At 48.0% G+C, this 54,383-nt stretch carries 70 protein-coding genes and 2 other annotated features; of the genes, 69 read left to right on the plus strand and 1 reads right to left on the minus strand.

The window, feature by feature from the left end; translation table 11 throughout:
- Positions 1–180: 180 nt before the first annotated feature.
- From KNQ11_RS15600 to rpsI, 66 genes are all read left to right on the plus strand, one after another.
- Complete coding sequence (locus KNQ11_RS15600; RefSeq protein ID WP_023466578.1) at positions 181–636, plus strand: CtsR family transcriptional regulator; 456 nt, start codon at positions 181–183, stop codon at positions 634–636.
- Positions 637–661: 25 nt separating this feature from the next.
- The gene (locus KNQ11_RS15605) at positions 662–1,090 is read left to right on the plus strand and encodes a hypothetical protein (RefSeq protein WP_029343073.1); all 429 of its coding nucleotides are present in this window, start codon (positions 662–664) and stop codon (positions 1,088–1,090) included.
- Positions 1,083–2,156 carry a protein arginine kinase gene (locus KNQ11_RS15610; protein ID WP_214772575.1) on the plus strand — a complete coding sequence of 358 codons (1,074 nt, stop codon included), beginning with the start codon at positions 1,083–1,085 and terminating at the stop codon, positions 2,154–2,156. Before KNQ11_RS15605 ends, KNQ11_RS15610 begins: the two co-directional genes overlap by 8 nt.
- Positions 2,156–4,603, plus strand: coding sequence for an ATP-dependent protease ATP-binding subunit ClpC (clpC, locus tag KNQ11_RS15615; RefSeq protein ID WP_023466588.1), 2,448 nt, complete (start codon positions 2,156–2,158; stop codon positions 4,601–4,603). Before KNQ11_RS15610 ends, clpC begins: the two co-directional genes overlap by 1 nt.
- Before the next feature lie 76 nt (positions 4,604–4,679).
- Positions 4,680–6,056, plus strand: coding sequence for a DNA repair protein RadA (radA, locus tag KNQ11_RS15620; protein WP_029343076.1), 1,377 nt, complete (start codon positions 4,680–4,682; stop codon positions 6,054–6,056).
- A 127-nt stretch (positions 6,057–6,183) separates the two neighbouring features.
- A complete protein-coding gene (locus KNQ11_RS15625) occupies positions 6,184–7,269 on the plus strand; it encodes a PIN/TRAM domain-containing protein (RefSeq protein ID WP_023466590.1) in 1,086 nt (361 codons plus the stop codon).
- A gap of 132 nt (positions 7,270–7,401) precedes the next feature.
- On the plus strand, positions 7,402–8,085 hold the full coding sequence (gene ispD / locus KNQ11_RS15630; RefSeq protein ID WP_214772577.1) for a 2-C-methyl-D-erythritol 4-phosphate cytidylyltransferase: 684 nt from the start codon (positions 7,402–7,404) through the stop codon (positions 8,083–8,085).
- A gap of 2 nt (positions 8,086–8,087) precedes the next feature.
- On the plus strand, positions 8,088–8,570 hold the full coding sequence (gene ispF, locus KNQ11_RS15635) for a 2-C-methyl-D-erythritol 2,4-cyclodiphosphate synthase (RefSeq protein WP_029343079.1): 483 nt from the start codon (positions 8,088–8,090) through the stop codon (positions 8,568–8,570).
- Between the two features lie 43 nt (positions 8,571–8,613).
- Complete coding sequence (gene gltX, locus KNQ11_RS15640; protein ID WP_023466595.1) at positions 8,614–10,062, plus strand: glutamate--tRNA ligase; 1,449 nt, start codon at positions 8,614–8,616, stop codon at positions 10,060–10,062.
- Positions 10,062–10,280, plus strand: a binding site (T-box leader). It overlaps the preceding gene by 1 nt.
- A gap of 9 nt (positions 10,281–10,289) precedes the next feature.
- Positions 10,290–11,009 (plus strand): serine O-acetyltransferase EpsC, encoded by a 720-nt coding sequence (epsC, locus tag KNQ11_RS15645; protein ID WP_353049821.1) that lies wholly within the window; start codon positions 10,290–10,292, stop codon positions 11,007–11,009.
- Complete coding sequence (cysS, locus tag KNQ11_RS15650) at positions 10,963–12,360, plus strand: cysteine--tRNA ligase (protein ID WP_058705176.1); 1,398 nt, start codon at positions 10,963–10,965, stop codon at positions 12,358–12,360. The genes epsC and cysS overlap by 47 nt, the downstream gene beginning before the upstream one ends.
- Positions 12,357–12,761, plus strand: coding sequence for a Mini-ribonuclease 3 (locus tag KNQ11_RS15655; protein WP_023466600.1), 405 nt, complete (start codon positions 12,357–12,359; stop codon positions 12,759–12,761). The genes cysS and KNQ11_RS15655 overlap by 4 nt, the downstream gene beginning before the upstream one ends.
- Before the next feature lie 85 nt (positions 12,762–12,846).
- Positions 12,847–13,611: a 23S rRNA (guanosine(2251)-2'-O)-methyltransferase RlmB gene (rlmB, locus tag KNQ11_RS15660; RefSeq protein ID WP_035399377.1), complete on the plus strand. Its 765-nt coding sequence runs from the start codon at positions 12,847–12,849 to the stop codon at positions 13,609–13,611.
- Positions 13,608–14,138: an NYN domain-containing protein gene (locus KNQ11_RS15665; protein WP_050677145.1), complete on the plus strand. Its 531-nt coding sequence runs from the start codon at positions 13,608–13,610 to the stop codon at positions 14,136–14,138. Before rlmB ends, KNQ11_RS15665 begins: the two co-directional genes overlap by 4 nt.
- Positions 14,139–14,325: 187 nt before the next feature.
- A complete protein-coding gene (sigH, locus tag KNQ11_RS15670) occupies positions 14,326–14,967 on the plus strand; it encodes an RNA polymerase sporulation sigma factor SigH (protein WP_029343084.1) in 642 nt (213 codons plus the stop codon).
- A 155-nt stretch (positions 14,968–15,122) separates the two neighbouring features.
- Positions 15,123–15,269 (plus strand): 50S ribosomal protein L33, encoded by a 147-nt coding sequence (gene rpmG / locus KNQ11_RS15675; RefSeq protein WP_023466603.1) that lies wholly within the window; start codon positions 15,123–15,125, stop codon positions 15,267–15,269.
- A 44-nt stretch (positions 15,270–15,313) separates the two neighbouring features.
- A complete protein-coding gene (secE, locus tag KNQ11_RS15680) occupies positions 15,314–15,484 on the plus strand; it encodes a preprotein translocase subunit SecE (RefSeq protein ID WP_023466605.1) in 171 nt (56 codons plus the stop codon).
- A gap of 19 nt (positions 15,485–15,503) precedes the next feature.
- Entirely contained in the window at positions 15,504–16,055 is a 552-nt protein-coding gene (gene nusG, locus KNQ11_RS15685; RefSeq protein WP_023466607.1) for a transcription termination/antitermination protein NusG, read from the plus strand.
- 149 nt (positions 16,056–16,204) lie between these two features.
- A complete protein-coding gene (gene rplK, locus KNQ11_RS15690) occupies positions 16,205–16,630 on the plus strand; it encodes a 50S ribosomal protein L11 (protein WP_023466609.1) in 426 nt (141 codons plus the stop codon).
- Between the two features lie 117 nt (positions 16,631–16,747).
- Positions 16,748–17,434, plus strand: a complete 687-nt coding sequence (rplA, locus tag KNQ11_RS15695) for a 50S ribosomal protein L1 (protein ID WP_064300983.1) — start codon at positions 16,748–16,750, stop codon at positions 17,432–17,434.
- Between the two features lie 55 nt (positions 17,435–17,489).
- Positions 17,490–17,641 (plus strand) — a sequence feature (ribosomal protein L10 leader region).
- Between the two features lie 50 nt (positions 17,642–17,691).
- Positions 17,692–18,198 (plus strand): 50S ribosomal protein L10, encoded by a 507-nt coding sequence (gene rplJ, locus KNQ11_RS15700; RefSeq protein ID WP_023466611.1) that lies wholly within the window; start codon positions 17,692–17,694, stop codon positions 18,196–18,198.
- 76 nt (positions 18,199–18,274) lie between these two features.
- Complete coding sequence (gene rplL / locus KNQ11_RS15705) at positions 18,275–18,643, plus strand: 50S ribosomal protein L7/L12 (protein ID WP_023466613.1); 369 nt, start codon at positions 18,275–18,277, stop codon at positions 18,641–18,643.
- An 82-nt stretch (positions 18,644–18,725) separates the two neighbouring features.
- Positions 18,726–19,322 (plus strand): class I SAM-dependent methyltransferase, encoded by a 597-nt coding sequence (locus KNQ11_RS15710; protein WP_023466614.1) that lies wholly within the window; start codon positions 18,726–18,728, stop codon positions 19,320–19,322.
- Between the two features lie 231 nt (positions 19,323–19,553).
- Positions 19,554–23,111, plus strand: a complete 3,558-nt coding sequence (gene rpoB / locus KNQ11_RS15715) for a DNA-directed RNA polymerase subunit beta (protein WP_047390625.1) — start codon at positions 19,554–19,556, stop codon at positions 23,109–23,111.
- A 20-nt stretch (positions 23,112–23,131) separates the two neighbouring features.
- Positions 23,132–26,731, plus strand: coding sequence for a DNA-directed RNA polymerase subunit beta' (gene rpoC / locus KNQ11_RS15720; RefSeq protein ID WP_050677143.1), 3,600 nt, complete (start codon positions 23,132–23,134; stop codon positions 26,729–26,731).
- Positions 26,732–26,811: 80 nt separating this feature from the next.
- Entirely contained in the window at positions 26,812–27,063 is a 252-nt protein-coding gene (locus KNQ11_RS15725) for a ribosomal L7Ae/L30e/S12e/Gadd45 family protein (RefSeq protein ID WP_023466620.1), read from the plus strand.
- Between the two features lie 125 nt (positions 27,064–27,188).
- Positions 27,189–27,608 carry a 30S ribosomal protein S12 gene (gene rpsL, locus KNQ11_RS15730; RefSeq protein ID WP_023466621.1) on the plus strand — a complete coding sequence of 140 codons (420 nt, stop codon included), beginning with the start codon at positions 27,189–27,191 and terminating at the stop codon, positions 27,606–27,608.
- Positions 27,609–27,657: 49 nt separating this feature from the next.
- Entirely contained in the window at positions 27,658–28,128 is a 471-nt protein-coding gene (gene rpsG, locus KNQ11_RS15735) for a 30S ribosomal protein S7 (RefSeq protein ID WP_023466623.1), read from the plus strand.
- Between the two features lie 124 nt (positions 28,129–28,252).
- Complete coding sequence (fusA, locus tag KNQ11_RS15740; RefSeq protein ID WP_050677142.1) at positions 28,253–30,331, plus strand: elongation factor G; 2,079 nt, start codon at positions 28,253–28,255, stop codon at positions 30,329–30,331.
- 117 nt (positions 30,332–30,448) lie between these two features.
- Positions 30,449–31,636 carry an elongation factor Tu gene (gene tuf, locus KNQ11_RS15745; RefSeq protein ID WP_058266098.1) on the plus strand — a complete coding sequence of 396 codons (1,188 nt, stop codon included), beginning with the start codon at positions 30,449–30,451 and terminating at the stop codon, positions 31,634–31,636.
- Positions 31,637–31,952: 316 nt separating this feature from the next.
- Positions 31,953–32,261 carry a 30S ribosomal protein S10 gene (rpsJ, locus tag KNQ11_RS15750; protein WP_029343090.1) on the plus strand — a complete coding sequence of 103 codons (309 nt, stop codon included), beginning with the start codon at positions 31,953–31,955 and terminating at the stop codon, positions 32,259–32,261.
- Positions 32,262–32,329: 68 nt separating this feature from the next.
- The gene (rplC, locus tag KNQ11_RS15755; protein WP_023466629.1) at positions 32,330–32,956 is read left to right on the plus strand and encodes a 50S ribosomal protein L3; all 627 of its coding nucleotides are present in this window, start codon (positions 32,330–32,332) and stop codon (positions 32,954–32,956) included.
- 29 nt (positions 32,957–32,985) lie between these two features.
- Complete coding sequence (gene rplD, locus KNQ11_RS15760) at positions 32,986–33,609, plus strand: 50S ribosomal protein L4 (RefSeq protein ID WP_023466630.1); 624 nt, start codon at positions 32,986–32,988, stop codon at positions 33,607–33,609.
- On the plus strand, positions 33,609–33,893 hold the full coding sequence (rplW, locus tag KNQ11_RS15765; protein WP_023466631.1) for a 50S ribosomal protein L23: 285 nt from the start codon (positions 33,609–33,611) through the stop codon (positions 33,891–33,893). The genes rplD and rplW overlap by 1 nt, the downstream gene beginning before the upstream one ends.
- A 32-nt stretch (positions 33,894–33,925) precedes the next feature.
- Positions 33,926–34,756: a 50S ribosomal protein L2 gene (rplB, locus tag KNQ11_RS15770; protein ID WP_023466632.1), complete on the plus strand. Its 831-nt coding sequence runs from the start codon at positions 33,926–33,928 to the stop codon at positions 34,754–34,756.
- Between the two features lie 63 nt (positions 34,757–34,819).
- On the plus strand, positions 34,820–35,098 hold the full coding sequence (rpsS, locus tag KNQ11_RS15775; RefSeq protein ID WP_012369013.1) for a 30S ribosomal protein S19: 279 nt from the start codon (positions 34,820–34,822) through the stop codon (positions 35,096–35,098).
- Between the two features lie 20 nt (positions 35,099–35,118).
- Complete coding sequence (rplV, locus tag KNQ11_RS15780; RefSeq protein WP_012369014.1) at positions 35,119–35,451, plus strand: 50S ribosomal protein L22; 333 nt, start codon at positions 35,119–35,121, stop codon at positions 35,449–35,451.
- A gap of 12 nt (positions 35,452–35,463) precedes the next feature.
- Positions 35,464–36,120, plus strand: a complete 657-nt coding sequence (gene rpsC / locus KNQ11_RS15785; protein ID WP_023466633.1) for a 30S ribosomal protein S3 — start codon at positions 35,464–35,466, stop codon at positions 36,118–36,120.
- A 33-nt stretch (positions 36,121–36,153) separates the two neighbouring features.
- Positions 36,154–36,591 (plus strand): 50S ribosomal protein L16, encoded by a 438-nt coding sequence (gene rplP, locus KNQ11_RS15790; protein ID WP_012369016.1) that lies wholly within the window; start codon positions 36,154–36,156, stop codon positions 36,589–36,591.
- On the plus strand, positions 36,578–36,781 hold the full coding sequence (gene rpmC, locus KNQ11_RS15795; protein ID WP_012369017.1) for a 50S ribosomal protein L29: 204 nt from the start codon (positions 36,578–36,580) through the stop codon (positions 36,779–36,781). Before rplP ends, rpmC begins: the two co-directional genes overlap by 14 nt.
- Before the next feature lie 31 nt (positions 36,782–36,812).
- Positions 36,813–37,076, plus strand: coding sequence for a 30S ribosomal protein S17 (gene rpsQ, locus KNQ11_RS15800; RefSeq protein WP_023466634.1), 264 nt, complete (start codon positions 36,813–36,815; stop codon positions 37,074–37,076).
- Between the two features lie 48 nt (positions 37,077–37,124).
- Entirely contained in the window at positions 37,125–37,493 is a 369-nt protein-coding gene (gene rplN, locus KNQ11_RS15805; RefSeq protein WP_012369019.1) for a 50S ribosomal protein L14, read from the plus strand.
- Positions 37,494–37,527: 34 nt separating this feature from the next.
- Positions 37,528–37,839 (plus strand): 50S ribosomal protein L24, encoded by a 312-nt coding sequence (gene rplX / locus KNQ11_RS15810; RefSeq protein WP_012369020.1) that lies wholly within the window; start codon positions 37,528–37,530, stop codon positions 37,837–37,839.
- 31 nt (positions 37,840–37,870) lie between these two features.
- Entirely contained in the window at positions 37,871–38,410 is a 540-nt protein-coding gene (rplE, locus tag KNQ11_RS15815; RefSeq protein ID WP_023466635.1) for a 50S ribosomal protein L5, read from the plus strand.
- Between the two features lie 14 nt (positions 38,411–38,424).
- Positions 38,425–38,694, plus strand: a complete 270-nt coding sequence (rpsN, locus tag KNQ11_RS15820) for a 30S ribosomal protein S14 (RefSeq protein WP_023466636.1) — start codon at positions 38,425–38,427, stop codon at positions 38,692–38,694.
- A 31-nt stretch (positions 38,695–38,725) separates the two neighbouring features.
- Entirely contained in the window at positions 38,726–39,124 is a 399-nt protein-coding gene (gene rpsH, locus KNQ11_RS15825; RefSeq protein ID WP_012369023.1) for a 30S ribosomal protein S8, read from the plus strand.
- A 31-nt stretch (positions 39,125–39,155) separates the two neighbouring features.
- Positions 39,156–39,692: a 50S ribosomal protein L6 gene (rplF, locus tag KNQ11_RS15830; RefSeq protein ID WP_023466637.1), complete on the plus strand. Its 537-nt coding sequence runs from the start codon at positions 39,156–39,158 to the stop codon at positions 39,690–39,692.
- Between the two features lie 37 nt (positions 39,693–39,729).
- Complete coding sequence (gene rplR / locus KNQ11_RS15835; RefSeq protein WP_023466638.1) at positions 39,730–40,080, plus strand: 50S ribosomal protein L18; 351 nt, start codon at positions 39,730–39,732, stop codon at positions 40,078–40,080.
- Between the two features lie 22 nt (positions 40,081–40,102).
- On the plus strand, positions 40,103–40,603 hold the full coding sequence (gene rpsE / locus KNQ11_RS15840) for a 30S ribosomal protein S5 (protein WP_023466639.1): 501 nt from the start codon (positions 40,103–40,105) through the stop codon (positions 40,601–40,603).
- A gap of 18 nt (positions 40,604–40,621) precedes the next feature.
- Entirely contained in the window at positions 40,622–40,807 is a 186-nt protein-coding gene (gene rpmD, locus KNQ11_RS15845) for a 50S ribosomal protein L30 (protein ID WP_023466640.1), read from the plus strand.
- Positions 40,808–40,842: 35 nt separating this feature from the next.
- Positions 40,843–41,283 carry a 50S ribosomal protein L15 gene (rplO, locus tag KNQ11_RS15850; RefSeq protein WP_035399353.1) on the plus strand — a complete coding sequence of 147 codons (441 nt, stop codon included), beginning with the start codon at positions 40,843–40,845 and terminating at the stop codon, positions 41,281–41,283.
- On the plus strand, positions 41,283–42,572 hold the full coding sequence (secY, locus tag KNQ11_RS15855; protein ID WP_023466642.1) for a preprotein translocase subunit SecY: 1,290 nt from the start codon (positions 41,283–41,285) through the stop codon (positions 42,570–42,572). The genes rplO and secY overlap by 1 nt, the downstream gene beginning before the upstream one ends.
- A gap of 71 nt (positions 42,573–42,643) precedes the next feature.
- Positions 42,644–43,291 carry an adenylate kinase gene (locus KNQ11_RS15860; protein WP_023466643.1) on the plus strand — a complete coding sequence of 216 codons (648 nt, stop codon included), beginning with the start codon at positions 42,644–42,646 and terminating at the stop codon, positions 43,289–43,291.
- Positions 43,291–44,043, plus strand: a complete 753-nt coding sequence (gene map / locus KNQ11_RS15865; RefSeq protein ID WP_023466644.1) for a type I methionyl aminopeptidase — start codon at positions 43,291–43,293, stop codon at positions 44,041–44,043. The genes KNQ11_RS15860 and map overlap by 1 nt, the downstream gene beginning before the upstream one ends.
- A 149-nt stretch (positions 44,044–44,192) precedes the next feature.
- Entirely contained in the window at positions 44,193–44,411 is a 219-nt protein-coding gene (infA, locus tag KNQ11_RS15870; protein WP_012369032.1) for a translation initiation factor IF-1, read from the plus strand.
- Between the two features lie 33 nt (positions 44,412–44,444).
- The gene (rpmJ, locus tag KNQ11_RS15875) at positions 44,445–44,558 is read left to right on the plus strand and encodes a 50S ribosomal protein L36 (RefSeq protein ID WP_003156543.1); all 114 of its coding nucleotides are present in this window, start codon (positions 44,445–44,447) and stop codon (positions 44,556–44,558) included.
- Between the two features lie 20 nt (positions 44,559–44,578).
- Complete coding sequence (gene rpsM, locus KNQ11_RS15880; protein ID WP_023466646.1) at positions 44,579–44,944, plus strand: 30S ribosomal protein S13; 366 nt, start codon at positions 44,579–44,581, stop codon at positions 44,942–44,944.
- Between the two features lie 16 nt (positions 44,945–44,960).
- Positions 44,961–45,356 (plus strand): 30S ribosomal protein S11, encoded by a 396-nt coding sequence (gene rpsK / locus KNQ11_RS15885; protein ID WP_023466647.1) that lies wholly within the window; start codon positions 44,961–44,963, stop codon positions 45,354–45,356.
- Between the two features lie 137 nt (positions 45,357–45,493).
- Positions 45,494–46,438 (plus strand): DNA-directed RNA polymerase subunit alpha, encoded by a 945-nt coding sequence (locus tag KNQ11_RS15890; protein ID WP_023466648.1) that lies wholly within the window; start codon positions 45,494–45,496, stop codon positions 46,436–46,438.
- A gap of 33 nt (positions 46,439–46,471) precedes the next feature.
- Positions 46,472–46,843 carry a 50S ribosomal protein L17 gene (gene rplQ, locus KNQ11_RS15895; RefSeq protein WP_023466649.1) on the plus strand — a complete coding sequence of 124 codons (372 nt, stop codon included), beginning with the start codon at positions 46,472–46,474 and terminating at the stop codon, positions 46,841–46,843.
- A 98-nt stretch (positions 46,844–46,941) separates the two neighbouring features.
- Positions 46,942–47,772: an energy-coupling factor ABC transporter ATP-binding protein gene (locus KNQ11_RS15900; protein ID WP_023466650.1), complete on the plus strand. Its 831-nt coding sequence runs from the start codon at positions 46,942–46,944 to the stop codon at positions 47,770–47,772.
- Positions 47,760–48,614: an energy-coupling factor transporter ATPase gene (locus KNQ11_RS15905; RefSeq protein ID WP_050677140.1), complete on the plus strand. Its 855-nt coding sequence runs from the start codon at positions 47,760–47,762 to the stop codon at positions 48,612–48,614. The genes KNQ11_RS15900 and KNQ11_RS15905 overlap by 13 nt, the downstream gene beginning before the upstream one ends.
- Positions 48,611–49,402: an energy-coupling factor transporter transmembrane component T family protein gene (locus KNQ11_RS15910; RefSeq protein WP_214772581.1), complete on the plus strand. Its 792-nt coding sequence runs from the start codon at positions 48,611–48,613 to the stop codon at positions 49,400–49,402. Before KNQ11_RS15905 ends, KNQ11_RS15910 begins: the two co-directional genes overlap by 4 nt.
- Entirely contained in the window at positions 49,402–50,136 is a 735-nt protein-coding gene (truA, locus tag KNQ11_RS15915) for a tRNA pseudouridine(38-40) synthase TruA (RefSeq protein ID WP_214772583.1), read from the plus strand. The genes KNQ11_RS15910 and truA overlap by 1 nt, the downstream gene beginning before the upstream one ends.
- A 168-nt stretch (positions 50,137–50,304) precedes the next feature.
- The gene (rplM, locus tag KNQ11_RS15920) at positions 50,305–50,742 is read left to right on the plus strand and encodes a 50S ribosomal protein L13 (RefSeq protein WP_023466654.1); all 438 of its coding nucleotides are present in this window, start codon (positions 50,305–50,307) and stop codon (positions 50,740–50,742) included.
- A 24-nt stretch (positions 50,743–50,766) separates the two neighbouring features.
- Complete coding sequence (rpsI, locus tag KNQ11_RS15925) at positions 50,767–51,159, plus strand: 30S ribosomal protein S9 (RefSeq protein WP_023466655.1); 393 nt, start codon at positions 50,767–50,769, stop codon at positions 51,157–51,159.
- 93 nt (positions 51,160–51,252) lie between these two features.
- Here the strand turns inward: rpsI and KNQ11_RS15930 are convergent, their stop codons facing one another.
- Positions 51,253–51,540, minus strand: a complete 288-nt coding sequence (locus KNQ11_RS15930) for a hypothetical protein (RefSeq protein ID WP_214772585.1) — start codon at positions 51,538–51,540, stop codon at positions 51,253–51,255.
- A gap of 96 nt (positions 51,541–51,636) precedes the next feature.
- Here KNQ11_RS15930 and KNQ11_RS15935 point away from each other — a divergent pair, with 96 nt between their 5' ends.
- The 3 genes from KNQ11_RS15935 to KNQ11_RS15945 all read left to right on the plus strand — a co-directional run bounded on the left by KNQ11_RS15935 (position 51,637) and on the right by KNQ11_RS15945 (position 54,068).
- Entirely contained in the window at positions 51,637–52,287 is a 651-nt protein-coding gene (locus KNQ11_RS15935; protein WP_214772587.1) for a M15 family metallopeptidase, read from the plus strand.
- A gap of 144 nt (positions 52,288–52,431) precedes the next feature.
- A complete protein-coding gene (locus tag KNQ11_RS15940) occupies positions 52,432–53,463 on the plus strand; it encodes an Mrp/NBP35 family ATP-binding protein (protein ID WP_023466657.1) in 1,032 nt (343 codons plus the stop codon).
- 2 nt (positions 53,464–53,465) lie between these two features.
- A complete protein-coding gene (locus KNQ11_RS15945) occupies positions 53,466–54,068 on the plus strand; it encodes a KinB-signaling pathway activation protein (RefSeq protein ID WP_064300977.1) in 603 nt (200 codons plus the stop codon).
- Positions 54,069–54,383: the final 315 nt, after the last annotated feature.

Consider the following 54,383-nt stretch of genomic DNA (forward strand, 5'->3'; position numbering starts at 1 on the left):
CCGAAAGTAGTTGGGGGCTTCCCCCTGTGAGGATAGGACGTTGCCAGGCACTTGACCGATCTGCAGATTGCAGGTCGGTCTTTTTGTGTTTTCTAAAAAGCCTTATCAGTTGCATTTCTTTTTTTAGATGATTACTATTAAATCAAACAATAGTCAAAGATGGTCAGAGAGGTGGTGCCAATGCAAAACATCACAGATATCATCGAAGCCTATTTAAAGCAAATTTTACACGACGAAAAGACGATTGAAATCAAACGTCAAGAAATTGCACAACGTTTTGACTGTGTTCCATCACAAATCAACTACGTCATCAATACTCGTTTTACGGTCGAAAAGGGTTATTTTGTTGAAAGTAAACGGGGTGGCGGTGGATACATTCGGATTCAAAAAATCGTTGTGCTCGATAGTCACGATCTATTAGACGAAGTCAGTTCATGGATTGGTGATCATTTGACGGAACAAGCTGCAGAAGATTATTTGATTCGTTTGATGAACGAACAATTATTGACGCGGCGGGAAGCTATTTTGATTCAATCGCTGTTGCAAAAAGAGAGTTTGCCAATGGCGGTCGAAGATCAACACCGGATGCGTGCCCACTTGATGCGGACGCTTCTTCAAACCATGAAGCGACTCTAGTCGTCGGACATTGGAGGAATGCATGATGCGTTGTCAACGATGTGGCGAACGAGAAGCAATCGTCCGTGTCAAACTTCCACAAGAATCGGAAACCGATGAGAAGTTCTTATGCTCGGTTTGTGTGCGGGAGTTAGCACGTGAATATCAAGGGACGGCGTGTCCGTCTTGTGGTATGACCCGTCAACAATTGCTTCATCTTCGTAAAGTCGGTTGCCCGACTTGTTATTCATTTTTTAAAGACGAAGTCGACGGCATGGTTCGTCAGTTCCAACACGGTCATACGCAACATTATGGCTCACGGCCTGATGAGGAATCCGTTGAAAAACGATTGAACCAGCAGCTCAGTCGATTGAAAGAACAACTTAACCGCAAAATCTTAGCAGAAGATTATGAAGAAGCAGAAATCATAAAACAACAGATTGAGAGTGTCGAGGAGGATTTGCGTCATGTTTGAAGAGTTGCTCCAACACCCTTTAAGCGAATCGATGAATCAATCTTCTCCCTTTGACGACATCGTCGTTTCGACACGGATTCGATTGGCGCGTAATACGACACGTTATCCGTTCTCAACGATGTTGTCAGAAGCACAAGCGAATGCGCTCATTGAAGAGACCGAACGCCAACTAAACGGGATGAAAGGGTTCCGGTTTGGTCGCGTCGATCAAGCAGATGTTCTGACGCGAACCGCTTTAGTAGAAAAGCATCTGATCAGTCCAGCGTTAGCAAGTCATCCACGGACAGGACTCTTCATTAGTGAGGATGAGCAGATCAGTGTCATGGTAAACGAAGAGGATCATTTCCGAATTCAGACATTATTACCTGGGCTACAGCTTGAAGAAGCGTTTCGGATTGCAAAACAAGTCGATCGCTTGATCAGTGAACGATTTAAAATTGCTTTTGATGATACGCTTGGTTATTTAACGACATGTCCGAGTAACGTCGGAACAGGTCTTCGTGCTTCCGTGATGTTGCACTTACCGGGACTGGTCCTGACGAATCAGATTCAAGGCTATATCAAACACTTACGACAGCTCGGATTCGCGATTCGTGGGCGTTACGGAGAGGGAAGCGATGCCTCTGGTCGCATGTTCCAACTTTCGAACCAACGGACGCTTGGGGCAAGTGAGGATATGCTGATCACGGACTATCAATTTGCCGTCGAAGCATTAATTGAAGCAGAACAGGTAGCACGAAAAGGATTATTGGAGATGTATCAAGAAGAACTAGAGGACAGACTATATCGTTCCTACGGTATCCTGACATCAGCTCGACTGATTACAGCGCGGGAAGCAACGGAACGACTATCGGATGTTCGCTTAGCAGACAGTCTGGGACTAGAGGTCAATCTTCCTCCAAATCTTTTTCATCAACTGCTCGTTTCATTACAAACAGGTTTTCTACAAAAGCATTTCGGGAAACAATTAACATCTAGAGAACGGGACATCGAACGGGCGAAACGAATCCGGACGATGTTAACCGAACAGACAAACAGGGATCACACACAAGGAGGTTTTGCATAATGATGTTTGGACGATTCACAGAACGTGCACAACGTGTATTGGCACTTGCTCAAGAAGAGGCAGTACGGTTGGGTCACCACAATATCGGAACAGAACACATTTTACTCGGACTTGTACGTGAAGGAGACGGAATCGCTGCGAAAGCCTTAACAGCACTCGGTCTCAGTTCAGATAAAATTCAAATGGAAGTCGAAGCATTGATTGGTCGCGGACAAGATGGTGCAACGACGATTCACTATACACCACGTGCGAAAAAGGTCATTGAGTTATCAATGGATGAGGCACGTAAACTGGGTCACTCTTACGTTGGGACAGAACACCTCTTGCTCGGATTGATTCGAGAAGGAGAGGGCGTTGCTGCTCGTGTCTTGAATAACTTGGGTATCAGTCTTTCAAAAGCCCGTCAGCAAGTACTCCAGTTGCTCGGGAACAGCGAAACGACAGCAAACGCGTCGCAAGCAGGTTCAGGTGTCGCAACACCAACACTTGATGGTCTTGCTCGTGATTTGACACAACAAGCGCGCGAAACACGTCTTGATCCAGTTATCGGTCGTGCGAAAGAAATTCAACGTGTCATCGAAGTCTTGAGCCGCCGGACGAAAAATAACCCGGTCTTGATCGGGGAACCAGGGGTCGGTAAAACGGCTGTCGTCGAAGGTCTCGCTCAACAAATCATCAACAATGAAGTACCGGAGACGTTACGCAATAAACGTGTTATGGTACTCGACATGGGGACACTTGTCGCTGGTACGAAATACCGTGGTGAATTCGAAGATCGTTTGAAAAAGGTCATGGATGAGATTCGTCAAGCGGGGAACATCATTCTCTTCATTGATGAGTTGCATACATTGATCGGAGCGGGTGGAGCAGAAGGTGCGATCGATGCATCGAACATCCTTAAACCATCGCTCGCACGAGGCGAACTCCAGTGTATCGGAGCAACGACTCTTGATGAGTACCGGAAATACATCGAGAAAGATGCGGCACTCGAACGTCGTTTCCAACCTATCCAAGTCGCAGAGCCAACAACGGATGAAGCAACACAAATCCTATTTGGTCTTCGCGATCGTTATGAAGCACACCACCGTGTGACGATCACAGACGAAGCGATTCAAGAAGCCGTCACATTGTCAGATCGATACATTTCGGATCGTTTCCTTCCGGATAAAGCGATCGATTTGATTGATGAAGCAGCATCGAAAGTTCGGTTGCGTTCATACACAGCACCACCGAACTTAAAAGAAGTCGAAGCAAAACTCGAAGGCATCCGCAAGGACAAGGACGAAGCGGTCCAAAGCCAAGAGTTCGAAAAAGCAGCAAGCCTCCGCGATACGGAACAAAAATTACGCGATGAGCTTGAGCGTTTGAAAGAGGAATGGCAGAATAAACAAGGCAACGAAAAACTTGAAGTCACAAAAGATGACATCGCACAAGTCGTTGCCAACTGGACAGGTGTACCGGTCACGAAGATCGCGGAAGAAGAGACGGATCGTCTCCTTCGCCTCGAAGAAATCCTTCACGATCGTGTCATCGGACAAAATGAAGCCGTTAAATCAATTTCAAAAGCCATCCGTCGCGCACGTGCTGGACTCAAAGATCCAAAACGTCCGATTGGTTCGTTCATCTTCCTCGGTCCTACTGGGGTTGGTAAGACAGAACTCGCCCGTGCGGTTGCCGAAGCGATGTTCGGAGATGAGGATGCGATCATCCGGATCGACATGTCAGAGTACATGGAGAAACATGCAACGAGCCGTCTCGTCGGATCACCTCCGGGATATGTCGGTTACGAAGAAGGCGGTCAATTGACGGAAAAAGTTCGTCGGAAACCATACTCGGTCATCTTACTTGATGAAATCGAGAAGGCGCACCCGGAAGTCTTCAACATTCTCTTGCAAGTACTTGATGATGGACGCTTAACAGACTCGAAAGGTCGGACGGTTGATTTCCGTAACACGATCATCGTCATGACATCGAACGTCGGTGCAAGTGCCCTTAAACGTAATAAATATGTCGGATTCGCTGTTTCTGAAGATACGGATCGCGAATACAAAGACATGAAAGATAAAGTCATGGAAGAACTCAAACGGGCGTTCCGTCCAGAGTTCTTGAACCGGATTGATGAAACGATCGTCTTCCACTCACTCGAGAAACAACACATCGAAGAGATCGTGAAGTTGATGGCGAAAACCCTTGAAAAACGTTTGGCTGAACAGGAAATTCATTTCGAATTGACACCAGCTGCCCTCTCGAAGATTGCCGATATCGGATACGATCCAGAGTACGGCGCACGTCCAATCCGTCGTGCCCTTCAACGGGAAGCGGAAGACCGGTTGTCAGAAGCATTGCTCGCAGGCGATATCCAAAAAGGAGAACGTGTTGCGCTTGATGTCGAAGAGAACGAATTCATCGTTCGCCGGAATCACGTGAGTTCTGCCGCAACGGAATAAGAACTGAGCACAGGGCCAGCTTTCGCACTTTCTGAGCGAAGCTGGTTCTTTTTTTGAAACAGAAAGGATGAATCGATTGGCTAAGTTAAAAACAAAATTCGTTTGTCAAAGCTGTGGGACCGAATCACCGAAATGGATGGGACGTTGTTCCGGGTGCGGAGAATGGAACACGATGGTCGAAGAAGTCGTCGAAGAGAAAAAAGGGCGGCGCGGTGCAGCTTTCGTTCATACGACAACAAAACAATTGAAGCCAGAGCGCCTCGCGAACATCGTCTCGCAAGAAGAGAGTCGCGTCTTTACCGGAAGTGGTGAATTCGACCGTGTCCTCGGAGGCGGTATCGTTCCAGGTTCGATGGTGCTTGTTGGAGGAGATCCGGGAATCGGGAAGTCGACGATCTTACTTCAGACGAGCGCACGTCTTGCCCAACGCGGCGAAAAAGTGCTCTACATCTCAGGAGAAGAATCGCTCAAACAAACTAAATTGCGCGCGGAACGGCTTGGCTTACCGACTCAGGATTTGTTCGTCCTTAGTGAGACGGATATGAATATGATTGAACGTGTCGTCGATGAAGAACAGCCACGTTTTTTAATCATTGACTCGATTCAAACCGTCTACATCGATGAAATCCAGTCTGCACCCGGGAGTGTGACACAGGTACGTGAATGTACGGCGATGCTGATGAAAATTGCGAAGAGTCGCGGGATTGCGATCTTCATCGTCGGTCACGTCACGAAACAGGGTTCGATTGCTGGACCACGTTTACTGGAGCACATGGTGGATGCTGTCTTGTATTTCGAAGGCGAACGTCATCATACGTTCCGGATTCTGCGTGCCGTCAAAAACCGATTTGGTTCAACGAATGAGATCGGAATTTTTGAGATGCGGGAGTCTGGTCTTGAAGAGGTCTTGAATCCATCAGAAATTTTCCTCGAGGAGCGGACGTCCGGTGTATCCGGTTCGACGATCGTCGCTTCCATGGAGGGGACACGGACGGTCCTTGTCGAACTGCAAGCACTGATTTCACCGACGTCATTCGGAAATCCAAGACGGATGGCGACCGGAATCGATCAAAACAAGGTAGCCTTATTGATGGCTGTGCTTGAGAAACGGTCGGGTCTTCTCCTTCAGACACAAGATGCGTACCTCAAGGCAGCCGGTGGTGTGAAGCTTGATGAACCGGCGATTGACTTGGCGGTTTGTGTGGCAATTGCTTCTAGTTTCCGTGACAAGCCGACGCGTCCGACAGATGTTGTGATTGGTGAGGTCGGATTGACAGGTGAGGTTCGCCGTGTATCGCGGATTGAACAACGTGTAGCAGAAGCAGCTAAACTCGGTTTCACGCGGGCGATCATTCCGAAAAACAACTTGGGTGGTTGGACGTATCCGGACGGAATTACGGTCGTCGGTGTCGAGAGTGTGGACGAAGCATTACGTGAAACGATTCCGTTTTAAGCTGGAATGACGCAAAAAATGGGGGAACTGTAATGGATATGTAAACAGTTTCCCCTCCTTACGGCGTAGGTAGTTCAAATCAGTACATGTTACAATGAACTTAAAATAAGCAAAGGAGGTGAGAAGATTGAAAATCGTCATTCGGGTATTTTTTGCATTACTCGGACTTGCCCTCGGAATCTTGTTGCTTCCTCAGTTCTTCCAATTAATTGAAACGGCAACGAATACGACATTCCCTGCATGGTTGATGAGCGAATACGTAACTGGAACGATTGGTGCACTCATATTCTTATTAATTGGATTATTCATTACGGATTCGGTAATTCGACTTCTCCGATTTTTAGAAGAACGGCTCGTCAAAGCCCCAGTAGCAGATCTCTTTTTTGGAACATTTGGTTTGTTGATTGGGTTGGTACTGGCCTTTCTCGTCAGTACATTGATTGATTTAGTAGGTATTCCTGTCCTCAGTAACGTCTTAACAATCTTCGTGACCGCGTTATTCGGATATCTTGGCTTTACGGTCGGATATCGTAAACGTCATGAATTGACGAAAATCTTCTTACGTAGCAACCAAAGTGAGAAAAAGGCGACGCCGGAAGTCGTCGTCCCAGTTAAATCAAACAGCAAGGTACTTGATACAAGCGTCATCATCGACGGACGGATTACGGATATCACGAAAACCGGCTTCGTTGAAGGAAAACTGATCGTCCCGCAATTCGTCATCGGTGAGTTGCAATACATCGCCGATTCTTCCGATACGTTGAAACGAAACCGTGGACGTCGTGGACTCGATGTCTTAAAAGAGTTACAAGAGATCCCTGGAGTCGAGGTCGAAATTTATGATGGCGATTTCGAGGATGTACCGGAAGTCGATATTAAGCTGATCAAACTCGCGGAACTCGTCAAAGGGATCGTCGTCACGAACGACTATAACTTGAACAAAGTCTGTGAAGTCCGACATGTTCCTGTTCTTAACATCAATGATCTGGCGAATGCCGTCAAACAAGTCGTCATTCCAGGAGAAGAGATGACCGTCCTTGTCATCAAGGAAGGAAAAGAACAAAAACAGGGCATTGCCTATCTCGAAGATGGGACGATGGTCGTTGTTGAAGGAGGCAAACATCTCATTTCGAAAACGATTGGCGTTGTCGTCACGAGTGTCTTGCAGACGTCAGCTGGACGAATGATTTTTGCGAAACCACAAGAAAAATGAGACACTATGCCTAGAGAGACATCGAGAGGCATTCGGATAGACCCCGCAACGGATTCGATTTCATGATCGAGTCCGTTTTCGGTGTGATGGAATGGATCACGATGATCAGTGAGAGAGAAAAGAGGGAATGGGATGTCTACAGCCACATATCGCGTCGTCATCCCCGCTGCCGGTGCTGGTAAGCGGATGGGCGCAGATCGTAATAAATTGATGCTTGAACTAAGAGAACGTCCAATCATCGCTTGGACACTGGATGTCTTCGAGGCAGATCCGGCATGTACGGAAATCGTCCTTGCGATCAATCCACTAGAACAGGAATGGTTTACAAGTCTTATCGCGTCTTATAAGACATCGATTAGACTTGTCGCGGGTGGTGCCGAACGTCAGGAAAGTGTGCTCCGTGGTCTTGAGGCGTTAGAAGGCGAAGGGATCGTTCTGATCCATGATGGGGCCCGACCGTTTATTTCACAAGCAGCGATTCATGCAGTCGTCCAGGCAGCAGTCCTAGATCAGGCGGCGATTCTTGCCGTGCCGATTAAAGACACGGTCAAACGGATTGAAGCGAACCACATCAGCGAGACCGTCCCACGGGAACATCTGATGGCAGCGCAGACACCACAAGCGTTTGATCTTGCGACGATTCGCACGGTTCACGAAAAAGCGGCAACGAAATACCTAGGAACCGATGATGCAAGTTTGATAGAATGGGACGGAGGAAAAGTAACGATCGTCCACGGTCACTACGAAAATATCAAGATGACGACACCGGACGATTTGTGGTTCGGTGAAGCGATTCTAATGAAACGAGGGAAATGACGATGATTCGAATTGGACAAGGTTTTGATGTACATGCCTTTGCAGAGGATCGGAAATTGATTTTAGGCGGCATCGAGATTCCGCACACGAAAGGATTGCTCGGTCACTCGGATGCAGACGTCTTGTTACATACGATTGCCGACGCGGCACTTGGTGCAATCGCAGCAGGGGATATCGGAAAACATTTTCCGGATACGGATCCGGAATTCAAGGATGCCGATTCAGCAAAATTGCTGCAACATGTCTACGCGCTCGTTAAACAACAAGGGTATGAGCTTGGCAACCTAGATGCGACAGTCATCGCACAGGCACCAAAGCTTCGTCCGTACATCGACACGATGCGTGCGCGAATCGCGGAATTACTCGAAGCGGACATTGAACAGATCAATGTCAAGGCAACGACGACGGAATGGTTAGGTTTTACGGGACGAGAAGAGGGAATCGCTTGTCAAGCAGTGATTCTACTGAAACGAATCGAAGAATAAGGTATACTAGATAAGCGAATTTTAGTCGAAGGAGTGATTGGCAATGGCAGAAGTACGAGTACGTTATGCCCCAAGTCCAACAGGACACTTGCATATCGGGAATGCCCGGACTGCATTATTTAACTATCTCTTTGCGCGCCACTTAGGCGGTAAGATGGTATTACGAATCGAGGATACGGACCAAAAGCGGAACATCGCAGGTGGTGTCGAGAGTCAAATGAAGAACCTCGAGTGGCTCGGTGTCGATTGGGACGAAGGTCCAGGTCGCGGTGGCGAGTACGGTCCTTATTCACAAATGGAGCGTCTCGATATCTATCAAAAGTACACGGATGAGTTACTTGAAAAAGGACTTGCTTACCGTTGCTACATGACATCGGAAGAGCTCGAAGCAGAACGCGAAGCACAAATCGCACGTGGAGAAGCACCGCGTTATTCAGGAGCACACCGTAACCTGACAGCAGAACAAGAAGAAGCGTTCCGCGCAGAAGGTCGCACGCCGTCCATTCGGATCCGTGTACCGGAAGATGTCACGTATACATGGAATGATATCGTTAAAGACGATGTCTCATTCGAATCAAAAGACTTCGGTGACTGGGTCATCGTCAAAAAAGACGGCATTCCGACGTATAACTTTGCCGTCGTCATCGACGATCACTTGATGGCGATCAGCCATGTTCTTCGTGGGGATGATCATATTTCGAACACACCGAAACAGATGATGATCTATGATGCGTTCGGTTGGGAATACCCGACGTTCGGTCACATGACATTGATCGTCAACGAATCACACAAGAAACTCTCGAAACGTGATCACTCGATCATTCAGTATATCGAGCAGTATAAAGAGCTCGGTTATCTCCCGGAAGCATTGCTCAACTTCATCACGCTTCTCGGTTGGTCACCAGTCGGCGAACAAGAGATCTTCACGAAAGAAGAGTTCATCGAAATCTTTGACGCGGATCGTCTCTCGAAGAGTCCAGCTGTCTTTGACCAAAACAAATTGGCTTGGATCAATAGCCAGTACATGAAACATCAATCGTTCGAAGAAGTATTCGAAGCAAGTCTTCCGTTCCTACAAGAAGCAGGTCGCGTCGAAGCGTCACCTTCAGAAGAAGAGCTCGCTTGGGCACGTGATCTTGTCGCGTTATACCGCGAACAGATGACGCATGGCGCGGAAATCGTCAAGCTTTCAGAGATGTTCTTTGAGGACGAAGTGGTGTATGATGAAGAGGCAAACACTGTCTTGAGTGGCGAGACGGTTCCGACTGTACTTGCAGAATTCGCGAACCAGTTACGTGCTCTCGAAGAGTGGACACCAGAAGCAATTAAAGCATCGATCAAAGCGACGCAAAAAGCGACTGGTCAAAAAGGAAAGAATTTATTCATGCCAATTCGTGTCGCGACGACAGGACAGACGCATGGTCCAGAACTCCCGAACACGATTCAATTACTAGGAAAAGACCGTGTGCTTGCACGGCTTGAAGCAGAATAACGAAAGCGTAGACGAGGAAAGTAACGATGCGTCTTCTTCTCCAGAGACAAGCTCGAATGGTGCGAGGGCTTGAAGAAGCGAATCATGAAATGCCCCTCTGAGTGCTGCCCGAAATCCGTGAGAGTAGGCGCAGACGTATCTCCGGCGTTAACGGACGTCGAGAGGGACGAGTCAATCGTCCAAACAGAGTGGGACCGCGCTTCGTTAGCGTCTCTGTGCAGCAATGCATAGAGGCGCTTTTTCTTATGGAGAGGAGAACGTATATGACACGGATACGAGAAGATATCCGCAATGTGTTTGAGCAAGATCCAGCTGCCCGCAGCACGTTAGAAGTCATTTTGACATACCCGGGCTTACATGCGATTTGGATGCATCGTCTGGCCCATCGACTCTGGAACGCAAAGTTCCGCTTACTCGGTCGATTAATTTCGCAGTTCAGTCGCTTTTTGACAGGCATCGAGATTCATCCAGGAGCGACGATCGGACGCCGATTCTTTATCGACCACGGGATGGGTGTCGTCATTGGTGAGACGACGATCATTGGTGATGACGTCACGTTGTTTCAAGGCGTGACACTCGGCGGAACGGGGAAAGAAACAGGAAAGCGTCATCCGACGATTGAAGACGGCGTACTTGTCTCTGCCGGTGCCCGTGTCCTTGGTGATATCACGATTGGGGCATACTCAAAAATCGGTGCCAGTTCTGTCGTCTTAAAACACGTTCCTCCCAATGCGACTGTCGTCGGCATTCCGGGACGTGTCGTCATTCAAGACGGCATGAAGGTCGAAGCACCACTTGATCATCGTTTCCCGGATCCGGTCAGCGAATGCCAAGAGCGGATTGAAATAGAACTAGAAGTATTAAAACAAGAAATTGAACGGATTAAAGGAGGGCGACGTCATGATTCAACTGTACAACAGCATGACCGGAAAAAAGGAACCATTTAAACCATTAGAAGAAGGAAAGGTCAAGATGTATGTCTGTGGCCCGACGGTTTACAACTACATTCATATCGGGAACGCACGTCCAGCAATCGTTTTCGATACGGTCCGTCGCTACTTCACATACCGCGGATACGAAGTCAAATATGTCTCGAACTTCACGGACGTCGATGATAAGATCATCCGGACAGCAAACGAACTCGGAGAAGACTATCATGCGTTGACGAAACGTTTCATTGAGGCGTATCACGCGGATACGGGCGCCTTGAATGTCCAAAAAGCGGATATCCATCCACTCGTCACGGAAACGATGGACGATATCATCGCCTTCATCGAAGTCCTCGTCGAAAAAGGCAATGCCTACGCATCGAGCGGGGATGTCTACTTCCGGACGCGTAGTTTCAAGGATTATGGTCAATTGAGCCAACAGTCGATCGATGAATTGCGTGCAGGTGCACGAATTGAAGTCGGAGAGAAAAAAGAAGATCCGCTTGATTTCGTGCTCTGGAAAGCAGCAAAACCAGGTGAGCCGGCATGGACAAGTCCATGGGGCGAAGGACGACCAGGCTGGCACATCGAGTGCTCGGCGATGGCGAAGAAATACCTCGGGGAGACGATTGATATCCATGCTGGTGGACAAGACTTGAAGTTCCCGCACCATGAGAATGAGATCGCCCAGTCGGAAGCATGCAACTCACAGAAATTCGCGAACTACTGGATGCATAACGGGTTCTTGAACATCGAAAACGAGAAGATGTCGAAGTCGCTCGGTAACTTCTTGACGGTCCATGAAGCGATCCAAGCGGTTGATCCGATGGTGTTACGTTTCTTCATGTTATCGGTTCAGTATCGTCACCCGATCAACTACAGTCGTGAACTGATCGATCAAGCAGCGAATGGTCTCGCACGGATTCGGGAATCGGTCGCAAACATCGAACACCGCCTTGAAATGACGGCCGATCTCGGAACAGGTGACGAGAAGTGGTTGAATCGTCTAGCGGCGATCAAGGAACATTTCATCACATCGATGGATGATGATTTCAATACAGCGAACGCTGTGACGGATTTATTCGATCTCTCGAAAGAAGCCAACTTGTACCTTGGAGAAGCACATGTGTCGAAACAGGTGCTCGAACAGTTCCTCGCACTCTTCTCGGAATTATCAGATGTTCTCGGTGTCACGTTGACAGTCGACAAAGGCTTACTCGATGAAGAAGTCGAACAGTTGATCGAAGAGCGGAACACAGCCCGTCAAAATCGTGACTTCGCACGAGCGGACGCAATCCGCGATCAGCTACGTGATCAAGGGATCTTGCTGGAAGACACAGCGCAAGGGATGCGGTGGAAGCGCGGATGAAGAACTACAAACAACTGAATGCACTCGCGTTAGCGTACATGGGCGATGTCGTCTATGAGATTCGTGTGCGGGAGCGATTGCTCGAACAAGGTTATGTGAAGCCGGGCGAGTTGCATAAAGCAGCTGTCCGGTACGTTCGGGCTCAAGCACAAGCGACGGTCGTGACGCACTGGTTGAACACGGATGCGCTGACGGAAGAAGAAGCAGCGGTCGTTCGGCGCGGAAAGAACGCGAAATCCGGTTCTGTTCCGAAGAGCACGGACGTCCACACGTATCGCTACGCGACAGCATTTGAAGCATTGCTCGGTTATATTTATCTTTCAGAAGGAGGGGATCGCCTTGAAGAACTCATCGGACAAGCGTTCGAACTACTCGAAGCCGAAAAAACAGACGAATCCTAAGGCTACCGGTGCGAAGCCGAAAACGAAGGCACAGCGCCCAGCACAAGAGAAACGAAAAGCCGCTCCAGTCAAGGAACAGCCCGTCGTGATCGAACCGCTCGAAGAAGGACAAGATTTCTTGTCAGGTCGTAATCCGGTCCTAGAGGCATTGCGGAGTGGACGAGAGATGAACAAGCTGTTCTTGCAGGAAGGACAACAAAAAGGACCGCTCGCCGTCATCCATGCGATGGCGCAGGAAGCGGGCATTCAAATCCAGCTCGTCCCGCGTTCGCGGTTAACCGGTTTAGCTGGAACGGAAAATCACCAAGGTGTCGTCGCAGCGGTTGCTGCGTATGAATACGCCGAGATGGAAGACATCTTCGAACTTGCACGTCAAAAGGATGAAACACCGCTCTTGATCATGCTTGATGAGCTCGAGGATCCACATAACCTCGGATCAATCTTGCGGACAGCAGATGCTGTCGGAGCACACGGAATCATCATTCCGAAGCGTCGCTCAGTCGGGTTGACGCAAGTCGTCGCCAAGGCATCAACGGGCGCGATCGAACATATCCCGGTCGTTCGTGTGACGAACCTCGCTCGGACGATGGAGGATCTAAAGAAACAAGGTATCTGGTTCGTCGGAACGGATGCACGTGAAAGTGACGACTACCGGACACTCGATGGTACGATGCCGCTCGGAATCGTCATTGGAAGTGAAGGAAAAGGAATGAGCCGGCTCGTCCGTGAGAAATGTGACTTCCTCGTCCACCTCCCGATGGCAGGACATGTCACGTCGCTCAACGCATCGGTTGCGGCTTCGCTATTATTATATGAAGTCTACCGGACTAGAAAGCCGTATGCGCGATGAAATATGATCGCCTCATCGTAGATGGCTACAATATCATTGGCGCATGGCCAGAATTTCGGACGTTGCGGGAGCAAGACTTTGAATTAGCACGGGAACGGTTGATTCATGCGATGGCGGAGTACCAAGCCGTCACAGGGATCAGCGTTACGATCGTCTTTGATGCCTATCTGCAACCAGGGCGTGAGTCTCGGATGCTAAAAAGCGGAATCGATATCGTCTATACACGAGAAAACGAGACGGCGGACGAGTGGATTGAGAAAACCGCCGCTGACTGGCTGCAGGATATCCGGGTCAAGCTGACGGTAGCGACGAACGACTACACGGAGCAATGGGTCATCTTCACGCTTGGAGCACTCCGTATATCAGCGCAGGAACTCCGGCGTGAGTGGAAAGCAGCAGTTGCCGTCATCAAGCAACAAACGACGTCTGCGAAGACGACGGCTCAACCGCGCTCGAAGATTGATTTACCGGAAGATGTCGTCGCGCGCCTCGAAGCGATTCGTCGACGAAAGAATTCAGATACATGATATGAACCATTCGTATGAGCAATCCGCCGTTCTCCTTCATTCGAGAGCGGTGGATTTTTTTGTAGAAAAGATACATTTTGGATACAACAAAAGAGGTCATGCCAATTTTCATTGTCGTGCGACAGGTAATTATTGTATAATTAAAAACAATTGAACTATTCGTCAATGATGCTTGGAGGGATACAGGATGAGTTTGGTTTCGTTCGACCAGTTTGAGTGCATGACCGATGAAGCGCTTGTAGAACAAGCGAAAGAGTTCGATAACAGCGATGCGCTCGAATTTTTGATCGAGCGGTATCGAAATTTCGTACGTGCCAAAGCCCGTTCTTACTTTTTGATCGGGGCAGACCGCGAAGACATCATTCAAGAAGGAATGATCGGTCTCTATAAGGCGGTACGGGATTACCGAACGGATAAGCTCGCCTCGTTTAAAGGATTTGCCGAATTATGCATCACGCGACAGATGATCACTGCGATCAAGACGGCGACACGTCAGAAACATATCCCGTTGAACTCGTACATCTCGCTCGATAAACCGATCTATGACGATGAATCGGAGCGGACGTTACTTGATATCATCACGTCGACAGCACCTTCTGATCCACAAATCTTGATCATCAACCGGGAAGAATACGCAGACATCGAATCGAAGATGGATGAGATTCTGAGCGACCTCGAACGGAAGGTCCTCGCGCTCTATCTCGACGGACGGACGTATCAGGAAATCTCTGACGACCTCGATCGTCACGTCAAATCGATCGATAATGCCTTGCAACGTGTCAAGCGCAAGCTTGAGCGTTATCTTGAAGCACGAAAGATGACGGTCTAACAGAGAGGTAGATTGACCGTAATCCCTTCCTATGCTACTGTATAACTAGCGCCTTACTAGCGAGACGCCGCTCATAGGCGTTTTTTTTTACGCTCTTTTTCGGAAGGAAAGTACCTTAACAGAAGAGAAGAGTGGCAAAGAAGGAGGACTTTGAGATGGCGAAGAAAGTAGGCCTTGCTTGTGATAATTGCGGTGCCCGCGACTATACGACGATGAAAAAAGAGGACGTCACTGTCCGCTTGGAATTGAAGAAATTCTGCCGTCGTTGTAACGCGCATACGATTCATAAAGAAGCGAAATAAGGCTTCATCTGTCCCGATTTATTACATCCTGGAGGGAAAGTACGATGAAATTTTTGCGTGACGTATGGAATGAATTGAAAAAGACGAGCTGGCCAAAACGGAAAGAGCTGACGAAATACACATTGACGGTCATCGGTATGGTGATCTTCATGGGTGTCTTCATCTTCGGCGTCGATTCAGGGCTTAGCGCATTGATGAGCTGGTTGATTAAGTAAAAAGAAGAGGTGGCCTACCATGGAGAAACAATGGTTTGTCGTCCAAACGTATTCCGGATTCGAAAACAACGTCAAGGCGAACCTTGAACGTCGGATTGAATCCATGAACATGGACGAAAAAATCTTCCGTGTACTCGTTCCGATTGAAACGGTACAAGAAGAAGTAACGAACAAAAAGGGAGAAACGAAAATCAAGGAACGTGAAGTCAAGATCTTCCCGGGGTATGTCCTCGTCGAGATGGTCATGACGGATGATTCTTGGTATGTCGTCCGGAATACTCCGAACGTCACGGGCTTCCTCGGATCAGTCGGCGGCGGTTCAAAACCGACACCGCTCCTTCCGGAAGAAGCAGAAAACATCCTTGGATCAATGGGTCTCGTCGATCTGAAGAGCCGTTACGACTTCTCACTCGGACAAATCGTCCGAATCAAAGAAGGAGCTTTCGAAAATCTCGAAGGTACGATCGAGGAGCTTGATACAGATGCTGAGAAAATGAAAGTCTCTGTTGATATGTTCGGTCGCGAAACGAAGGTCGAGCTTGATTTCGCACAGGTCGATAAAATCGATTAAGTTTCCTATTGCGAATGTTTTGTTTTAATGATACAATTTTTCGTGTTTGATGTTGTGCTTATTTCGATAAATAACTCGTCGAATAGAATGAGTGGGAGGACGCGCAACGTCCAATTAAACCACATTAAAGAATTAAGGAGGTGTGTCTCGTGGCGAAGAAGGTTATGAAACTCGTAAAACTTCAAATTCCTGCGGGCAAAGCAAACCCAGCTCCACCAGTTGGACCGGCACTCGGTCAAGCAGGTGTGAACATCATGGGCTTCTGTAAAGAGTTCAACGCTCGTACACAAGACCAAGCCGGCTTGATTATCCCTGTAGTCATCACGGTTTTTGAAGATCGTTCATTCACATTCATCACTAAAACTCCTCCAGCAGCAGTTCTCTTGAAGAAAGCAGCTGGAATTGAGAGTGGTTCAGGTGAACCGAACCGTAAGAAAGTAGCGACTGTCAAACGTGACAAAGTTCGTGAAATCGCTGAAACAAAAATGCCAGACCTTAACGCATCATCTGTTGAAACAGCAATGTTGATGGTTGAAGGTACTGCACGTTCTATGGGTATCGTAATCGAAGACTAATGTCTTTTTGATTACCATGAACAACGATGAGGGTCGCAGGCGGATAGTTTCTTGAAGCCTGCTACCCTTTCATTATGTGGGAGGATTTTCCGCACAACCACAAAGGAGGAACCTAAAATGGGTAAGAAGTACAAAGAAGCTGCTAAGCTTATCGATCGTACGGTTTCATACGAACTCGCAGAAGCTGTAGATTTGACTAAAAAATCTGCAACTGCGAAATTCGATGAGACTATCGAATTGGCTGTTCGTCTCGGAGTAGATCCGAAGAAAGCAGACCAACAAATCCGTGGAGCAGTCGTATTGCCACACGGTACTGGTAAAACACAAAAAGTTCTCGTCTTCGCGAAAGGTGAGAAATTAAAAGAAGCGGAAGCTGCTGGAGCAGATTACGCTGGTGATGCTGAGTACATCAACAAAATCCAACAAGGATGGTTCGACTTCGACGTTATCGTCGCGACACCAGACATGATGGGTGAGGTTGGTAAACTTGGTCGCGTTCTCGGACCAAAAGGCCTCATGCCAAACCCGAAAACAGGTACAGTTACATTTGACGTCACAAAAGCAATCAACGATATCAAAGCTGGTAAAGTTGAGTACCGTGTCGACAAATCAGGTAACATCCACGTTCCTGTCGGTAAAAAATCATTCGATAACGAGAAACTCGTTGATAACATCAACACAGTTATCGAAACTCTCGTAAAAGTTAAGCCTGCTACTGCTAAAGGTGTATACCTTAAGAACATCGCGATCGCTTCTACAATGGGTCCTGGTGTAAAAGTATCTTCAGCTGACTTCGCGAAATAATTTCGTCTAAAACGAACTTGACAACGTTCTAAGAACGCTGTTACAGTATAAAACGTTGATATATTTCGACATACCGTAGACAGAAGGTGCTCACATGGGCATAAATCCTTCCGAGGTGTTCTTGCTCAGAGAGCCTGTTTGTTCAGGTATCCTTTTTGACGATTACGCCTCCTCTGCTCTGCAGACGGAGGCTTTTTATTTGAAATCGAGCAGCCCCTCGCACCGGTACATTTCATCTACCAGGAGGTGCAACAGAAATGGCAAACGAAAAAGTTATCGCTGTCAAAGCGGATCTCGTATCTGAGATCGCTGAGAAACTCCAAGCGAGCGCAGGAACAGTTGTCGTCGACTACCGTGGTCTCACAGTAGAAGAAGTCACTGAACTTCGTAAACAACTCCGCGAAGCGGGCGTTGAATTCAAAGTTTACAAAAACGGTCTCCTCCGCCGCGCGGCAGTTCAAAGCAACCTCGAAGGTCTTGATGAAGTCTTCACAGGTCCTAGTGCGATCGCCTTCAGCAATGAAGATGTTATCGCGCCAGCTAAGATCTTGAACGACTTCGCTAAAACGCACAAGGCTCTCGAACTTAAAGGTGGTATCATCGAAGGCAAAGTCACTTCAGTAGAAGATGTCAAAGCCCTTGCGGAACTTCCATCACGCGAAGGTCTCCTTTCGATGCTCCTCAGCGTGCTTCAAGCGCCAATCCGTGGACTCGCGGTGGCAACGAACGCAATCGCAGAGCAAAAAGAAGAACAATCTGCTTAATTTCTGCTTAGCGGGATAGGCAACCAACACAATTTTCACACCCCAACGTGGGCTAAATCAAAGGAGGAAAACCATAATGGCTTTCAACAAAGAGCAATTTATCGAAGACCTCAAGGGCATGACTGTTCTTGAACTTAACGAACTCGTAAAAACAATCGAAGAAGAATTCGGCGTATCAGCAGCAGCTCCAGTAGCAGTTGCAGGTGCTGGCGCAGGCGCAGCAGCTGAAGAGCAAACTGAATTCGACGTTATCCTTACTAACGCTGGATCTGGTAAAATCAACGTCATCAAAGCAGTTCGCGAATTGACTGGTCTCGGTCTTAAAGAAGCGAAAGCTCTCGTAGACGGAACTCCAGCACCAGTTAAAGAAGGCGTTTCGAAAGAAGACGCTGAAGCAATGAAAGCTAAGCTTGAAGAAGCTGGCGCTACTGTAGAAGTTAAGTAATTTTCTTCTTCCGTAGAAACAAGAGAAGCTCGCATTGCGAGCTTCTTTTGTTTTCATCTTTTACATGAGAGGGGAAGGAAACATGGCGGATCATTACTATACGAATGACCCTTCATCGAAACGAGATCCGAAGACGTGGGAATATGTCCTGCGTGGTCAGACGCTCCGCTTTACATCGGACCATGGTGTCTTTTCGAAGAACGGAATCGATTTTGGTTCCCGCCTGTTGATCGAGGCATTCACGGAACCGGCTGTAGCGGGAGACATCTTGGATGTCGGTTGCGGATACGGACCGATGGGCATCGCGCTTTCGAAGTCGACGGGTCGTCCGGCGCACTTGATCGATGTCAATGAACGGGCGCTCGAACTAGCGGCAGACAATGCGCGTGCGAACGGTGTTTCCGTGACGACCGGTGTGAGTGACGGGTATGATGGGGTAGGCGAATCGACATTCGCAGCGATCGTGACGAATCCACCGATTCGGGCGGGAAAAACGGTCGTTCATCGTATTCTCCGGGAAGCGTATGATCACCTTGTCGTCGGCGGCGAGCTTTGGGTCGTCATTCAAAAGAAACAAGGTGGACCATCAGCGAAGAAATTGATGGAAGACGTATTCGGTATGTGTGAGACAGTTACCCGCGATAAAGGGTACTCGATATTTAAATCAATTCGGTCTTGACAAATCGAAGGATTTGTCGTTGACCGCATGTTGTGTCTATGATAGTATTATAAAATGCCATTGGAGTGATTTTTGGATAAGATGTTTGAAAGCAGCTGGCGTTCTCGACTACAGATGATTGAGTAGACAAGACGTCGCTTTTTTGCGCTTATCAATCAAAAAATGGCTTCAATGTTCGATATTACACCCGTCCTTCTCTATAAGAAGAAGTGGGTCTGAGAGGTGAATCAGTTGACTGGTCAACTTGTTCAGTACGGTCGTCACCGTCAGAGAAGAAGCTATGCACGTATCAGCGAAGTATTGGAACTTCCAAACTTAATCGAGATTCAAACGAATTCGTATGAGTGGTTCCTGCGGGAAGGTCTTCGTGAGATGTTTCATGACATTTCGCCGATTTCCGATTTCACAGGGAATCTCGTATTAGAATTCATCGACTACTCGCTCGGAGAGCCGAAGTATTCGATCGATGAATCGAAAGAGCGCGACGTGACCTATTCGGCACCACTACGCGTTAAAGTCCGTCTTCAAAATAAAGAGACGGGTGAATTGAAAGAACAAGAAGTCTTCATGGGTGACTTCCCGCTTATGACGGAGTCGGGAACATTCATCATCAATGGAGCGGAGCGCGTAATCGTTTCGCAGCTTGTTCGTTCGCCAAGTGTTTATTACAACAATAAGTTAGATAAGAACGGTAAGCGTGGATTCTCCGCGACAGTCATCCCAAACCGTGGTGCATGGCTCGAGCTCGAGACAGACGCGAAAGACATCGTTTATGTTCGCATTGATCGCACGCGTAAGATTCCAGTAACGGTTCTTTTACGTGCTCTTGGTTTCGGTACGGATCAGGAAATCATCGATCTTCTCGGTGATGATGAGTACCTCCGGAATTCACTTGAAAAAGATAATACGGAATCAACGGAAAAAGCCCTCATTGAGATTTATGAGCGTCTACGTCCGGGAGAGCCGCCGACAGTCGAAAACGCAAAAGCGTTGCTCGTATCGCGCTTCTTTGACCCGAAACGTTATGATTTGGCAAACGTTGGTCGTTATAAAATCAATAAAAAGCTTCATCTTAAGAACCGTCTCTTCGGTCAAAAACTTGCGGAAACGCTTGTTGATCCTGAGACAGGTGAAGTCATCGCGGAAGCAGGAACGGTCCTTGATCGTCGTATGCTCGATAAAGTCCTTCCATTCCTCGAAGGATCCGTTGGTTACATCGAAGCGACGCCAACAGGCGGCGTAACGCAGGGTGAGGCTTTCAACTTACAGTCAATCAAGGTGTTCGCACCGGACGATGCTGAAGGTGAACGCATCATCAATATCATCGGTAACGGTAACATCGATCGTGACATCAAGCACATCACGCCTGCTGACATGATTGCTTCTATCAACTACTTCTTCAACTTGTTGCATGAAGTCGGTACGACAGACGATATCGACCACCTCGGTAACCGTCGTCTCCGTTCAGTTGGTGAGCTGCTCCAGAACCAATTCCGGATCGGTCTCTCACGGATGGAACGTGTCGTTAAGGAACGGATGTCGATTCAGGACCAGAATGCGATCACGCCACAGGCATTGATCAACATTCGTCCGGTTATCGCATCGATTAAAGAGTTCTTCGGTAGCTCGCAGTTGTCTCAGTTCATGGACCAAACGAACCCGCTTGCGGAATTGACGCACAAACGTCGTCTTTCAGCACTCGGACCTGGTGGTTTGACACGTGAGCGCGCTGGTTTCGAAGTTCGTGACGTACACTACTCGCACTATTCCCGTATGTGTCCGATCGAAACGCCAGAGGGACCAAACATTGGTTTGATCAACTCGTTGTCTTCGTACGCGAAGGTCAATGAGTACGGCTTCATCGAAGCGCCATATCGTCGTGTCGATCCGGAAACGGGCGTCGTCACGGATGAAATCCACTACATGACTGCTGACGAAGAGGATCTCTACGTCGTCGCTCAGGCAAACATGTTGTTGACGGAAGAGAAGACGTTCCAAGATTCACACGTTCTTTCACGTTTCCGTGGACAAAACTTGTCTGTCGAACCAGCACGTGTCGATTACATGGACGTTTCACCGAAGCAGGTTGTATCTGCCGCAACGGCTTGTATCCCGTTCCTTGAGAACGATGACTCGAACCGTGCCCTCATGGGAGCAAACATGCAACGTCAGGCCGTCCCACTTCTGAACCCGGAATCTCCGATTGTCGGTACAGGTATGGAGTACGTGTCTGCGAAAGACTCAGGAGCCGCTGTCGTTGCGAAGCACGCAGGGATCGCTGAGCGTGTTACGGCGCGTGAAATCCTTGTCCGTCGTACGACGGAAGTCGATGGCAACATCGTTGAAGGGGAACTCGACCGTTACAAGATTCAAAAATTCATCCGTTCTAACCAAGGAACGTGTTATAACCAAAAACCAATCATCAAAGCGGGCGACCCAGTCGATAAAGGCGAGATCCTTGCAGATGGTCCATCGATGGACGGTGGGGAACTTGCGCTTGGTCGCAACGTACTCGTCGGTTTCATGACATGGGATGGTTACAACTATGAGGATGCTGTCATCATGAGTGAGCGTCTTGTCAAAGACGACGTCTACACATCGATCCACATCGAAGAATACGAATGTGAGTCGCGTGATACGAAACTCGGACCGGAAGAAATCACACGTGATATTCCGAACGTCGGTGATGATGCCTTGAAAAACCTCGACGATCGCGGAATCATCCGCGTCGGTGCGGAAGTCAAGGACGGCGATATCCTCGTCGGTAAAGTTACGCCGAAGGGTGTAACGGAATTGACAGCGGAAGAACGTCTTCTTCATGCAATCTTCGGTGAAAAAGCACGTGAAGTCCGTGATACATCTCTCCGTGTACCACACGGTGGTGATGGAATCATCCTCGACGTCAAAATCTTCGACCGCGATAATGGGGACGAGCTCTCACCTGGTGTCAACCAGTTGATCCGTGCTTACATCGTTCAGAAGCGTAAGATTCACGAGGGTGACAAAATGGCGGGTCGTCACGGTAACAAAGGTGTTATCTCGCGTATCCTTCCAGAAGAAGACATGCCGTACATGCCAGACGGTACGCCAATTGACATCATGTTGAACCCACTTGGGGTTCCATCACGGATGAACATCGGGCAGTTGCTCGAGCTTCACCTCGGGATGGCAGCACGTCAACTCGGCATCAAAGTCGCATCACCGGTATTCGATGGTGCGCGCGAGGAAGATGTTTGGGCAACGATTGAAGAAGCAGGTATGGATCGCGACGCGAAGACTGTCCTTTATGATGGTCGTTCGGGTGAAGCGTTCGATAACCGCATCTCTGTCGGTGTCATGTATATGATTAAACTTGCTCACATGGTCGATGATAAACTTCACGCACGTTCGACAGGACCATACTCACTCGTCACACAACAACCGCTCGGTGGTAAAGCCCAGTTCGGTGGTCAGCGTTTCGGTGAGATGGAAGTATGGGCACTTGAAGCATACGGCGCAGCCTACACGCTCCAAGAGATCCTTACAATCAAGTCGGATGACACGATCGGTCGTGTTAAAGCGTACGAAGCAATCGTCAAAGGTGAGAATGTACCACAACCGGGCGTACCGGAATCGTTCCGAGTCCTCATTAAAGAGCTTCAATCCCTCGGTATGGACGTCAAGATGATGTCTGCTGATGATGAAGAAATCGAAATGCGCGACGAAGACGAGGACAATATCCCGAACGCGACTCCAGCACTCGAAGAAGTTCAAGCGCCTGTCGCACCAGTTGTTACTGAAGAGGAATAAGCGAAAGGGAGGTCCACCCCTTGGTAGATGTTAATAGATTTGAATATATGCAAATCGGCCTCGCTTCCCCCGAAAAGATCCGTTCATGGTCTTTCGGGGAAGTGAAAAAGCCGGAGACGATCAACTATCGTACACTCAAACCGGAGAAAGACGGTTTGTTCTGTGAACGTATCTTTGGTCCAACAAAAGACTGGGAATGTTACTGTGGTAAATACAAACGGATCCGCTATAAAGGAATCATTTGTGACCGCTGTGGCGTTGAAGTCACGAAGTCGAAAGTCCGTCGTGAGCGCATGGGTCACATCGAGCTCGCAGCACCGGTTTCGCACATCTGGTACTTCAAAGGAATTCCTAGTCGTATGGGACTCGTCCTCGACATGTCACCGCGTGCGTTAGAAGAGATCATCTACTTCGCGTCGTACGTCGTCACAGATCCAGGCGAATCGACACTTGAGAAGAAACAACTCCTTTCAGAGAAAGAATACCGTGCATATCGTGAGAAGTTCGGTCGTTCGTTCACTGCTGAAATGGGTGCGGAAGCAGTTCGTAAATTGCTCCGTGACGTGGAACTCGATAAAGAAGTCGCTGCATTACGTGAAGAGCTTCGTATGATTCAAGGACAACGTCGTACGCGTGCGATCAAACGCCTTGAAGTCCTCGATGCGTTCCGTAACTCAGGCAACAATCCAGAATGGATGGTGCTTGAAGTACTTCCAGTCATCCCACCGGAACTTCGTCCGATGGTTCAACTCGATGGCGGACGTTTCGCAACGTCTGACTTGAACGACTTGTACCGCCGCGTCATCAACCGTAACAACCGTCTCAAGCGTCTTCTTGACCTTGGCGCTCCGAACATCATCGTTCAGAATGAAAAACGGATGCTTCAAGAAGCAGTCGATGCTTTGATCGATAACGGTCGTCGTGGTCGTCCAGTCACTGGACCAGGTAACCGTCCACTTAAATCACTTTCACACATGTTGAAAGGGAAACAAGGACGTTTCCGTCAAAACTTGCTCGGTAAACGTGTCGACTACTCTGGTCGTTCGGTTATCGTCGTTGGTCCAAACCTGAAGATGTATCAATGTGGTCTTCCAAAAGAAATGGCCCTTGAGCTCTTCAAACCGTTCGTCATGAAAGAACTCGTCTCTCGTGGCATCGCACCGAACATTAAGAGTGCGAAACGGAAAATCGAGCGCGTTCAACCTGAAATCTGGGATGTCCTCGAAGAAGTCATCCGTGAGCATCCGGTTCTCTTGAACCGTGCACCGACACTTCACCGTCTCGGTATCCAGGCATTCGAACCAACGCTCGTCGAAGGACGCGCGATTCGCCTTCACCCACTCGTATGTACGGCGTACAACGCCGATTTCGATGGTGACCAAATGGCGGTTCACGTACCACTTTCGGCAGAAGCACAAGCAGAAGCACGTCTTCTCATGCTCGCTGCACAAAACATCTTGAACCCGAAAGACGGTAAACCTGTCGTTACACCATCGCAGGATATGGTCCTCGGTAACTACTACCTCACGCTCGAACGCGAAAACGCGATCGGCGAAGGTAAAATCTTCTCGACAGTGAACGAAGCGCTCATCGCTTACCAAAATGGTTATGCGCACTTCCATACACGTGTTGCGATTCCAGCCGGCGTTCTGAAAAACCCGACATTCACGGAAGAGCAAAACGAGAAATTATTGATTACAACAGTCGGTAAGTTGATCTTCAACGAGATCCTCCCAACGACGTTCCCTTACTTGAACGAACCAACGATGACGAACCTTCAAGAAGCGACGCCAGACAAGTACTTCCTTGAAAAAGGAACAGATGTCGCGGCAGAACTGAAGAACCGTCCGATCATCGACCCGTTCAAAAAAGGATTCCTTGGAAATGTCATCGCGGAAGTCTTCAAACGGTTTGAGACAACAGAAACAAGCCGCATGCTCGACCGCATGAAAAACCTCGGATTCAAACACTCGACTCGTGCCGGTATCACGGTAGGGATCGCGGACATCATCGTTCTTCCGGATAAACAAGAAATTCTTGTTGAAGCGCAGGACAATGTCGACCGCGTCATGAAATCGTACCGTCGTGGTCTCATCACAGAAGACGAGCGCTATGAGCGCGTCGTTAAATCGTGGAATGATGCGAAGGATGAAATTCAGTCTCGTCTGATGAAATCCCTCAACCGTCTCAACCCGATCTTCATGATGAGTGACTCCGGTGCCCGTGGTAACGCGTCGAACTTCACGCAGCTCGCTGGTATGCGTGGACTCATGGCCGCTCCAAGTGGACGGATCATCGAGCTCCCGATCAAATCATCGTTCCGTGAGGGTCTAACGGTACAGGAATACTTCATCTCAACACACGGTGCGCGTAAAGGTCTTGCCGATACAGCCTTGAAAACGGCTGACTCAGGTTACCTGACTCGTCGTCTCGTTGACGTCGCTCAAGACGTCATCATCCGTGAAGATGATTGTGGAACGGATCGTGGTATCCGCGTCACAGCACTCCGTGAAGGAACGGAAGAGATCGAAAGCCTCTACGACCGCCTCGTCGGCCGTACTGCATTCGAAAACGTCGTTCACCCAGAAACAGGAGAAGTCCTCGTTTCAACGAACGAACTCATCGATGAAGACATCGCTCGTGCAATCACGGACGCAGGTGTCGATAACGTTGAGATCCGCACTGCCTTCACATGTAACACAAGCCATGGTGTCTGTAAGAAATGTTACGGACGCAACTTGGCAACAGGCAACGACGTCGAAGTCGGCGAAGCTGTCGGTATCATCGCGGCACAATCAATCGGTGAGCCAGGAACGCAGCTTACGATGCGTACCTTCCACACAGGTGGGGTTGCCGGGGATGATATCACACAAGGTCTTCCGCGTATCCAAGAGTTGTTCGAAGCGCGTAACCCGAAAGGTCAAGCGGTCATCTCGGAAATCGATGGTCAAGTCATCGACTTCACGGAATCGCGTGACAAACGTGAATTGACGGTCCAAGGACTCAGCGAAACACGCACATACACGATCCCATTCGGTTCGCGTCTACGTGTTCAGCTCGGGGACGAGGTCAAAGCCGGTCAAGTCTTCACGGAAGGTTCGATCGATCCGAAAGAACTCTTGAACGTTAAAGGTGTATCCGGCGTTCAGAACTACTTGCTCCAAGAAGTTCAAAAAGTATACCGGATGCAAGGGGTTGAGATCGGTGACAAACACGTCGAGGTCATGGTTCGCCAAATGATCCGTCGCGTACGTGTCATCGAGTCTGGTGAGACTTCACTCTTACCAGGTTCGCTCGTCGATATCAGCACGTTCAAGGAAGCTTGTAAAGAAGCGCTCCGTAACGGGAAAGCTCTCGCTTCGGCGAAACCAGTTCTTCTCGGTATCACGAAAGCGTCACTTGAAACAGATTCATTCCTATCGGCTGCGTCGTTCCAAGAAACGACTCGTGTCCTTACGGATGCAGCGATTAAAGGGAAGAGCGACTACCTTCGCGGCTTGAAAGAGAACGTCATCATCGGTAAGTTGGTTCCAGCTGGTACTGGGATGGCACGTTACCGTCAGATCGATCTCGAAGTAGCTGGCGAAGCACCTGTAGAAGCCGATTCTCCGGTAGAATAAAACGCCTTGACACGCCGGTATGGCGGTGCTACTATGATATAGTGTTGCCAACCGGCTGTGTTATTTTGGAGGATATCTTCATGTCTTACAAAAAAGTAGTCGGCGCAGATTTGAAGTTTGTCGGTCAAAAGCAAACGCTCAAAGCATTGCGATCTGGCAAGGCGTCGGAAGTGATCATTGCGGATGACGCAGATGAACACGTAAAACAAGCATTGCTCGATGCGGCGAAACAAGCTAACGTTCCAGTCGTGAATGTTCCTTCTAAGCAAGAGCTTGGAAAAGCTTGTGGAATCGATGTCGCAGCAACCGCTGTTGCCATTAAGAAAGTTTGATAATGCGTTTTGTGTGGCGATGGAATGCCTGAGCCACGCAAAACGTTTCATTATGACTTTCGATGAACCACCCGGCTCGGTGGTTTTGAAATTTGTCATGAATTCAGGAAGGGAGGATCTCAAAGATGCCTACTATCAACCAATTAGTCCGTAAAGGACGTCAATCAAAAGTTGTGAAATCAGATTCGCCAGCGCTGAACAAAGGGTACAACAGCTTCATTAAAGCTCGTACTGACATCAGCTCACCACAAAAACGTGGTGTTTGTACTCGTGTAGGTACAATGACTCCGAAGAAACCGAACTCGGCTCTTCGTAAATACGCACGTGTACGTTTGACGAACACAATGGAAGTAACAGCTTACATCCCAGGTATCGGCCACAACCTTCAAGAGCACAGTGTTGTTCTTATCCGCGGCGGCCGCGTAAAAGACTTACCAGGGGTACGTTACCACATCGTTCGTGGTGCGCTTGATACAGCTGGTGTTGACGGCCGTATGCAAGGTCGTTCGAAATACGGTACGAAACGTCCTAAAGTTAAAAAATAATCTAGATATCTTAAGATATCACCTCACTATATGAAAGGAGGGACTCGGAATGCCACGTAAAGGTCAAGCAGAACGTCGTGATGTAATGGCTGATCCGATCTACAACTCTAAACTCGTTACCCGCCTTATCAACCGTCTTATGTTAGATGGTAAAAAAGGTACTGCTCAACAAATCTTATACAAAGCTTTCGAAACTATCGCTGAACGTTCAGGTCGCGATGCAATGGAAGTCTTTGAAGAAGCGATGAACAACATCATGCCAGTTCTTGAAGTTAAAGCACGCCGTGTAGGTGGAGCTAACTATCAAGTTCCTGTCGAAGTTCGCCCAGAGCGTCGTACGACACTCGCACTTCGTTACCTCGTGAACTACTCACGTCTCCGTAACGAAAAAACTATGGATGCGCGCCTTGCTAACGAAATCATGGACGCTGCAAACAACACTGGTGCTTCTGTTAAGAAGCGCGAAGATATGCACAAAATGGCGGAAGCGAACAAAGCGTTTGCTCACTACCGCTGGTAATTCCGAAAATCACCACCTCATGCATGCCATTTTTAATGGAATTATGAGGTGGCTTTCGGGTATAGTCATGACGTGTGGCAACACACGACCACTAAACTAAAATGCGAAAGGAGAATGTTTAAAGATGGCAAGAGAATTCTCCCTTAAGAACACTCGTAACATCGGGATCATGGCTCACATCGATGCTGGTAAAACAACAACGACTGAGCGTATCCTGTATTACACGGGTCGTATCCACAAGATTGGTGAAACGCACGAAGGTGCTTCACAAATGGACTGGATGGAGCAAGAGCAAGAGCGTGGGATCACGATTACATCGGCAGCAACAACTGCTCAATGGAAAGGTAACCGCGTAAACATCATCGATACACCTGGACACGTAGACTTCACAGTTGAGGTTGAACGTTCACTTCGCGTACTTGATGGTGCGGTAGCAGTACTTGACGCTCAGTCTGGTGTTGAGCCACAAACTGAGACAGTATGGCGCCAAGCTACAACTTACGGCGTACCACGTATCGTTTTCGTTAACAAAATGGATAAAATCGGTGCAGACTTCTTGTACTCGGTTGGAACGCTTCGCGAACGCCTCCAAGCGAACGCACACGCGATCCAAATTCCAATCGGTGCGGAAGATGAATTCAAAGGAATCATCGACCTCGTCGAACAGAAAACATACATGTACGGCAACGATCTCGGAACTGACATCGAAGTGACTGACGGTTTCCCAGCTGATCTCGCTGATCAAGCTGAAGAACTCCGTGGATCATTGATCGAAGCAGTTGCGGATTACGAAGAAGAATTGATGATGAAATACCTCGAGGGTGAAGAAATCACAATCGACGAGTTGAAAGCGGCTATCCGTAAAGCAACTCTGACAGTTGACTTCTATCCTGTACTCGTAGGTTCGGCATTCAAGAACAAAGGTGTTCAGCTTATGCTTGACGCAGTTCTCGATTACCTCCCATCACCAATCGACGTAAAAGCGATCTCAGGTATCGACATGGATACGGATGAAGAAATCGTGCGTGAGTCTTCGGACGAAGCACCATTCTCTGCACTCGCGTTCAAAGTCATGACTGACCCTTACGTCGGTAAACTTACATTCTTCCGTGTGTACTCTGGTACAGCTTCGGCAGGATCGTACGTTAAAAACTCAACAAAAGGCAAACGTGAGCGTCTTGGACGTATCCTTCAAATGCACGCAAACAGCCGTGAAGAGATCCCGATGGTATACGCGGGTGACATCGCTGCAGCTGTAGGTTTGAAAGATACAACTACTGGAGATACGCTTTGTGCAGAGAAAGACAACGTCGTTCTCGAATCAATGACATTCCCAGAACCGGTTATCTCGGTCGCTATCGAACCAAAAACGAAAGCTGACCAAGATAAAATGGGTCAAGCCCTCGCTAAGCTTGCTGAAGAGGATCCAACGTTCCGCACTGAAACAAACCCAGAGACTGGTCAAACGATCATCTCAGGTATGGGTGAGCTTCACCTCGACATCATCGTTGACCGTATGCGTCGCGAGTTCAAAGTCGAAGCAAACGTTGGTGCTCCACAAGTAGCTTACCGTGAAACGATCCGCCAAGCGGCGAAGATCGATTCGAAGTTCGCTCGTCAATCTGGTGGTCGTGGTCAGTATGGTCACGTCGTCGTAGAATTCGAGCCGAACGAAGAAGGCGCTGGCTTCGAGTTCAACAACAAAATCGTCGGTGGTGTTGTTCCACGTGAATACATCCCAGCGGTTGAGCACGGAATCGAAGAAGCACTTCAAAATGGTATCCTTGCTGGTTACCCGGTCGTTGACGTAAAAGCTTCACTCGTCTTCGGATCGTACCACGATGTCGACTCAAACGAGATGGCATTTAAAGTTGCGGCTTCAATGGCAGTCAAACAACTTAAAGATAAGAGCGGCGCTGTTATCCTTGAGCCAATGATGAAAGTTGAAATCGTCATCCCAGACGAATACATGGGAGACATCATGGGTGATGTTACATCACGCCGTGGTCGCGTAGAAGGTATGGAAGCACGCGGTAACGCTCAAGTTGTCCGTTCAATGATTCCACTTTCTGAAATGTTCGGATACGCTACTGGTCTTCGTTCACGCACACAAGGTCGCGGAACGTACTCGATGCACTTCGATCACTACGAAGAAGTACCGAAATCAGTTGCGGAAGAAATCATCAAAAAAGCAAACGGCTAATCCTTCACAGGTTGTCACGCTTTTATGATTAGTGTAAGCTAAGGAAGGTGTACGTTATCTTACGACTCACCTTCCTAGTTATAAAAAATTATTAGACACATAGAGGAGGAATTCAGAATGGGTAAGGAAAAATTCGACCGTTCTAAACCGCACGTTAACGTTGGTACAATCGGCCACGTCGACCACGGTAAAACAACTTTAACAGCAGCTATCTCAGCTGTACTTGCAAAAGCACAAGGTAAAGCTGCAACTAAGTTTGACCAAATCGATGGTGCTCCAGAAGAGCGCGAGCGCGGTATCACAATCGCAACAGCTCACATCGAGTACGAAACAGAAAAACGCCACTATGCACACGTTGACTGCCCAGGTCACGCTGACTATGTTAAAAACATGATCACTGGTGCTGCACAAATGGACGGCGCGATCCTCGTTGTTTCTGCAACAGATGGTCCAATGCCACAAACACGTGAGCACATCTTGCTTTCACGTCAAGTAGGTGTTCCTTTCATCGTAGTATTCATGAACAAAGTTGACATGGTTGACGACGAAGAGCTTCTTGAGCTCGTCGAAATGGAAATCCGTGAGCTTCTTTCTGAGTACGACTTCCCAGGTGATGACCTCCCAGTTATCCAAGGTTCTGCTCTTGGCGCGCTTAACGGCGAAGCTAAATGGGAAGAAAAAATTCTTGAACTCATGTCAGCTGTCGATGAGTACATCCCAGAACCAACTCGTGACACTGAAAAAGACTTCATGATGCCAGTTGAGGATGTCTTCTCAATCACTGGTCGTGGTACAGTTGCTACTGGCCGCGTTGAGCGTGGAGTTCTTAAAGTCAACGACGAGATCGAAATCGTTGGTCTTCACGAAGAAACTAAAAAATCAGTATGTACTGGTGTAGAGATGTTCCGTAAGCTTCTTGACTATGCTGAAGCTGGCGACAACATCGGTGCTCTTCTCCGTGGTGTATCACGTGACGACATCGAGCGTGGACAAGTTCTCGCGAAACCAAACACAATCACACCACACAAAAAGTTCAAAGCGCAAGTTTACGTTCTTTCTAAAGAAGAGGGTGGCCGTCACACGCCATTCTTCGCGAACTACCGCCCGCAGTTCTACTTCCGTACAACTGACGTAACTGGTATGGTTCAACTTCCAGAAGGTACTGAAATGGTTATGCCTGGGGACAACATCGAAATGACTGTTGAACTCATCGCACCAATCGCTCTTGAAAAAGAAACTCGTTTCTCAATCCGTGAAGGTGGCCGTACAGTAGGCGCTGGATCAGTTACAGAAATCGTTGAGTAATTTTTAAGACAAAGGTCTTCCGTCTCCCGTGGCGGAAGACCTTTTTTCATTTCTTTGAAAACAGTCTTGCAACATGGTCTGACATCTTATATACTGAGGAAAGTGTTTGTGCGAGTGGTGAGAGACTTGAATACATATTCTATTTTATTAGTGCTTGCATTCTTGCTGGTGATTCAGTATGATAGAATATGTTGGTCACAAACACAACGCGATGAAGCGGGAGGTTATGACACACCAGGCGGCATTGCCATGGCTAGTGTGGAAATTTCCGCGGAGAATGTCTATTTACGAAATAGGCGAAAAGGAGGGAAATAACATGGCAAATGAAAAAATTCGGATCCGTTTGAAAGCATATGATCACCGCGTGCTTGATCAATCGGCTGAGAAGATTGTCGACACAGCAAAACGTTCAGGTGCTACTGTATCTGGTCCGATCCCACTCCCAACGGAGAAAGCGGTCTACACAGTACTTCGTGCCGTTCACAAGTACAAAGATGCTCGTGAGCAGTTCGAAATGCGTACACACAAACGTTTGATCGACATCGTTAACCCAACACCGAAAACTGTTGATGCGCTTATGCGTCTCGAACTTCCATCGGGCGTTGACATCGAAATCAAACTTTAATTTTTCTTCTATAGATAGTTGATACTAGCCAGAAGATCAAAATCATTCAATATTAGGAGGTGTATCTCATGGCTAAAGGAATCTTAGGAACTAAACTCGGTATGACACAAATCTTCAACGAGTCAGGCGAAGTCGTCCCTGTTACTGTCGTTTCAGTCGAAGGTAACGTTGTTCTTCAATTGAAAACAACGGAAGTTGACGGTTACGAAGCAGTTCAACTCGGCTTTGGTGATATCAAAGAAGGTCGTCAAAACAAACCGCAAAAAGGTCACGCTGCGAAAGCAAACGCGACACCTAAGCGCTTCATTAAAGAAATCCGTACATCAGTAGCAGATTTCGAAATCGGTCAAGAGATTAAAGCAGATACTTTCGCTGCAGGCGAAATGGTTGATGTAACAGGTACGTCGAAAGGTAAAGGTTTCGCTGGTGCAATCAAGCGTCACAACCAATCACGTGGTCCAATGGCTCACGGTTCGCGTTACCACCGTCGCCCAGGTTCAATGGGTCCTGTTGCTCCTAACCGTGTATTCAAAGGGAAATTGCTCCCTGGACGCATGGGTGGAGAGCAAATCACTGTTCAAAACCTTGAAATCGTAAAAGTTGATGCAGAACGCGGCTTACTCCTCGTCAAGGGTGCTATCCCAGGCGCACGTAAGAGCCAAGTTGTCATCAAAACTGCGGTTAAAGGCAACTAATCCGTTTGCAAGGAAAGGAGGAATAACGAATGCCTAAAGTAGCTTTGCTTAACCAAACAGGTACACAAGTTGGAGACATCGAGCTCGCAGATGCCGTTTTCGGAATCGAGCCAAATGAAGCAGTCGTATACGATGCAATCGTCATGCAACAAGCTTCACGTCGCCAAGGTACACATGATACAAAAGGTCGCTCGGAAGTTCGCGGTGGCGGCCGTAAACCATGGAAACAAAAAGGTACTGGTCGTGCACGCCAAGGTTCGATCCGTTCGCCACAATGGGTTGGCGGTGGAACAGTCTTCGGTCCAACACCACGTTCGTACGCTTACAAACTTCCTAAAAAGGTTCGTCGTCTCGCACTTCGTTCAGCACTTTCTTCGAAAGTCGCTAACAACGAGTTCATCGTTCTTGAAGGATTGACAATCGATGCTCCTAAAACTAAGGACATGATCGCAGTATTCGCTGCTCTTTCAATCGAACGTAAAGTTCTCGTCGTTACTGCTGATTACAACGAGTCAGTCGTTCTTTCAACACGCAACATCCCAGGTGTCACAGTCGTTGACGCTGCAGGTGTAAACGTCCTTGATCTTGTCGCTCATGACAAAGTCATCATTACGAAGGACGCTGTTGCGAGAGTAGAGGAGGTGCTTGCATAATGGCACACACACACGACATTATCAAACGTCCTGTCATTACTGAACGTTCAGTAAACCAAATGGCTGAGAAAAAGTACACATTCGAAGTAGACGTGAAGGCATCTAAGACTCAAATCAAAGATGCAGTTGAAGCGATCTTCGGAGTGAAAGTTGACAAAGTCAACACATTGATCTCAAAACCAAAAGCAAAACGCGTAGGTCGTCACGCTGGTTACACAGCACGCCGCAAAAAAGCGGTCGTCACGCTTACTGCAGATAGCAAAGAACTCGATTACCTCGGTTAATCGGAACTCTGTAGAAAAGGAGGGAACTCTCGATGGGAATTAAAAAGTTTAAACCGACCACTAACGGTCGTCGTAATATGACTGCACTTGACTTTGCTGAGATTACGGCTTCACGTCCTGAAAAATCGTTAACTGAAAAGCTTTCGAAAAAGGGCGGACGTAACAACCAAGGTCGCTTGACAGTACGTCACCAAGGTGGCGGACACAAACGTAAATATCGTATCATCGACTTCAAACGGAACAAGGATGGCATCGCTGGTCGTGTCGCTACAATTGAGTACGATCCAAACCGCTCTGCTAACATCGCATTGATCCACTACATCGATGGTGAAAAACGCTACATCCTCGCACCGAAAGGCTTGAAAGTAGATATGCAAGTCATGGCTGGACCAGAAGCTGACATTAAAGTCGGTAATGCTCTTCCACTTTCAAACATCCCAGTCGGTACGTTGATCCACAACATCGAACTTAAGCCAGGTAAAGGTGGTCAGCTCGTTCGCGCAGCTGGTACTTCTGCTCAGCTTCTCGGTAAAGATGGTAAATACGCAATCGTTCGTCTTCAATCAGGCGAAACTCGTATGATCCTTGCTACTTGCCGTGCAACAGTCGGCGCTGTCGGTAATGAAGAGCACGAGCTCGTCAATATCGGTAAAGCTGGTCGTTCACGCTGGCTCGGAAAACGTCCTACAGTTCGTGGTTCTGTCATGAACCCAGTCGATCACCCACACGGTGGTGGTGAAGGACGTGCTCCAATCGGTCGTTCGGGCCCACTTACTCCTTGGGGTAAACCGGCACTCGGATACAAAACTCGTAAGAAAAACAAAGCGAGCGATAAATATATCGTCCGTCGTTCTAAAAAATAATTACATGATTTCTGGACGGTTCGTAGGAACCGTTCCTGAATCATGCCAAAGGGAGGTACAACTATGGGTCGCAGCTTGAAAAAAGGTCCATTCGCAGATCACCATCTGCTCGCTAAGGTTGATAAAGCCAACGAAGCTGGTGACAAACATGTCATCAAAACTTGGTCACGCCGCTCGACAATCTTCCCAGAGTTCATCGGTCACACGATCGCTGTCTACGATGGTCGTAAACACGTACCGGTTTACGTGACAGAAGATATGGTCGGTCACAAACTTGGTGAATTCGCTCCAACACGTTCTTACAAAGGACATGCTGGAAACGATAAGAAAACGAAACGTTAATCTGAGGGGAGGTACTCATTATGCAATCAAAAGCATCGGCTAATATGGTTCGCATTGCTCCTCGTAAGGCACGTCTCGTAGTAGACTTAATCCGCGGGAAGCAAATCGGCGAAGCACTTTCGATTCTTGCTTACACGAACAAGGCAGCAACGCCAATCGTTGAGAAAGTATTGAAATCGGCAATCGCGAACGCTGAGCACAACTTCGACATGAACATCGAAAACCTCGTAGTCACTGAGGCTTACGTAAACGAAGGTCCAACGCTCAAACGTTTCCGCCCACGTGCAATGGGTCGCGCAAGCCGCATCAACAAACGTACGAGCCACGTTCACATCGTGGTATCTGAAAAATAAGGAGGGATTACCGTGGGTCAGAAGATTAACCCAACTGGTCTTCGCGTAGGTATCATCAAAGACTGGGAATCACGTTGGTTCGCAGATAAAGACTATGCTGATCTCCTTCATGAAGACTACGTAGTTCGTGAATATATCGAAAAACGTCTTAAAGACGCTAGTGTCTCTAAAGTAGAAATCGAGCGCGCAGCTAACCGCTTGAACATCTCACTTCACACTGCTAAGCCTGGTATGGTTATCGGTAAAGGCGGTTCTGAAATCGAAACACTTCGTAAAGACATCACTAACCTTGCAAAAGGCAAACGCGTTCACGTTAACGTCGTTGAAGTGAAAAACCCGGATGCAGTTGCTAAGCTCGTCGCTGAGAACATCGCTCGCCAACTTGAAGGTCGCGTATCGTTCCGTCGTGCTATGAAGCAATCAATCCAACGCTCAATGCGTTCTGGTATCAAAGGAATCAAGACTGAAGTTTCTGGTCGTCTTGGTGGCGCTGATATCGCTCGTTCTGAGAAGTATTCGGAAGGAACAGTTCCACTTCATACACTCCGTGCAGACATCGATTACGGTACTGCAGAAGCTGATACAACTTACGGCAAAATTGGCGTAAAAGTATGGCTCCACCACGGTGAAGTGCTTCCTACGAAAAAAGCAGCAGCAAACGAAGAATAATCCACATCCGTCTAGGGAAGGAGGCAACACAACATGTTGTTACCAAAACGTGTAAAATATCGTCGTGTTCACCGCGGCAACATGCGTGGTAAAGCGAAACGTGGTACTACAGTACACTTCGGCGAGTTCGGTATCCAAGCTCAAGAAGCTAGCTGGATCACTAGCCGTCAAATCGAATCAGCGCGTATCGCGATGACTCGTTATATGAAACGTGGTGGTAAAGTGTGGATCAAGATCTTCCCACACAAGCCATACACTAAAAAACCTCTTGAAGTCCGAATGGGTTCAGGTAAAGGTGCTCCGGAGGGCTGGGTAGCAGTCGTCAAACCGGGTAAAGTAATGTTCGAAATCGCAGGAGTATCGGAAGAGATCGCACGCGAAGCTCTCCGTCTTGCATCACACAAACTTCCAGTAAAATGTAAGTTCGTAAAACGTGAAGAAAATGGTGGTGATACGAATGAAAGCAACTGATCTCCGTCAGCAAACAACTGAAGAGCTTAACGGTAAAGTCGGTTCGTGGAAAGAAGAGTTGTTCAACCTTCGTTTCCAACTCGCGACTGGTCAGCTTGAGAACCCTGCTCGTATCCGTGAAGTGCGCAAGTCGATTGCACGCGCGAAAACCGTTCTTCGTGAACGCGAACTCGGCATCAACAACGCATAATTCACTCGGATTCTGAGAGGAGGAACACTCAATGGAACGCACTAACAACCGCAAAGTGTTAACTGGACGCGTCGTTTCTGACAAAATGGACAAAACGATCGTAGTTACAGTTGAAACAAAAGTAAAGCACAAGCTTTACGGCAAACGCGTAAACTACTCTAAAAAGTACAAAGCGCATGATGAAAACAACACAGCTAAAATCGGTGATGTTGTACGCATTCAAGAAACACGTCCATTATCTAAGGACAAACGTTTCCGTCTCGTAGAAGTCATTGAAGAAGCAGTAATCATCTAAACTCTAATTAGTTCGGGTGAATAAACATCCGGAGGGAGGTACAATCGTATGATTCAACAAGAATCTCGCTTAAAAGTAGCAGACAACTCAGGAGCTCGTGAAGTCTTGACGATCAAAGTCCTCGGTGGTTCTGGTCGTAAAACTGCTAACATCGGTGACGTTATTGTTTGTACAGTAAAACAAGCAACACCAGGTGGCGTTGTCAAAAAAGGTGAAGTTGTACGCGCAGTAGTCGTTCGTACTAAACGTGGCGTTCGTCGTAAAGACGGTTCGTACATCCGTTTTGACGAAAACGCAGCAGTCATCATCAAAGATGACAAAAGCCCACGTGGCACACGTATCTTCGGACCAGTCGCACGCGAACTTCGTGAAAAAGACTTCATGAAGATCGTCTCGTTGGCACCGGAAGTACTTTAATTCCAAAGAATTCCTACAAGGAGGTGCTCTAACGATGCATGTCAAAAAAGGTGATAAAGTTCAGGTTATGACTGGTAAAGACAAAGGCAAACAAGGCGTTGTCCTTACAGCTATGCCTAAAAAAGATCGCGTAATCGTCGAAGGCGTTAACATGATCAAAAAACACTCAAAACCTTCTCAACTCAACCCGCAAGGCGGAATTGTCGAGAAAGAAGCACCGATTCACGTATCGAACGTTATGCTCATCGACCCTAAGACAGGTAACCCAACACGCGTTGGTTTCACTGTGGTTGACGGCAAGAAAGTACGTATCGCTAAAAAATCGGGCGAAGCTTTAGATAAATAAGAAGATTTAAAGAAAGGAGGTCCACTTTCTGATGAACCGTTTAAAAGCTAAATACCAAGACGAAATCGTCAAAGTAATGATGGAGAAATTCAATTACAGTTCTGTAATGCAAGCGCCGAAAGTCGATAAAATCGTAATCAACATGGGTGTTGGTGACGCTGTTACGAACTCTAAGGCACTTGACATGGCAGTTGAAGAGCTTCAGCTCCTCACTGGTCAGAAACCACTCATCACGAAAGCTAAGAAATCAATCGCTGGTTTCAAACTTCGTGAAGGTATGCCAATCGGTGCGAAGGTTACACTTCGTGGCGAGCGCATGTACGAATTCCTCGACAAGTTGATCAACGTGTCACTTCCACGTGTACGTGACTTCCGTGGCGTATCGAAAAAATCTTTCGATGGCCGTGGTAACTACACGCTAGGCGTGAAGGAACAATTGATCTTCCCAGAGATCGACTACGATCGCGTATCGAAAGTCCGTGGTATGGACATCGTTATCGTAACTACTGCTAACACGGATGAAGAGTCACGTGAGCTTCTCACTGCACTCGGCATGCCATTCCAAAAATAAGGGAGGTCGACAACATGGCTAAGAAATCAATGATCGCACGTGAAGTAAAACGTCAAGCACTCGTTGAGCGCTACGCTGAAAAACGCGCAGAATTGAAAGCACAAGGCGACTACATCGGCTTGAGCAAACTCCCACGTAACTCTTCAGCGGTTCGTTTACACAACCGTTGTAGTATCACTGGCCGTCCACACGGTTACATTGGTAAATTCGGTATCAGCCGTATTAAGTTCCGTGATCTTGCTCATAAAGGTCAAATCCCTGGTGTTAAAAAAGCAAGCTGGTAATTCATTAAAGTTGTGAAAGGAGGTACATCGCATGGTTATGACAGATCCGATTGCAGATATGCTTACACGCATTCGTAATGCAAACATGGTTCGCCATGAGAAGTTGGAAATGCCAGCTTCTACAATCAAACGTGAAGTCGCTGAAATCCTCAAACGTGAAGGTTTCATCCGCGATGTTGAATATCTCGAGGACAGCAAACAAGGTACGCTCCGCGTATTCCTTAAATACGGCGCAAGCAACGAGCGCGTCATCACTGGACTCAAACGTATCTCGAAACCAGGTCTTCGCGTTTACGCGAAAGCTGATGAAATCCCGAAAGTACTCGGTGGTCTCGGAATCGCTATCGTTTCAACATCTAAAGGTGTAATGACTGATAAAGAAGCTCGCCAACAAAAAGTCGGCGGCGAAGTGATCGCATACATCTGGTAATACACGCATAAAAAGAACGGAGGTGTCTTAAATGTCACGTATTGGTAAAAAGCCAGTCGTCATCCCAGCAGGCGTTACAGTAACAGTTGAAAACAACACGGTTACGGTAAAAGGTCCTAAAGGGGAACTCTCACGCGAGTTCAGCCCAGCTATGGCGATCAACGTAGAAGGTAATGAATTGACTGTCACTCGTCCGAACGACGAGAAAGCAAGCCGTACGATCCACGGAACGACTCGTGCGCTTATCGCGAACATGGTCGAAGGTGTAAGCAACGGTTTCGCTAAGACACTCGATATCCAAGGTGTTGGTTACCGTGCACAAAAGCAAGGTAACAAAATCGTACTCAACCTCGGTTACTCACACCCAATCGAGTACACTCCGGAACAAGGCATCGAAGTCGAAGTTCCTACGAATACGCAACTCATCGTTCGCGGAATCAGCAAAGAACGTGTTGGTCACGTCGCTGCATTGATCCGTTCGTACCGTCAGCCTGAGCCGTACAAAGGTAAAGGTATTCGCTACAGTGATGAAGTCGTTCGTCGTAAAGAAGGTAAAACAGGTAAGTAATTCGCGAATGCGAATTGACCGGAAAGGAGTGGCATAAATGATCTCAAAGGCAGATAAAAACGCTACGCGTAAAAAACGTCATGGTCGTGTCCGTCGTACAATTATCGGGACTGCAACACGTCCACGTATGAACGTATTCCGTTCGAACAAGAACATTTACGTACAAGTCATTGACGATGCAACACATGCAACACTCGCATCTGCATCATCACTCGACCTTGAAAAAGGCAACACGACTGACGCTGCGGCAGCAGTTGGTAAGCTCGCAGCTGAGCGCGCTCTTGAAAAAGGTATCGAAACAGTCGTTTTCGACCGTGGAGGATATCTCTATCATGGACGTATCAAAGCTGTAGCTGAAGCAGCTCGTGAAGCTGGTCTCAAATTCTAATAGAAAAGGAGGGAACCTCTACATGCGCCAGTTAGAAATTAACATGGATCAACTCGAAGAACGCGTTGTTACCGTAAACCGCGTCGCGAAAGTAGTAAAAGGTGGCCGTCGCTTCCGTTTTGCTGCCCTCGTCGTCGTTGGTGACAAGAATGGTCACGTAGGTTTCGGTACGGGTAAAGCTCAGGAAGTGCCTGAAGCGATCCGTAAAGCAATCGAAGATGCTAAGAAAAACATGGTTAACGTTCCAATCGTTAACACAACAATTCCACACGAAGTCAACGGTGTATTCGGTGCAGGTCACGTCTTCTTGAAGCCTGCTTCTGAAGGTACTGGAGTCATCGCTGGTGGTCCAGTTCGTGCGGTTCTCGAATTAGCGGGAATCAACGACATTCTTTCAAAATCACTTGGATCAAGCACTCCAATCAACATGGTTCGTGCGACTGTCGAAGGTCTCACATCACTCAAACGTGCTGAAGAAGTTGCGAAACTCCGCGGTAAAACCGTCGAAGAACTTCGCGGTTAAGAAAGGGAGGGAAAACAGATGGCGAAACTCGCAGTTACCCTCACACGCAGCATGATCGGTCGTCCGGAGAACCAACGCGTTACTACTCGTACGCTTGGTCTCCGTAAGATGCACCAGACTGTTGTCGTACCTGACAACGCTGCTATGCGTGGGATGATTAACCACGTGTCACACTTAGTGACAGTAAAAGAAATTCAAGAGTAATAGTTCGATATAATTTTATGAGGAGGTGCCCCACTATGAAACTCCATGAATTGAAACCAGCTGCTGGTTCACGTTCAGAACGCAACCGTGTAGGTCGCGGTATGTCTTCTGGTAACGGTAAGACTTCTGGCCGTGGTCACAAAGGTCAAAAAGCTCGTTCAGGCGGTGGTGTTCGTCCAGGTTTCGAAGGTGGACAAAACCCACTTTACCGTCGTTTACCAAAACGCGGCTTCAACAACCCAACTCGTAAAGAGTTCGCGGTCATTAACCTTGACACACTCAACCGTTTTGAAGAAGGAACTGAAGTCACTCCAGAACTTCTTGTCGAGACTCGTGCAGTCAAAGGCATGAAAGACGGCGTGAAAATTCTTTCTAACGGTAAGATCGAAAAGAAACTAACAGTCAAAGCTCATAAGTTCTCCGACGCTGCGAAGCAAGCAATCGAAGCTGCCGGCGGTACGGTTGAGGTGATCTAATGTTTCAAGCGATCTCCAATATGTGGCGCGTAGCTGACATTCGTCGGCGCATTCTCTTTACCTTGGCATTGGTTATCGTGTTCCGGATTGGAGCACATATCCCGGTGCCGATGGTAAACACGGAAGTGTTCAAGATTGACCAGAATGGTATTCTTGGTTTCTTGAACTCGTTCGGCGGGAATGCTTTGCAGAATTTCTCACTCTTTGCGATGGGAATCATGCCGTATATCACGGCCTCGATCGTTGTCCAACTCTTACAGATGGACGTTGTTCCAAAGTTTGCCGAATGGGCAAAACAAGGAGAGGCGGGCCGTAAGAAGTTAGCAACGGTAACGCGCTATGGAACGATCGTACTCGGCTTAGTCCAAGCGTTTGGAATCGCGCTTGGATTTAACCGTATTTACCCAGGTCTTGTCGACGAACAGTTCGGCACCTGGACATACGTTATGATTGCACTCGTATTGACAGCGGGAACAGCATTCTTGATGTTCATTGGTGAACTCATCACGGAGAAGGGCATTGGTAACGGGATATCAATGATCATCTTCGCTGGGATCGTCGCGGGCTTCCCGAATGCATTCCGCCAGATTTACGAAACGAAGCTCCAAAATGCAGGGGATGCTTTGTTTGTAAACGTGCTTTATATCGTACTCTTGCTTTTAATCATCATCGCGGTCATCGTCGGAGTCATCTATGTTCAGCAAGCTGCACGTAAGATTCCGATTCAGTACGCTAAGCGTACGGTGAACCGGACACCAGTTGGCGGTCAATCGGCACACTTGCCGATCAAATTGAACGCTGCCGGTGTTATTCCAGTCATCTTCGCGGTGTCGTTCATGGTGACGCCACCAACGATTGCGAGTTTCTTTGCAAGTCCGGAGACGGCAACGAAGATCCGTGACATTTTCGACTATACGAGTCCAATCGGTATGTCGATCTATGTGGCACTGATCATCGCGTTCTCGTACTTCTACACATTCGTTCAGGTTAATCCGGAACAAATGGCAGAGAACCTTCAAAAACAAGGCGGATACATTCCTGGTATTCGTCCTGGTAAGCAAACGGAGCAGTACATCACGAAGATTCTATACCGTCTGACATTCTTCGGTTCACTTTTCCTCGCTGTCATCGCGGTGACGCCGACATTCTTTATTAAGTTTGCTGGCTTACCGAACTCGGTGCAGATTGGTGGAACGAGCTTGTTGATCGTCATCGGTGTAGGACTAGAGACGATGAAACAGATTGAAAGTCAATTGGTTAAACGACACTACAAAGGCTTTATCCGATAAGGCGGGAGGAAGGGGACCATCCCTTTCCTTTCTGTTGTGTCTATAGAGCTATAGAAGTGGAGGCTACCGACATGAATCTAGTATTGATGGGTTTGCCGGGTGCTGGTAAAGGAACGCAGGCTGCGAAAATCATCGAAGACTATGCGATCCCCCACATCTCGACAGGCGACATGTTCCGCGCGGCGATCAAAGATTCAACGCCACTCGGACAAGAAGCGAAATCATACATGGATAAAGGGGAACTCGTTCCGGACGAAGTCACAATCGGCATCGTACGTGAGCGTCTCGCCAAAGAAGACTGTGCAAATGGTTTTCTCCTTGACGGTTTCCCACGCACAGTGAAACAAGCAGATGCTCTTGAAGCATTACTTGAAGATCTGGGCAAACAAATTGATCACGTCATCCACATCGGTGTAGACCCGGAGAAACTTGTCCCTCGTTTGACAGGTCGCCGGATTTGCCCAACTTGCGGAGCAACGTATCATGTTCTCTACAACCCACCAAAAGTGGAGGGGATCTGTGATATCGACGGATCAGCACTTGTACAACGTGAAGATGACCAAGAGGAGACAGTACGTCGTCGCTTGGAAGTCAACGTCGCTCAAGCGCAACCTTTGATTGACTTTTACGCAGAAAAAGGGTATCTTCGTAATTTGGACGGTGATCGTCCAATCAACGATGTATATTCCGATGTTCAGGCACTCCTTGGTGATCAGTAATGATCATCACGAAAGCGCCGCGTGAAATCGACATCATGCGTAAAGCAGGACAAATCGTCGCCCGGACGCATAAGGAGCTTCAAGCTCACATTCGCCCAGGTATCACGACGGGGCAACTCGACGCGATCGCTGAACGCTATATTCGAAGTCAAGGGGCAACACCATCGTTTAAAGGGTATAATGGTTTCACGGGTAGCATCTGTGCTTCCGTGAACGAAGAGCTTGTCCATGGTATTCCGGGAGATCGTGTACTTCAGGACGGTGACATCATCTCGATTGACATCGGAGCAGAGTACAATGGGTATCACGGAGATTCAGCCTGGACATATCCGGTAGGTACAATCTCTGAAGAGACGAAGCGGTTACTTGACGTAACTGAAGAATCTCTGTATAAAGGATTGGAGCGCGCCAAAGCTGGCGTGCACCTGACAGATATTTCGCATGCGATTCAGTCACATGTTGAAGCTGCGAATTTTTCTGTAGTCCGCGAATATGTGGGCCACGGCGTGGGACAAAATTTGCATGAAGATCCGCAAATTCCACATTATGGACCACCGGGGAAAGGGCCGCGCCTGAAAACCGGCATGACACTGGCAATTGAGCCAATGGTTAACGTCGGGAAACGCTATGTTCGCACACTATCCGACAATTGGACGGTAGTGACGGTGGACGGTAGCATGTGCGCCCACTTTGAGCACACCATCGCCATCACAGACGACGGCTACGAGATCTTAACGGTCGATGCAGAGTGAGCTGTGCGCGTTATTGGTGTCACCTTTCTATAAGCCAGTATCCACTCGTGTTTGTGACCGATGATCTCTCAATGGCTCTTGTAGAAAGCCCCTAGCGCTACAAATCGTCTGGGCTCCCAATCAACTTTATAGAGAAAGGGGTATAATTGATGGCGAAACAAGATGTAATCGAAGTGGAAGGTACGGTTATCGAGCCGCTTCCAAACGCGATGTTTAAGGTGGAGTTAGAAAACGGCCACACGGTCCTCGCGCACGTCTCAGGAAAAATTCGGATGCACTTCATTCGGATCTTGCCAGGAGATAAAGTAACGGTTGAGTTGTCACCATACGACTTGACTCGCGGACGGATCACATACCGTTTCAAATAAAAACTCCGATTTTTTCAGGAGGAGGTATTCACAATGAAAGTAAGACCTTCGGTTAAACCGATCTGTGAAAAATGTAAAGTTATCCGCCGTAAAGGCAAAGTAATGGTTATTTGCGAAAACCCTAAGCATAAACAAAAACAAGGGTAATTAAACAAGGAGGTGCACACATGGCACGTATTGCTGGTGTAGATATTCCACGTGAGAAACGCATCGTCATCTCACTCACTTACATCTATGGTGTTGGTAAAACGACTGCTCAAAAAGTCTTGAAAGAAACTGGTATCTCTGAAGATACTCGTACTCGCGACTTGACTGAGGAACAATTGAACCAACTTCGTGATGGTTTAGACAAAATCAAAGTTGAGGGTGACCTTCGTCGTGAAATCTCACTCAACATCAAACGTTTGATCGAAATCGGTTGCTACCGTGGTGTTCGTCACCGTCGTGGTCTTCCAGTTCGTGGTCAAAACACTAAAAACAACTCGCGTACTCGTAAAGGTCCACGCCGTACAGTAGCGAACAAGAAGAAGTAAGGGAGGGTAAACTAAGATGGCAAAACGCAAACAGAACGTTCGTAGTAAACGTAAAGTCAAAAAGAATATTGAATCTGGTATCGTGCATATCCGTTCAACATTCAACAACACGATCGTTACGATCACTGATATGCAAGGGAATGCAATCTCTTGGGCAACTGCAGGTAACATGGGCTTCAAAGGCTCACGTAAATCGACTCCTTTCGCTGCACAAATGGCATCTGAAACAGCTGCTAAAACAGCAATGGATAACGGTATGCGTACTGTAGAAGTTAACGTTAAAGGTCCTGGTGCAGGTCGTGAAGCAGCTATCCGTGCTCTTCAAGCAATCGGTCTAGAAGTCACTGCAATCCGTGACGTTACTCCAGTACCACACAACGGTTGCCGCCCTCCAAAACGTCGTCGCGTGTAACCCGTCTTGTACTGCAGAGCGGGGATTCGAGTAGACTTTTGTTGATCGTTTGACCAAGCAAGGCAGTAGAAACGTACACAAGGCGGTTGGCGATTGAACGCGATGGCCAACATGACGATATTCAAGGAGGGGTTCAGATGATCGAAATCGAAAAACCGAAGATTGAAACGATCGAGTTAAGCGAGAACGCTACGTTTGGTAAATTCGTAGTTGAGCCGCTTGAGCGTGGATTCGGTACAACGCTTGGTAACTCATTGCGTCGTATCCTATTGTCTTCACTTCCGGGTGCTGCAGTCACTGCAGTCCAAATCGATGGCGTTCTTCATGAGTTCTCGACGATTGATGGCGTTGTAGAAGACGTTACCCAAATCATCTTGAACCTTAAGAAACTCGCCCTCAAAGTGTACTCGGAAGAAGAGAAAACGCTTGAGATCGATATTCAAGGCGCTGGTGTTGTCACTGCTGCGAACATTACGCATGACAGCGACGTCGAAATCCTCAACCCAGAACTTCACATCGCAACGCTTGCAGAAGGTGCATCACTTCATATGCGTCTTACAGCACGCCGTGGTCGTGGGTATGTTCAGGCTGAAGATAACAAACGGGACGATATGCCAATCGGTGTAATCCCAATCGACTCGATTTACACGCCAATTCAACGTGTAAATTATCAAGTTGAAAAAACACGTGTCGGTCAAGATGCGAGCTTCGATAAGTTGACGCTAGATGTTTGGACGGACGGTTCAATCCGCCCTGAAGAAGCAGTGTCACTCGGTGCGAAAATCATGACAGAACACTTAAACATCTTTGTTGGTCTTACAGACGAAGCGCTCCATGCTGAAATCATGGTCGAAAAGGAAGAAGATCAAAAAGAAAAAGTACTCGAAATGACGATCGAAGAACTCGATCTCTCAGTTCGTTCGTACAACTGTTTGAAACGCGCTGGTATCAACACGGTTCAAGAACTCGCGAACAAGAGCGAAGACGAGATGATGAAAGTCCGTAACCTCGGACGTAAATCACTCGAGGAAGTTCAAGCGAAACTCGACGAACTCGGACTAGGCTTGCGCAAAGAAGACTAATACTATTAATTGCACGAAGGAGGGAATCCATCCATGGCATACTCGAAATTAGGCCGTACAAGCTCACAACGTAAGGCACTTTTGCGTGACCTTGCGACTGATCTCATCATCAATGAGCGTATCCAAACTACAGAACAAAAAGCGAAGGAACTTCGTCCAGTCGTAGAGAAACTCATCACTTTAGGTAAACGCGGTGATCTCCACGCTCGTCGTCAAGTTGCATCGTTCGTTCGCCGTGAAGCTGCTGGTCAAAACGCAGAGGGCAAAGCACAAGACGCGATCCAAAAATTATTCGCTGATGTGGCTCCACGTTTTGCTGAGCGTCAAGGTGGTTACACACGCATCATGAAAATGGGACCACGTCGTGGTGACGGCGCAGAAATGGTCATCATCGAACTCGTTTAATCCTCATTAAATGATTCGCCATAAAAGGGCAGTGCGTATCCCGCTTCTGCCCTTTTGCTACAAAATGAAAGTATTGATTTGATGAAGGAGGAGAGATCATGGACAAGCTGATTGAACTGGAACAGGTCACCTATCGGTATCCGGAACAGGAACAAGCAGCCTTACAAGAGGTCTCTCTGACGATTCGTTCAGGTGAATGGGTCGCCATCGTTGGTCACAATGGCTCTGGAAAATCAACGCTGACGAAATTGTTTAATGGATTGTTGTTACCGGAGACAGGGACTGTTACGGTTGCTGAGCGCTTTTCAAGTGCGAATCCGGAGCAACTGTGGGAGATGCGTCGAGCAATCGGCATCGTCTTCCAAAATCCAGATAATCAATTCGTTGGCACGACCGTGCGCGACGACGTGGCATTTGCTCTAGAAAATTGGGGTGTGCCACGCGAGGAAATGGTTCGTCGTATCGACGACAGTCTAGCGCGCGTTGGCCTTACGGATTTTGTTGATCGGGAACCTCATCAACTATCCGGCGGACAGAAGCAGCGTGTCGCAATCGCTTCGGCGCTTGCGATGCGCCCTGATGTTCTCGTGCTCGATGAAGCTACATCGATGCTTGATCCATTAGCACGACAAGAGGTCATGTCGACCGTTCAGGAACTCCATGCGACCCACCCAATGGCGGTCATCGCGATTACACACGAATTAGACGAAGTATTACGGGCTAGTCGTGTCATCGTCATGGATGCCGGGAAAATCGTATTAGAAGGATCCCCTCAGGAAGTCTTTCGTCATGCATCGTTCTTAGAAGACATCGGACTCGATGTTCCATTCGTTGTTCGGGTACAAGAACGTTTACGGGCGCAAGGTCTCTCACTCGAGGAGACGATACTAGATGAAAGAGAATTGGTGAACCGTTTATGCCAATCTTAATCCAGGAATTAAATTATACGTATCAACTCAATAGTCCGTTCGAACGAGTCGCGCTGCGTGATGTGAATCTTGAGATTCCGTCAGGGGCGCTTGTTGCGTTTGTAGGGCACACCGGATCCGGGAAATCGACGCTCGTGCAGCACATCAACGGATTGCTCAAGCCGACAGCGGGGAAGGTACAAGTCGATGACATCATCGTCGAACCGAAGAAAAAACAGGACCTCAAGCCATTAAGACGTCGCGTCGGGCTTGTTTTTCAATATCCGGAATATCAATTGTTCGAAGAGACGGTCTTAAAAGATGTCATGTTCGGTCCGATGAACTTCGGTCATGATGGTGCGACGGCTGAGCAATTAGCGAAAGAGGCATTACGCACTGTCGGACTCGATGAAGTCTTTTGGAGTCGTTCGCCGTTTGACCTGTCTGGTGGGCAAATGAGGCGTGTTGCAATTGCCGGCGTACTCGCTAGTCAACCAGACGTGTTGATCGTCGATGAGCCGACGGCAGGACTCGATCCACAAGGACGCAAGCATATGCTGAGTCTGTTTGCCCGGCTCCATGCTGAAACCGGTATGACGTTGCTCCTGATCACGCACGACATGGATCAGGTGCTTGAGTATGCCGAGCGTGTCATCGTCATGGAAGACGCCCAGGTGGCGTTTGACGGGCTACCGCTTGATCTGTTTAAAGAAGAGACTTTGCTCGAGCAATTTCATCTCGATCTTCCACATGTCTTATCGCTTGCTTGGCAAGTCGCTGATCGGCGTGGACTGGAACGACCGGACATCCGGACGGAGACCGAATTGATCGAGTGGTTGATGACGAAAGGGGTGAGCGAATGATCGTCGGACAACATATTCCCGGTCAGTCGTACTTGCATCGCTCGTCAGCACTCGCGAAGATCATCTTTGCTTTCTGCTTCATTCCGCTCGTCTTTCTCGCGAACAATGCATCAACGAACATCTTTTTACTCATTTTTACGTTTCTCGCACTCATGAGTAGTCGCTTACCGCTTCGTTATGTTCTAAAGGGACTACGCCCGATTCTGTTCCTGATCGTCTTTACGTTCGTCATCCAACTGTTCTTCACGCGCGAAGGTGCCGTCCTCTTTGAGTTCGGCTGGCTCCGGATCTACGAAGAAGGACTTCGACTCGCGATCATCGTCTCATTACGTTTCTTCTATCTCGTCTCGATCACGACGCTCGTCACGCTGACGACCTCACCGATCGAATTGACAGATGCGATTGAATTGTTGTTGAAGCCGTTCAAGGTCGTCCGTGTCCCGACGCATGAGATCGCCTTAATGTTATCGATCTCACTTCGGTTCTTACCAACCTTAGCGGAGGAGACAGAGAAAATCATGAAGGCACAGCAAGCACGTGGTGTCGATTTGTCAGCAGGACCAATCAAGGAGCGCTTACGGGCGATCATTCCGTTATTGATTCCCTTGTTCATCTCCGCCTTTAAGCGGGCAGAGGATCTTGCGACAGCGATGGAAGCGCGGGGGTACCGTGGAGGAGAGGGACGGACACGTCTACGGGAGTCCAAGTGGACGATGCGGGATACGGGTCTGATGATCTTGCTCGTCCTCCTGACGATCAGTTTAGTAGGATTGCGAGGGATCGGGTAATGCGTCGTTTAAAATGTACGATTCAATATGATGGAACCGGCTACGCCGGGTATCAGGTGCAACCAAACGGATTGACGATTCAAGAAGTGATTGAAACGACGCTTGCGCGGATGCACAAACATCCCGTCAAGGTCATCGGGTCGGGACGGACGGATGCGAGAGTGCATGCCTACGGACAAGTCATTCATTTTGATACGGAACTAGCGATTCCCCCGGAGAACGTCGTTAAGGCACTGAATACGCTCTTACCAGCGGATATTCGTGTCCGGAGCTGCGAGGAGGTCGAACCGACCTTTGAAGCACGTTACGATGTCGTAGGGAAGGAATACCGCTATTTCGTCCGCCGCGAAGAAAATGCGTTTCGTCGAAATCTGTCGGTTCATATCCCGTATGCGCTCGATCTCGAGCGCATACGGCAAGGGATGGCACATCTCGTCGGTACGCACGACTTCAGTTCGTTCTGTGTCGCGAAGACGGAAACGGATAACCGGGTCCGGACGATTTACGAGGCAGAGTTGATGACGATCGGTGACGAACTCGTCTTTCGATTCCAGGGCAGTGGTTTTCTCTATAATCAAATCCGGATCATGGTCGGGACGTTACTTGACGTCGGACGCGGTCGTTTTGCACCAGAGGACATTAAAAAAATGTTGCTGGCAAAGGACCGGAACGTTGCAGGCGTGACGGCGCCTCCTCATGGACTCTATCTATGGGAAGTTTTCTATCCGGAGTGAAAAAAGGCAATTGACATTGGCTATTAAAAAACATACAATGTTTATTGGCATTTCATTTATTATGAAACCACAATCTTAGCCCCGTACACCTAAGATTATGATAGATTCACCTAGTGAATAAATGAAAAATCAAAAACAGAACTTTTAATTCCTTAGGAGGTATTTTACATGCGCACAACTTTCATGGCGAAAGCTACTGATGTAGAACGCAAATGGCTCCTTATCGACGCTGAAGGTAAAACACTCGGTCGCCTTGCGAGCGAAGTTTCATCACTTCTCCGTGGTAAGCACAAGCCTACGTTCACACCACACGTTGACTGTGGGGATAACGTTATCCTCATCAACGTTGAGAAAATCGTTTTAACTGGTAACAAACTCGACAAAAAAGTCTACTACCGTCACTCTGGTCATCCAGGCGGCTTAAAGCAGACTGTTGCACGCGATATGCTTGCTAACAAACCTGAGCGCATGCTTGAACTCGCGATCAAAGGAATGCTTCCAAAAGGTAGCCTCGGTCGTCAAATGTTCAACAAACTCCACGTCTACGCTGGAGCTGCACACAAGCACGAAGCACAACAACCAGAAGTTTACGAACTTCGCGGTTAATACGAATTTAGGAGGAACTACACGATGGCAGATGTACGTTACTACGGCACTGGTCGCCGGAAACACGCGGCAGCGCGCGTTTTCCTCGTTGCTGGAGACGGTAAAGTCACAGTTAACGGTCGCGATATCAGCGAATACTTCGGTTATGAGACATTGATCATGACTGCAAAAGAACCACTCGTAATCACAGAAACAGAAGGCAAGTACGATGTAATCGTAACGGTCAAAGGCGGCGGCTTCACTGGTCAAGCAGGCGCTATCCGTCACGGTATCTCACGTGCTCTTCTTCAAGCGGATCCAGAATTCCGCGGCGCACTCAAAGCGAAAGGCTTCTTGACTCGTGATGCTCGTATGAAAGAGCGTAAAAAATACGGTCTTAAAGCAGCTCGTCGTGCACCACAATTCTCGAAACGTTAATTCTTTTCGAATCCCTCTCACCCTTGTGGTGGGAGGTTTTTTTATGCACTAAAAAACCGCTCTCCTGACGAAGTGTCAGAACAGCGATTCAAGTCAAGTCGACGGAGTGGAGCGTAATCGGTGCAATATCGTCAGAAGAACGTAGAGGATGACGATCGTCAGCGGGATGCTCCAAACAAAGAGAGATTGTATGAATTGGGTAGGTGTATGTGCCGTCGCTTGACCGACATGTCCTGTAAAAGAGGTTTCTTCACTTAAGACGGTTGCATTGTCCGGTAACTCCGTCTTGGTAGCTACGGTCGGTTGCAGCGTCAGATACAGGACGAAGCTAAGATGTAAGAGACAGGTGACGCCAAGTGTCCAAATGATGAGTTTTTTCATAGGATGCTCCTTTTGATATGAGTTAAAATCATTCTGCATTCCATAAGTATAGCGGATTTTGTTTTCGGGAACAGGAGACAAAGGGAGTGAGCATAGATGGCATTATCGATCAACTGGTTACTCGAGCGAGCGAATCGGAAGTTGAATGCTTCGGGACTGTCGCGAGAAGTCGCCAAACGGACGCAAGAGGTCATCCGGGAGATGCATGCGCAAGGGATTTATGTAGGCGTCGCACAAGGGTACCGATCGATTGCAGAACAGAATCGGTTGTACGCACAGGGACGGACACTACCGGGACCAATCGTAACGAATGCACGCGGAGGACAATCCAATCATAACCGCGGAATTGCCGTCGACCTCTTTCAATATTCCCAAGACGGTACACAAGCGCTGTTTCGAAACGACCAAAGCTTTCGAAAGATTGTTGCTGCGATGAAACGACGTGGCTTTTCTTGGGGTGGGGACTGGACAAGCTTTAAGGACTATCCACACTTTGAATTACTAGGAGTGTCTGAAGAAACGCCGAATCGCTCTCGTGCGATCGTTCCGTATCCAGGTCGTCCGTTGTATCAAGGTGCAGCCAATATGAATCCGCGGGATATCGAACGAATCCAGCGTGCAGTCAAAGCAACCGTGACTCGGCGCTTTGATACAGAGACGGCTCAGAAGGTGCGCGCCTATCAAACACGTCAAGGACTTGATGTCGATGGTGTCGTGGGTCCTCGTACATGGAACCGAATGTTCTAAAACGAGTGAATGATCGAGTAAAATGATGAAAACCGACACTGGACATGGAAAAGTCATCCTTTCCGGTGTCGAAATGTGCAAGCGCTCTCTTATTTTTGTTATACTAATAAGGATTAAATCGAACGTTTTCAGGGGGAAGGCACTATGTTGAATGAACAAGAAATTCGCGAGGTAGTCGGAACGCTCGTCGATCCGACGATTGACCGCCCGCTTGCAGATACGAACGGCATTCGTGACGTCCGGATTAAAGGTGATTATGTCAGTCTGAAAATCGCTTTAGCTCAATCTGGTTCTGGGGAGCAACTCGTGCTCCAACAGCAAATCGTCAAGGAACTGAAAGAAAAAGGATTCAAGACAGTGGGACTTCGTTTTGAAGCACTTGGTGATCACGGGATTCAAGCAGCTACGACACCATCAATTCTCAAACCAGAATCTGGTACGACGTTCATCGCGATCGCTTCTGGTAAAGGGGGCGTCGGGAAATCAACGGTTTCCGTTAACTTAGCAGTCGCCCTCGCACGAGCAGGGAAGAAAGTCGGGTTGATTGATGCCGATATCTACGGCTTTAGTGTTCCAGACATGATGGGAATCGAAACACGTCCGACTGTCGTGAACGACCGAATCGTTCCACCAGAACGCTTTGGCGTTAAAGTCATCTCAATGGGCTTCTTCGTTGAAGATAATGCACCAGTCATCTGGCGGGGACCAATGCTTGGGAAGATGCTCAACAACTTCTTCGCGGACGTCGAATGGGGCGATCTCGATTACTTATTGCTTGATCTTCCACCGGGGACAGGAGATGTCGCACTCGACATTCATTCGATGCTCCCGAGCTGTCAGGAAGTCATCGTCACGACACCTCACGCGACAGCCGCTTTCGTTGCAGCACGAGCAGGAGCAATGGCAATCAAGACGAACCATCGTCTCCTCGGAATCGTCGAGAACATGGCGTACTTTGAAAGTAAAGTGACAGGCGAAAAAGAATATGTCTTCGGTAGTGGTGGCGGAGAGAGGTTGTCAGAAGCGTTAAAAACCGATATTCTAGCTAAGATTCCACTTGGACAACCATATGCGAACGATGCGGACTTCGCCCCATCGATCTATCGCGATGAACATCCATTTGAGACGTACTATAATGAACTCGCCACGCGTGTCATCGAAAAAGTAGAGGGATAAGAATGAAGATTAAAGGATTTTTGAAGCTGTTTTGGATGACGCTCCTAATCGGAACGCTCGCCGGCTTCGTGTTTAACTTGGTAGCGGAACCTGGATATATCCGAAATCAATCGATTAGCGGATATGTGACGGCTCTCTCCTACAGTAGTACGTGGACAGCCATCAGTTTGATGGGATTCTTCTCGTACTTGATCTTACATCGCGTCGGACTCGATTTATTCCGCGGCGCAAAGCTTTGGAATCGTGTCCAGGTCGTCTTGATTGCATTTGCACTATTTGATGGTGTTTATCTACGCGGATTAGCATACGGCTTTGATAAGACGAGCCTTTATATTGGTGAGATGGTCGTCTTGCTTGTAATAGCGTTCTTAGTCGCGCGGACGAAAGCACGGGAAACGAACTTCACAGCGTTCATTCCGACTTTGTTCCTCATGACAGTCATCACGTTGATCGAATGGGTACCTGCTTTGCAGGCAACACAAGATAAGCGGATGTTATGGGCGGCGCTTGCGACACTTTTAATCTGTAATGCGTATCAGATTCTAATGCTGCATCGCTTGCAAGAAAAGCCAGCTTCTCAAGGACAATCGCAAAAACAGGCGTAACGAAAAAGACCCGCGAACGGGTAGTGTTTTACCGGTTCAAGCGGGTCTATCTTTTTTCTAAAGTTTTTTTAGAAAAACAGTTGACGAAAAAAACAAGAGTTGATATATTAATACATGTCGCTGAGGCACACGCCAAACGCGAGCGTCACAGACGAAAAAAACTTCAAAAAAGTAATTGACATCACTTATTACTTTACTGTAAGATTTAAAAGTCGTCAAATGACATATTGGACTTTGAAAACTGAACGATGAGGCAAAAATCGTATTCTACGGAATACAAAAACGAATGAAGCGCAAGCTTCGTCAATCGTGACT

The organism is Exiguobacterium sp. s39 (genome assembly GCF_018618925.1).
GTDB classification, from domain to species: domain Bacteria; phylum Bacillota; class Bacilli; order Exiguobacteriales; family Exiguobacteriaceae; genus Exiguobacterium_A; species Exiguobacterium_A abrahamii.

Bases quoted from the DNA above. Each gene is read 5' to 3' on its own strand.
- infA (WP_012369032.1), top strand. From the start codon at position 44,193: ATGGCGAAACAAGATGTAATCGAAGTGGAAGGTACGGTTATCGAGCCG.
- rplD (WP_023466630.1), top strand. From the start codon at position 32,986: ATGCCTAAAGTAGCTTTGCTTAACCAAACAGGTACACAAGTTGGAGAC.
- ispF (WP_029343079.1), top strand. From the start codon at position 8,088: ATGATTCGAATTGGACAAGGTTTTGATGTACATGCCTTTGCAGAGGAT.
- cysS (WP_058705176.1), top strand. From the start codon at position 10,963: ATGATTCAACTGTACAACAGCATGACCGGAAAAAAGGAACCATTTAAA.
- secE (WP_023466605.1), top strand. From the start codon at position 15,314: ATGAAATTTTTGCGTGACGTATGGAATGAATTGAAAAAGACGAGCTGG.
- gltX (WP_023466595.1), top strand. From the start codon at position 8,614: ATGGCAGAAGTACGAGTACGTTATGCCCCAAGTCCAACAGGACACTTG.
- rplL (WP_023466613.1), top strand. From the start codon at position 18,275: ATGGCTTTCAACAAAGAGCAATTTATCGAAGACCTCAAGGGCATGACT.
- rpsG (WP_023466623.1), top strand. From the start codon at position 27,658: ATGCCACGTAAAGGTCAAGCAGAACGTCGTGATGTAATGGCTGATCCG.
- rplC (WP_023466629.1), top strand. From the start codon at position 32,330: ATGGCTAAAGGAATCTTAGGAACTAAACTCGGTATGACACAAATCTTC.
- KNQ11_RS15940 (WP_023466657.1), top strand. From the start codon at position 52,432: ATGTTGAATGAACAAGAAATTCGCGAGGTAGTCGGAACGCTCGTCGAT.
- clpC (WP_023466588.1), top strand. From the start codon at position 2,156: ATGATGTTTGGACGATTCACAGAACGTGCACAACGTGTATTGGCACTT.
- rplN (WP_012369019.1), top strand. From the start codon at position 37,125: ATGATTCAACAAGAATCTCGCTTAAAAGTAGCAGACAACTCAGGAGCT.
- KNQ11_RS15935 (WP_214772587.1), top strand. From the start codon at position 51,637: ATGGCATTATCGATCAACTGGTTACTCGAGCGAGCGAATCGGAAGTTG.
- rpsL (WP_023466621.1), top strand. From the start codon at position 27,189: ATGCCTACTATCAACCAATTAGTCCGTAAAGGACGTCAATCAAAAGTT.
- rpsK (WP_023466647.1), top strand. From the start codon at position 44,961: ATGGCAAAACGCAAACAGAACGTTCGTAGTAAACGTAAAGTCAAAAAG.
- rplE (WP_023466635.1), top strand. From the start codon at position 37,871: ATGAACCGTTTAAAAGCTAAATACCAAGACGAAATCGTCAAAGTAATG.
- KNQ11_RS15610 (WP_214772575.1), top strand. From the start codon at position 1,083: ATGTTTGAAGAGTTGCTCCAACACCCTTTAAGCGAATCGATGAATCAA.
- KNQ11_RS15665 (WP_050677145.1), top strand. From the start codon at position 13,608: ATGAAATATGATCGCCTCATCGTAGATGGCTACAATATCATTGGCGCA.
- KNQ11_RS15600 (WP_023466578.1), top strand. From the start codon at position 181: ATGCAAAACATCACAGATATCATCGAAGCCTATTTAAAGCAAATTTTA.
- ispD (WP_214772577.1), top strand. From the start codon at position 7,402: ATGTCTACAGCCACATATCGCGTCGTCATCCCCGCTGCCGGTGCTGGT.
- rpsJ (WP_029343090.1), top strand. From the start codon at position 31,953: ATGGCAAATGAAAAAATTCGGATCCGTTTGAAAGCATATGATCACCGC.
- rplF (WP_023466637.1), top strand. From the start codon at position 39,156: ATGTCACGTATTGGTAAAAAGCCAGTCGTCATCCCAGCAGGCGTTACA.
- nusG (WP_023466607.1), top strand. From the start codon at position 15,504: ATGGAGAAACAATGGTTTGTCGTCCAAACGTATTCCGGATTCGAAAAC.
- KNQ11_RS15605 (WP_029343073.1), top strand. From the start codon at position 662: ATGCGTTGTCAACGATGTGGCGAACGAGAAGCAATCGTCCGTGTCAAA.
- rpsN (WP_023466636.1), top strand. From the start codon at position 38,425: ATGGCTAAGAAATCAATGATCGCACGTGAAGTAAAACGTCAAGCACTC.
- KNQ11_RS15655 (WP_023466600.1), top strand. From the start codon at position 12,357: ATGAAGAACTACAAACAACTGAATGCACTCGCGTTAGCGTACATGGGC.
- rpsS (WP_012369013.1), top strand. From the start codon at position 34,820: ATGGGTCGCAGCTTGAAAAAAGGTCCATTCGCAGATCACCATCTGCTC.
- rpsH (WP_012369023.1), top strand. From the start codon at position 38,726: ATGGTTATGACAGATCCGATTGCAGATATGCTTACACGCATTCGTAAT.
- rplR (WP_023466638.1), top strand. From the start codon at position 39,730: ATGATCTCAAAGGCAGATAAAAACGCTACGCGTAAAAAACGTCATGGT.
- rpsM (WP_023466646.1), top strand. From the start codon at position 44,579: ATGGCACGTATTGCTGGTGTAGATATTCCACGTGAGAAACGCATCGTC.
- map (WP_023466644.1), top strand. From the start codon at position 43,291: ATGATCATCACGAAAGCGCCGCGTGAAATCGACATCATGCGTAAAGCA.
- sigH (WP_029343084.1), top strand. From the start codon at position 14,326: ATGAGTTTGGTTTCGTTCGACCAGTTTGAGTGCATGACCGATGAAGCG.
- rpsE (WP_023466639.1), top strand. From the start codon at position 40,103: ATGCGCCAGTTAGAAATTAACATGGATCAACTCGAAGAACGCGTTGTT.
- KNQ11_RS15725 (WP_023466620.1), top strand. From the start codon at position 26,812: ATGTCTTACAAAAAAGTAGTCGGCGCAGATTTGAAGTTTGTCGGTCAA.
- rpsQ (WP_023466634.1), top strand. From the start codon at position 36,813: ATGGAACGCACTAACAACCGCAAAGTGTTAACTGGACGCGTCGTTTCT.
- rplP (WP_012369016.1), top strand. From the start codon at position 36,154: ATGTTGTTACCAAAACGTGTAAAATATCGTCGTGTTCACCGCGGCAAC.
- truA (WP_214772583.1), top strand. From the start codon at position 49,402: ATGCGTCGTTTAAAATGTACGATTCAATATGATGGAACCGGCTACGCC.
- rpsI (WP_023466655.1), top strand. From the start codon at position 50,767: ATGGCAGATGTACGTTACTACGGCACTGGTCGCCGGAAACACGCGGCA.
- rplA (WP_064300983.1), top strand. From the start codon at position 16,748: ATGGGTAAGAAGTACAAAGAAGCTGCTAAGCTTATCGATCGTACGGTT.
- secY (WP_023466642.1), top strand. From the start codon at position 41,283: ATGTTTCAAGCGATCTCCAATATGTGGCGCGTAGCTGACATTCGTCGG.
- rplB (WP_023466632.1), top strand. From the start codon at position 33,926: ATGGGAATTAAAAAGTTTAAACCGACCACTAACGGTCGTCGTAATATG.
- KNQ11_RS15930 (WP_214772585.1), bottom strand. From the start codon at position 51,540: ATGAAAAAACTCATCATTTGGACACTTGGCGTCACCTGTCTCTTACAT.
- rplW (WP_023466631.1), top strand. From the start codon at position 33,609: ATGGCACACACACACGACATTATCAAACGTCCTGTCATTACTGAACGT.
- KNQ11_RS15900 (WP_023466650.1), top strand. From the start codon at position 46,942: ATGGACAAGCTGATTGAACTGGAACAGGTCACCTATCGGTATCCGGAA.
- KNQ11_RS15710 (WP_023466614.1), top strand. From the start codon at position 18,726: ATGGCGGATCATTACTATACGAATGACCCTTCATCGAAACGAGATCCG.
- rplQ (WP_023466649.1), top strand. From the start codon at position 46,472: ATGGCATACTCGAAATTAGGCCGTACAAGCTCACAACGTAAGGCACTT.
- KNQ11_RS15945 (WP_064300977.1), top strand. From the start codon at position 53,466: ATGAAGATTAAAGGATTTTTGAAGCTGTTTTGGATGACGCTCCTAATC.
- rpmC (WP_012369017.1), top strand. From the start codon at position 36,578: ATGAAAGCAACTGATCTCCGTCAGCAAACAACTGAAGAGCTTAACGGT.
- rplO (WP_035399353.1), top strand. From the start codon at position 40,843: ATGAAACTCCATGAATTGAAACCAGCTGCTGGTTCACGTTCAGAACGC.
- rplX (WP_012369020.1), top strand. From the start codon at position 37,528: ATGCATGTCAAAAAAGGTGATAAAGTTCAGGTTATGACTGGTAAAGAC.
- rplV (WP_012369014.1), top strand. From the start codon at position 35,119: ATGCAATCAAAAGCATCGGCTAATATGGTTCGCATTGCTCCTCGTAAG.
- KNQ11_RS15890 (WP_023466648.1), top strand. From the start codon at position 45,494: ATGATCGAAATCGAAAAACCGAAGATTGAAACGATCGAGTTAAGCGAG.
- rplM (WP_023466654.1), top strand. From the start codon at position 50,305: ATGCGCACAACTTTCATGGCGAAAGCTACTGATGTAGAACGCAAATGG.
- rpmG (WP_023466603.1), top strand. From the start codon at position 15,123: ATGGCGAAGAAAGTAGGCCTTGCTTGTGATAATTGCGGTGCCCGCGAC.
- rplJ (WP_023466611.1), top strand. From the start codon at position 17,692: ATGGCAAACGAAAAAGTTATCGCTGTCAAAGCGGATCTCGTATCTGAG.
- KNQ11_RS15910 (WP_214772581.1), top strand. From the start codon at position 48,611: ATGATCGTCGGACAACATATTCCCGGTCAGTCGTACTTGCATCGCTCG.
- rpmD (WP_023466640.1), top strand. From the start codon at position 40,622: ATGGCGAAACTCGCAGTTACCCTCACACGCAGCATGATCGGTCGTCCG.
- rpmJ (WP_003156543.1), top strand. From the start codon at position 44,445: ATGAAAGTAAGACCTTCGGTTAAACCGATCTGTGAAAAATGTAAAGTT.
- tuf (WP_058266098.1), top strand. From the start codon at position 30,449: ATGGGTAAGGAAAAATTCGACCGTTCTAAACCGCACGTTAACGTTGGT.
- fusA (WP_050677142.1), top strand. From the start codon at position 28,253: ATGGCAAGAGAATTCTCCCTTAAGAACACTCGTAACATCGGGATCATG.
- KNQ11_RS15905 (WP_050677140.1), top strand. From the start codon at position 47,760: ATGCCAATCTTAATCCAGGAATTAAATTATACGTATCAACTCAATAGT.
- KNQ11_RS15860 (WP_023466643.1), top strand. From the start codon at position 42,644: ATGAATCTAGTATTGATGGGTTTGCCGGGTGCTGGTAAAGGAACGCAG.